Below are 51,678 nucleotides of genomic sequence, written 5' to 3'. Positions count from 1 at the left end.
GCGCAGACCGTCATCACCATCGCCGAGGACGGCGATCGCGACGCGGTGTTCAACGTCCAGGAAACGCTGGTCGCGCGGACGCCGCAAACGCCGGCGGTGACGATCACGCTCTTGTCCGACCCGCAGGTCAGGGCGATGGGCAAGGTGCGCGAGATCTCGCCGGCGGTCGATCCGGCTTCGGGATCGATCCGGGTCAAGGTCGCCATTCCCGACACGCCCGCCGCCATGCCGCTGGGCGCGGCCGTGATCGGCTCGGCCAGCGCCAAGCCGATCAAGGCGATCCTGCTGCCCTGGCAGGCGCTGACCTCGACTGACGGCAAGCCGGCGGTCTGGGTGGTAGACCCATCGAGCAAGGCGGCTGCGACGACACCGGTCGAGGTGCTGGCCTATGATTCCGGCGTGGTCGTCATCAGCAGAGGGCTGGAGGCCGGCCAGAGCGTCGTCACCAATGGCGGCCAGTTGCTCAGCCCCGGACAGGCGATCGAGATCGCGGGAGCAGGCCAATGAAAAGGCTGCCGCGCATGCTTGTGCCCGCCCTGCTGTTGCTTGCGCCGCTTGCCGGCTGTTCGCAATCGGAAGACAAGCCGCCGGAGATCATCCGGCCGGTGCTGTCGGTGGTGATCGAGCCGCGCACCATCCAGACCTTCGGCTTCGCCGGCTCGATCGAGCCGCAAGTCAGCGCCGACCTCTCCTTCCGCCTGCTCGGCCGTGTCGTCGCCCGCGACGTCAAGGTCGGCGACATCGTCACCAAGGGCACGACGATCGCAGCCCTCGACCCGACGGCGCTGGAGCTTGCGGTGCAGGCGGCCAAGGCCGAGCTTTCCAACGCCGAGGCGCAGTTCGCCAACGCCGCCGCCAGCGAGGAGCGCCAGCGCCAGCTGCTGGCCGCCGCCAACACCACCCAGGCCGTCTTCGATGCCGCGCAGCAGGCGCGCAAAGCGGCCGAGGCCGGCGTCGAGCGGGCCAAGGCCTCGCTTGCCAAATCGCAGGAGCAGCTCGGCTATGCGCGCCTGTTCTCGGATTTCGACGGCGTCGTTACCGCCGTCGGCGCCGAGGTCGGCCAGACCGTGTCGCCCGGCCAGACGGTGGTCACCGTGGCGCGCTCGGACCTGCGCGAGGCGGTGGTAGACATCCCCGACCGGCTCACCGGCGATCTCGCCGCCGGCACGCCGTTCCAGGTCATCCTGCAATCGCTGCCGACCATCCAGACCGAGGCCAAGCTGCGCGAGATGGCGCCGCAGGCCGAGGGCTCGACCCGCACCCGCCGTGTCCGGCTGACGCTCACCGACCCGCCGATAGCGTTCCGGCTCGGCTCGACGGTGACGGCGACGCGCATGACCAAGGTCACGCCGACGATCGAACTGCCGCTATCGGCGCTGCTCGAGAAGGACGGGGCCGCCAAGGTCTGGATCGTCGACCCGAAGACGTCGAGCGTCAGCGCGCACGAGGTGAAGGTGGCCGCCAAAAGCGCCGCCACCTTCACCGTCACCGAAGGGCTCGAGGCTGGCATGCGCGTCGTCACCGCGGGCGTCCACAGCCTCACCGAGGGTCAGCAGGTCAAGATACAAGAAGGGGGAGCCATATGAAGGGCTTCAACCTCTCCGACTGGGCGCTCAACCATCGCTCGCTGGTGTGGTACTTCATGCTGGTCTTCGTCGCGGCCGGCGTGTCTGCCTATCTGAACCTCGGCCGCGAGGAAGACCCCGCCTTCACCATCAAGACCATGCTGATCCAGGCCAATTGGCCGGGCGCCTCCGTCAACGAGACGGTAACGCAAGTGACGGATCGCATCGAGAAGAAGCTCGAGGAGCTCGACAGCCTCGACTACACCAAATCCGTCACCACCGCCGGCAAGACCGTCATCTTCGTCAACCTGAAGGACACCACCAAGGCGCGCGATGTCGTGCCGACGTGGATTCAGGTGCGCAACATGGTCAACGACATCTGGTCGCAGTTCCCGCAAGGCGTGGTCGGGCCGTTCTTCAACGACCGTTTCGGCGACGTTTACGGCAACATCTACGCCTTCACCGCCGACGGGCTGACGCCGCGCCAGCTGCGCGACTATGTCGAGGATGTCCGCACCAAGATCCTGACCGTGCCGAACGCCGGCAAGGTCGACCTTGTCGGCGCCCAGGACGAGGCGATCTACCTCGAATTCTCGACCCGCCAGATCGCAGCACTCGGCCTCAACCAGCAGGCGATCGTGGCCAGCCTGCAGGCGCAGAACGCGATCACGCCGTCCGGCGTCATCCAGTCCGGACCGGAGCGCATCAGCGTGCGCGTGGGCGGCCAGTTCACCTCGGAAGAGAGCCTGCGCGCCATCAACCTGCGCGTCAACGACCGCTTCTTCCGGCTGAGCGACGTGGCGACGATCAGGCGCGGCTATGTCGACCCGCCGACGTCGCTGTTCCGCTTCAACGGCCAGGATGCCATCGCGCTCGCCATCGGCATGAAGCCCAACGCCAATCTGCTGCAGTTCGGCGAGGCCTTGCACGAGGAGATGAACAAGGTGCTGGCCGACCTGCCGGTCGGCGTCGGCGTGCATCTGGTCGCCGACCAACCGGTGATCGTCGAGGAAGCGGTATCGGGCTTCACCCGCGCCCTGTTCGAGGCGGTGGCCATCGTGCTTGCCGTGTCTTTCATCAGCCTCGGCATGCGCGCCGGCTTCGTCGTGGCGCTGTCGATCCCGCTGGTACTCGCCATCACCTTCACCGTCATGGCCTATCTCGGCATCTCGCTGCAGCGCATCTCGCTGGGCGCGCTGATCATCGCGCTCGGCCTGCTGGTCGACGACGCCATGATCGCGGTCGAGATGATGGTGGCGCGGCTGGAGGTCGGCGACAACCTGCGCAAGGCGGCGACCTACGTCTACACCTCGACCGCCTTCCCGATGCTGACCGGCACGCTGGTGACGGTCGCCGGCTTCATCCCGATCGGCCTCAACAACAGCGCCGCCGGCGAATACACCTTCACGCTGTTCGTCGTCATCGCCGTGTCGCTGCTGGTGTCATGGATCGTGGCGGTGCTGTTCGCGCCACTGCTCGGCGTCACCATCCTGCCGGCGACGATGAAGGCCAAGCATCATGACCAGCCCGGACGCTTCACCTCGATGTTCCGGCGCGTGCTGGTCCTTTCGGTGCGCCGGCACTGGCTGACCATCATCGCGACGGTGCTGCTGTTCGCGGCCTCCATCGCCGGCTTCGGCCTCGTCCAGCAGCAGTTCTTCCCGCCGTCCGACCGGCCGGAGCTGATCGTCGACTGGAACCTGCCGCAGAATTCATCGATCACCGAGACGCGCGACCAGATGGAGCGCTTCGAAGGGCGCGCGCTGGTCGGCAATCCCGATATCGACCATTTCTCATCCTATATCGGCCAGGGCGCGGTGCGCTTCCTGCTGGCTTATGACGTGCAGCCGGCCAATCCCTATTTCGGCCAGACGGTCATCGTCACCAAGAGCATCGAGGCGCGAAACCGGGTCAAGCCGGCGCTGGAAAAGCTGCTGCGCGAGGAGTTCGTCGGCACCGATGCCTTCGTCAAGCCGCTCGAGCTCGGGCCGCCTGTCGGGCGCCCGGTGCAGTACCGTGTCGGCGGTCCCGACATCCAGACGGTGCGGGACCTGGCGCAGGAGTTCGCCGGCATCATCTCCGCCAACCCGCAGCTGGCGGCGCCCACTTTCGACTGGAACGAGCCGCAGCGTGTGCTCAGGGTCGATGTGCTGCAGGACAAGGCGCGCCAGCTCGGCATCACCTCCTCCGACATCGCCAGCGCGCTGAACAGCACGGTCGGCGGCGCCACCATCACCCAGCTGCGCGACGCCACCTATCTGATCGATGTCGTGGCGCGCTCGCGCGAGGCCGATCGCAGCTCGGTCGCAACGCTCCAGAACATGCAATTGCCAACCGGGACCGGCGATGCCATCCCGCTCGCCGCGGTCGCCAACATACGCTACGAGCTCGAGCAGCCGACGGTCTGGCGGCGCGACCGGATACCGACCATCACCGTGCGCGCCGGTCTGGTCGGCGACGTGCTGCCGGCCACTGTCGTCAACGAGCTGAAGCCGTCGGTCGACGCCTTCATCGCCAAGCTGCCGCCGGGCTATTCGGTCGAAACCGCGGGCTCGGTCGAGGAAAGCGCCAAGAGCCAGGGGCCGATCGCGGCGGTCGTGCCGTTGATGCTGTTCGTCATGGCGACCATCCTGATGGTGCAATTGCAAAGCTTCCAACGCCTGTTCCTGGTCGTGGCAGTGGCGCCGCTCGGCCTGATCGGCGTGGTGGCGGCACTGGTGCCGAGCGGCGCGCCACTCGGCTTCGTCGCCATCCTCGGCGTGCTGGCGCTGATCGGAATCCTGATCCGCAACTCGGTGATCCTGATCGTGCAGATCGAGGACCTGGTCGCCGAAGGCAAGGACCGCTGGGCCGCCGTCATCGAGGCGACCGAGCACCGCATGCGGCCGATCGCGCTGACGGCCGCGGCCGCCAGCCTGGCGCTGATCCCGATTGCGCGCGAAGTGTTCTGGGGACCGATGGCCTACGCGATGATGGGCGGCATCATCGCCGGCACCGCGATCACGCTGCTGTTCCTGCCGGCGCTTTACGTGACGTGGTTCCGCATCAAGGAGCCGAAAGACCGGCGGCAAGACGGCGTGCATAGCGAGACGGTGTCAGAGAGTGGTGCGGCGCATTTGTGAGTCAAGTTGCGCGGCACAGAAGCTACGCCCTCACAAACCCCTCACTCGCCCTCAGCAGATTGCGCGTATAATCCTCACTCACACGGTGGCCGATCAGCTGGCTCGCCGTCAGCGTCTCAACCGCCTCGCCGTTCTGCATCACCATCAACCGCTCGCACATATGGGTGATGATGGCGAGGTCGTGGCTGACCATCAGGAAGGTCAGCTTGCGCCGTCGCCGCACCTCTTCGAGCAGGTTTAGCACCTCCGCCTGTACCGAGGCATCGAGAGCCGAGGTCGGCTCGTCGAGCAAAAGGATCGAGGGCTCAAGGATCAGCGCGCGGGCAATGGCGACGCGTTGGCGCTGGCCGCCGGAGAGCTGGTGTGCGTAGCGAAAGCGGAAGCCGTTGCCGAGACCGACCTCGTCCAGCGCGCGTTCGATGCGCTTCTCGCCATCGGCAAAACCATGGATGGCGAGCGGCTCCTGCAGCAGGCGGTCGACCGTCTGGCGCGGATGCAGAGAGCCGTAGGGGTCCTGGAAGACCATCTGCACCTCGCGGTAAAAGGCTTTTTCACGAGTCTTGCCGAGGGTCTTGCCGTTGACGGTGATGGTGCCCGAAGAGGCGGGCGCCAAGCCTGTGATCGCCCTGAGCAGCGTCGACTTGCCGGAGCCGCTCTCGCCGACCAGCCCGTAGGACTCGCCCTCCCTGACCTCGAGGCTGACGCCCTTCAGCGCGCGAAACCGGTCGAAGATCACCTCCAGCCTGTCGACGGAAAGCGCCGCGGTCATGCCGCCCACTCCGGCTTGCGGTCGAGCACCGGCAGCGGGTGACGCTCGAAGCCGATCCTCGGCATGCAGTTGAGCAGACCGCGCGTATAGGGGTGCCGGGCGTCGCGCAGCTCCGAAGCCTTGAGCTGCTCGACCACCTTGCCGGCATACATGACGATCACGCGGTCGCAGAAGGACGAGACCAGACGCAGATCGTGCGAGATGAAGATCAGGCCCATGCCGCGCTCGGCGACCAGCTTGTCGAGGATGTTCAGCACGTCGAGCTGCACGGTGACGTCGAGCGCCGAGGTCGGCTCGTCGGCGATCATCAGCTCCGGCCCGGCAATCAGCATCATGGCGATCATGGCGCGCTGGCCCATGCCGCCCGAAACCTCATGCGGGTGGAGGTCGAAAACGCGCTTAGGATCGCGGATCTGCACCGCCTCCAGCATGGCCAGCGCCCGCTCGCGCGCCTCGGCCTTTGAGACCCTCTCATGCGTGCGCAGTGTCTCGACGATCTGGCGGCCGATGCTCATCACCGGATCGAGCGAATATTTCGGATCCTGCAGGATCATCGCGATGCGGTTTCCGCGCAGCGCCCGGCGCTGGCGCGGCGCTATGGAGAGCAGATCGATACCGTCGAAGGCGAGCTTGTTCGCCGAGACCTCGGCCTGCGGCGCGGTAACGCCCATGATGGCGCGGCCGGTCTGCGACTTGCCGGAACCGCTCTCGCCGACGATGCCCAGTCGCTCGCGGCCAAGCGAGAAGGTGACGCCGCGCACGGCCTCGACCAGGCCGGTGCGGGTCGGGAAAGTGACACGCAGATCGTCGACCTCAAGAAGCGTGCCCTTGTCGCTCTTGTTGCCGCTCATTGGTCGCCGCTCCTTGGATCGAGCGCGTCGCGCAGGCCGTCGCCGAGCAGGTTGAAGCCGAGGCTGACGATGAGGATGGCGGCACCCGGTGCCGCGGCAACCCACCACTGGTCGAGGATGAAGCGCCGGCCGGACGCGATCATCGCGCCCCATTCGGGCAGCGGCGGCTGCGCGCCGAGGCCGAGGAAGCCGAGGCCGGCGGCTGTCAGGATGATGCCGGCCATGTCGAGCGTCACGCGAATGATCAGCGAAGAGATGCAGAGCGGCATGATGTGGCGCAGCACGATGCGGAACGCCGAGGCGCCCATCAATTGCACCGCCTTGATGAAATCCGAGTTGCGCACCGTCAGCGTCTCGGCTCGCGCGATGCGGGCGTAGGGCGGCCAGGAGGTGATGGCGATCGCCAGCACCGCGTTCTCGATGCCGGGGCCGAGCGCGGCAACGAAGGCCAGCGCCAGAACCAGTTTCGGGAAGGCGAGGAAGATGTCGGTGATGCGCATCAGGATCGCGTCGGTCCAGCCGCCGGCATAGCCGGCGACCGTGCCGACCAGGAGGCCGATCGGCGCGGCGATGACGGCGACGAGGATCACGACATAGAGCGTCCAGCGCGAGCCGTAGACGATGCGGGAGTAGATATCGCGACCGAGGTCGTCGGTGCCGAACCAGTGCGCGGCGCCGGGCGGCAGCAGGCGCGCATTCTTGAGGTCGCCGACGGTCGGCGAATAGGGCGCCAGCACGTCGGCGAAGGCGGCGACCACCAGCAGGGCGATGATGATCAGCAGGCCGAGAACCGCCAGCCGGTTGGCGGAGAAGCGCCGCCACGCCACATAGGCGCGGCCGAGCCTTGCCTGCATGCGCGAGGCCGGCCGCTCGCTGAGCAGCCATTCGCGACGGCTCTGGATAGTCTCGGCGCTCATGCAGCCTTGGTCCTCGGATCGAGCACGCGGTAGAGCAGGTCGGAAAGAAGGTTGATGCCGATGAAGACCGAACCGATGATGATGGTGCCACCGAGCACGGCGTTCATGTCGGCGTTCTGCAGCGAATTGGTGATGTAGAGACCGATGCCCGGCCAGGAGAACACGGTCTCGGTCAGCACCGAGCCCTCGAGCAGGCTGGCGTAGGAGAGCGCGATCACCGTCACCATCGGCACCGCGGCATTGCGCAGCGCGTGGCCCCAGATGATGCGCGTTTCCGACAGGCCCTTGGCGCGCGCCGCGACTATGTATTCCTGCGCCATCTCGTTCAGCATGAAGGAGCGGGTCATGCGGCTAATATAGGCGAGCGAGAAGTAGCCGAGCAGCGAGGCCGGCAGGATGATGTGGCGATAGGCGTCGTAGAAGACATCCCACTGCCCCTGCATCGCCGCGTCGAGCAGATAGAAGCCGGTGATCGGCGTGAAAGTGTATTCGTAGACGACGTCGAGCCTGGCCGGAAAGGCGACCCATTGCAGCTTGGCGTAGAACAGGACCAGCCCAAGCAGTCCCAACCAGAAGATCGGTACCGAATAGCCGATCAGGCCGATGATGCGCACGATCTGGTCGACGAGGCTGCCCCGCCTGACGGCGGCCAGAACGCCGAGCGGCACGCCGATGACGGCGCCGATCAGCGTGCCCAGCGTCGCCAGTTCGATGGTCGCCGGGAAGACGCGGCGGATATCGGTCATGACCGGATTGGTGGTCAGCACCGAGGTGCCGAAATCGCCGCTCAGCGCACTCTTCACATAGATGTAGAACTGCTGGATCAGCGGCAGGTCGAGCCCCATCTCGCGGCGCGTGCGCTCGACGACATTGGCCGGCGCTCGGTCGCCCAGCACGGCCAGCACTGGATCGATCGGGATGACGCGGCCAATGAAGAAGGTCACCGCGAGCAGACCGAGATAGGTGGTCACCGCGATGACCAGGAAGCGGCCGATCGACGATAAGACAGCGGCGGAGCGGGTGCTGCCGCGCCCGGCCGCCGCCTGATTTTCAACGATGCTCACGCGGTGCGTCCGCCGGAACTATTCCTTGGAGACCGCCCCGACAAAGTTGGTGTCGAAGCTCGGGCCGAGCGCGAAGCCCTTGATGCTCTTGCGCAGACCAGCCACTTCCAGTTGCTGGTGGATGATGACGAAGGGGCTGGTGTCGACGATCTTCTTCTGCAGGTCCTTGTACATATCGGCGCGCTTGGCCGAATCCTTCTCCAGCAGCGCCGCTTCGGTCTCCTTGGTCAGATCCGGAATATCCCAGGCGTTGCGCCAGGCGAGGGTCTTGATCTTGGCGGAGTCGGAATTGTCCGGGTTCGAGGCGAAGGTCTGGGCGTTGGAGTTCGGATCGAAATAGTCCTGGCCCCAATTGCCGATATAGATGTCGTGGTTGCGGGCGCGATACTTGGTCAGCGTCTGCTTGCCGTCGCCCGGAATGATCTCAAGCTTGATGCCAACCTGACCCAGCGTCTGCTGGATCGACTCGGCCATGCCTGTCTCCGGCTGTTTGCTGCGCACGTCCATGGTCACGCTGAAGCCGTCCGCCAGGCCGGCCTTGGCCAGGAGTTCCTTGGCCTTGGCGACATCGAGCTTGAAGGGATTTTCATCGACCGCGCCAAGGTCGCCCTTGGGCAGGAAGGACTGGTGGATCTCGCCGATGCCTTTCAGGATGGTCGAGCTCAGGGCGTCGTAGTCGACCAGGTATTTGAACGCCTGGCGAACCTCCGGCTTGGCGAGGTTCGGATTCTTCTGGTTGAGGCTGATGTAATAGACCGTGCCCTTCGGCGCGCTTGTGGTGGTGAGGTCGGCGTTCTTGGCGACGGCATCCAGGTCGTTGGGCTCGAGGTTGCGGGCGACGTCGATATCGCCGGCCTCCAGCGCCAGGCGCTGCGCCGAGCTTTCCTTCATGAAGCGGTAGATGACGCGGGCGAGCTTGGCCTTCTCGCCATTGTAGTTGTCGTTGCGCTCCAAAACGACGGCCTCGTTGGCGCGCCATTCACGCAGCTTGAACTGGCCAGAGCCGGCGTAGCCGGTCTTCAGCCAGGCATTGCCGAAATCATTGTCCCATTTGTAGTCGGCGCTGGGGGTGACGGCGGCGACATGTTCCTTGACCAGCTTGCTGTCGACGACCGAGGCAACCGTGGCCGACAGGCAGTTGAGAACGAAGCTCGGCGCATAGGCCTTGTCGACGACGAACTGGAAAGTGGTGTCGTCGACCGCCTTGGCCTTTTCGGCGACATTGTCGCCGCTGATGCCGAACTGGCTGATGATAAAGGCGGGGCTCTTGTCCAGCTTGATGGCGCGCTCGAAGGAATAGGCGACGTCGGCGGCGGTGATCGGATTGCCCGAGGCGAATTTCATGCCGGGCTTGAGCTTGAAGGTGTAGGTCAGGCCGTCGTCGGAAACGGCCCAGCTCTCGGCGAGATCGCCCTTGACCTTGGAAGTGTCGCTGAGGTCGAGGCGGACCAAGAGATCATAGGTGTTGCCGGTGACCTCGGCGGTCGACAGCTCGAACGCCTCGCCCGGGTCCATGGTGATGATGTCGTCGAACGCGAAGCCCTCGACCAGCGTATCGGCCGGCGTGACGGCAAAGGCAGGCGCGACCAGCAGCGCGGACAGCGCCGCGCCCGCAAGCAAGGCACGAGAGCGAAGAGCAAACTTTTCCAGCATCATGGTGATCGTTCCCTGTTTTGTTGTTTGTTGACCTGAGTTCCCGGCTCAGGATTGCAGAAATTCCATCGGGTCGCGCGCGTGTCCCCGGCCACTTACCGTCATGGTTTTTGTCCAATTGGTCAACACCATATCCGGCGGCCCGCAAGCCGGCAACGCGCATTTGCAAGACAACGTATTGGACCAGAACGAGCCACGGCGTGTCGACCCATGCGCCGGCTAATCGATGCAGCCAATCGGGAAAATTCTGCTAAGTTCGAGGTTACTTCAGCACCGCAACCAGGCCAACATCGGGGAAGCAGGTCGCGGCCCTGCCATTCTTCGCCTGCCAGGCGCCGATCGAGCGGCGGGTCTTGAAACCGGGCAGCCCGTCGGCACTGCCTACGTCGTAGCCCTTGGCCTCCAGCGCCCGCTGCAGGGCGGCAATATCGGAGCGGTGCAGATCGCCGACCGGCCCCCAGCTTGCGGTAAAGGTGGCGTCGCCCTTCGCGATGCGATCGGCGGCATGGCCGATGAACAGCGCGTAGAGGTCGCTGGTGTTGTACTGCTTCAGCACATAGAAGTTCGGCGTGACGATGAAGGCCGGTCCGCTGCGGCCGGCCGGCATCAAGAGGAAGCCCTCGGCTTTCAGCTCACTCGCCTGGAACGCCTTGTTGTCGGCTCGCCTGATACCCATCGCCACCCAGTCGGCAATCCTCTTGCCCTGATCGGGGCCTTCGAGCGAGCAGGAAACATTGGCCGGCGCGATCACCTCGGCTCCCCAGCCGCGGCCCCTGACCCAGCCATAATGGACGAGATAGTTGGCGATCGAGGCGAGCACATCCGGCGTCGAATTCCAGATGTCGGGCCGGCCGTCGCCGTCGAAATCGACTGCATGCTTGAGGAAGGATGTCGGCATGAATTGCGGCTGGCCGAGCGCGCCGGCCCAGGATGATTTCATCGCATTGACCGGTGCCAGCCCGCGCTCGACGATCTCCAATGCTGCCAGCACCTCGGTGCGGAAGAAGTCCTTTTTCGTCGACATGAAGGCCTTGGTGCCCAGCACCTCGAAGGCGTCGTAAGGCATCTTGGCCGCGCCGAAGCCGGTCTCCCGGCCCCAGATCGCCAGAAGCACCTCGCCCGGTACGCCATAGCGCTTCTCGATCAGCCCCAGCACCCTCGCATTGGCGCCTTCGCGCGTTCGCCCCCCGGCGGTGACGGCGCGAACGGTCTTCTCGGCGAAATAGGCGCCGGGCGGCCCGAACTCGGCCTGGTGCTGCTTCTCGGGCGTCGTCGGCGTCTCGCCGGGCATAACGAGGTCCGGCAGCTTGAGGTTCGGCTTCACGCCGATGAAGGCCTCGTCGAAGGTCTTCCTGGAGATTCCCTTGGCCTTGGCTTGTGGCCAAAGGTCGCTCTGCAGCCAGGTGCGGAACTGGTCGTCGATGGGGGCTGCGGCGGTGGGGAAGGAGAGGAGGAAAATGAACAGAGCCGCGAAGAGGGAAAGCGCAGCCAGTTTTGAATGCTTGCGTTCTGTCGCGCCCCCCTCTGTCCTGCCGGACATCTCCCCCACAAGGGGGGAGATTGGCCGTCGCCTTGGCTTTCGCCAATCGCCAACGCTGAAGGAAGAACGCCGCGAGCGAAGCTGCCAATCTCCCCCCTTGTGGGGGAGATGTCCGGCAGGACAGAGGGGGGCGCGAAGGAATACTGTCATTTCCAGGCTACCTCCTCGTTGAAGCCCTCAAAACGCCGTCCTCGATCGCAGCGCAGCGGCTAGCGTGCCTTCGTCGAGATAGTCGAGTTCGCCGCCGACCGGAACGCCATGCGCCAGCCTTGTCACCTTGACCTCGAAGCCGGAGAGCTGGTCGGTGAGGTAGTGCGCCGTGGTCTGGCCTTCGACAGTGGCGTTGACGGCGAGGATCACTTCCTTGACCTCGCCGCCGGCGACGCGGTCGACCAGCGAGCGGATGTTGAGCTGCTCGGGGCCGATGCCGTCGAGCGGCGACAGCGTGCCGCCGAGCACGTGGTAGCGCACATTCATCGCCGCCGCCCGCTCCAGCGCCCAAAGATCGGAGACGTCCTCGACGACGATGAGCGTGCCGGCGTCGCGGCGCGAGTCGGTGCAGATCATGCACGGGTCGGAGGTGTCGACATTGCCGCAGGTCGAGCAGATGCGCACCTTGTCGACCGCCTCGCCCATGGCGGCGGCGAGCGGCTGCAGCAGCTGCTCCTTCTTCTTGATGAGATGAAGCGCGGCGCGCCTGGCCGAACGGGGGCCCAGCCCCGGCACCTTGGCCAGGAGCTGGATCAGGCGTTCGATCTCTGGACCGGCGATTCGCTTGGACATCGCACTGATCTAGGATTTTTCAGAGCGGTTTGGAACATCCACCCGGAGGAATGGTCCGCCATGCTGACAGGGCGGACCATCAATTGCAGGTCAGCTCAGTAGGCTTCCAGCGGCCGGCTCTGGCTTACGATCATCGCGCCGATGGCGTCGGTGTTCTCAGGCGTCGACTGGAAACCCATCGCCGCTTCCTGCGGCGCGCTCGGCACCGAGGTGATGTAGCGGCTGTTCAAGGTGCCGCCGAAACGCGAGGCATCCGGCTCCGCCATCGGCTCCTGCATCGCCACCACAACCGGCTTCGCCGCGACACGACCGGCCTTCGACGCAGGCGCAACGGCGGCGGTCATGTAGGTTTGCTCAGCAGCAACGGTACCGGTTTTTGCCGTCCTGGCCGCGGATGCGGGCTCCACGGCAGCGGTCATCGAGGCCTGCTTGGCCGGGTCCGGATGGACGATCGTCTTGACCACCGGCTCCGCGGACGCCACGAGCACCGGGGCGGTAGCAGGCGCCGCCTGGCGCGGCGTGGCCGAGGCTACGGCGACCATCGGCTCGTCCGGCAGCGGCTGCCAGTTGCGGCCGCGCTTCTCGTAGAAGGCATTGCCGCCGGCGACCATCGTGTAGTGCATGTTCTTGTAGGGGAAGCGCAGGCCCGCGGTGTGGAAGAACATGGTGTTCTTGAGCTTGGCCTTGCGCTCGCCCTTGAGCACGGCGTCGGCGGCCTCCTCGACGTCGGGCATCGCCTTCGAATTCATCGGCCGGGTCATCACGCCGGGCGCGAACTGGCCTTTCTCGCCGACGACCTCGCAAATCGTGCTGCCGTGCTGGCCCGAGCGCAAACGGTTCATGACGACGGTGCCGACGGCGATCATGCCGTCGCGGCTCGACCGGTTGGATTCGAAGAACATCGCCCGCTCGAGGCACTCCCTGTCCTTCGGCGTGGCGCCGTAAGAGCGTGAGCTCAGGAAACTCGGCGTGATGGCATCGGTCAGCTTGGCCACCGACATACCGTGCGAAGTGGTCTGGCTGCAGCCGGCCAGAAGCAAGGGGGAAGTGACAATGCCGAGCAACAGCAGCGGCGTCTTCCATCGCGTCGCGATCAACAAAAAAGCCTCATTTCCAGATGCCAGCCCGCCCCGAGATGTGGCAAGAATGAGACTCTTAAAGGCAAAAAGATGGCTAAAGGATTAGCATTCGTGCAGCATAGGTAAAACTTTATGAATGGCTGGAAATGACCTCGTGAACAAAGCCGGGGAATGTCTTAACAACCACCCCGGTGTCCGATTTCCATTCATAATCAATTAACTGGCGGCAGCCGGCTCAGAACGGCAATTTCATTCCAGGCGGGATCGGCAAGCCTGCCGTGAGCGCCTTGGTCTTTTCCTGCATGACCTGCTCGACCTTATTTTTGGCGTCATTGTGAGCGGCGAGAATTAGGTCCTCGAGAATCTCGGCCTCGTCCTCCTTGAACAGCGACGGATCGATCTTCAGCACCTTCATCTCGAACTTGCCGGTCAGTGTCACGCTGACCAGGCCGCCGCCGGCCTGACCGGTTGCTTCGAGCGTGGCGATCTCATCTTGCATGGCCTGGAACTTGGCCTGCATTTCCTTCGCTTTGCCCATAAGGCCGAGCAGATCCTTCATCCCAATGTCCTCTTCAGTTCTTTGTTGGAGCATGATCTTGTCCGAAAACCGGTTCCCTCTTTTTCGGGATCATACTCTAGATTTCGTCGTCATCGGCCGCCGGCTCGACCGGCAGGTCGGCCTCGGCCTCTTCCACTTCCGGCATGTCCGGAATGCGCACGTCAATGATCTTGGCGCCTGGGAAGCGGGCGAGGATGGCGGCGACCGTCGGGTCGCTCTTGGCGTCGAGGAAGGCGGTCTCGCGCTTCGTCGTTTCCATCTCGGCAAGAGTCTGGCCGCCATCTTCCTTCGACAGCGACACCAGCCAGTTGCGGCCTGTCCAGGCGCGCAGCTTGGCGGTCAGGTCGTTGAGCAGCATCTTCGGCGCGTCTTCGGTCAGGCTGACGTCGAGGCGGCCGGGCTCGACGCGCACCAGCCGCACGCAGCGCTTGATCAAAACCTTGAAGGCGATGTCGCGATTGGAATCGGCAAGGGCGGCAATGTCGGCCAGCGACTTGACCGGAACAGCGGGCGCTTCGACGACCGGTTCCGGTGCCGGGACGAAGGCAGTAGGCACGGGCTGCGCCTCGACCAGCCGCATCGTCTGCGAGCCGCCGCTGGCCGAAGGCATGCGCGCCTGCGCCACGGCGCTTGCGCCGCCATTGCCCGGGCTTGCTGGGGCCCCGTTGGCGCGCGGCGCGCCATTCGGAACCGGCGAAGCGCCTTCCAGCGACTTCAGCGCCTCGTCCAGCGTCGGCAGGTCGGCAGCATGCGCGAGCCGGATCAGCACCATCTCGGCAGCGCTCACCGGCCGGTTCGAAGACTGCACCTCGGGAATGGCCTTCAGCAGCATCTGCCATGTCCTGGACAGCACGCGCACCGACAGCGTCCTGGCGAAATCGCCGCCGCGCCGGCGTTCATCCTCCGACAGCGAAGCATCGTCGGCGGCCGTCGGCACGAAGCGCAGCCTGGTGACGAGATGATTGAATTCGGCAAGGTCGGTCAGCACCGCGGCCGGATCGGCGCCGGTGTCGTACTGGGCGCGGAATTCGGCCAATGCCGCCGCGACGTCGCCCTTCATGACATGCTCGAACAGGTCGACGATGCGGGCGCGGTCGGCGAGGCCGAGCATGGCGCGCACCGCCTCGGCGCTGACCGCGCCGCTGCCATGGGCGATCGCCTGGTCGAGGATGGAGAGTGAATCGCGCGCCGAGCCTTCGGCGGCGCGCGCGATCATCGCCAGCGCGTCGTCGTCGACCGAAATGCCTTCCTTGGCGGAGATCGCTGACAGGTGCGCGACCAGGGCGCCGGCATCGATGCGTCTCAGGTCGAAGCGCTGGCAGCGCGACAGGACTGTGATCGGCACCTTGCGGATCTCGGTGGTCGCGAAGATGAATTTGACGTGCGGTGGCGGCTCTTCGAGCGTCTTCAGCAGGCCGTTGAAGGCCTGGGTGGAGAGCATGTGCACTTCGTCGATGATGTAGACCTTGTAGCGGGCCGAGACCGGCGCGTAGCGCACGCGCTCGATGATGTCGCGGATGTCGTCGATGCCGGTGTGCGAGGCGGCGTCCATCTCGATGACATCGACATGACGTCCTTCCATGATCGCCTGGCAATGCTCGCCGGGGATGGAAAGATCGACCGAAGGCTGGTCGACGGTGGCGGTCTTGTAGTTCAGCGCCCGGGCCAGGATGCGGGCCGTGGTCGTCTTGCCGACACCTCGGACGCCGGTCAGCATCCAGGCCTGGGCGATGCGGCCGGAGGCGAAGGCATTGGTCAACGTGCGGACCATCGGTTCCTGGCCGATCAGCTCGGAGAAATTCGAAGGGCGGTATTTGCGCGCCAGAACGCGATAGGCGCCAGCCTTGCCTGTCCCCAGGCTTTCCGCCCCCGAATTTCCGGCTTCGCTCATTCGCCGTCAAAGCTCCCAGGACCGCGACGGAAGGCGGCCGTTTCCTGCGCATAGTTTCGCCCGCACGGCTTGACGCCGTCAATGTCGCGAAAGAAAGGCGAAGAGGTGGGAGGCTGGAACAATGACCCGTTCCGGGCTCGTTAGGGCTGCTTCCTTCCGGACCTGACCCGGTTGGCGAGTGGATCGTCCACCACCAACCTCCCGGCCTCCATATCGGCAATTCGACGATGAAATGCAAGGGCGGAGCGGAATCGGCGGCGCCGGTCGTGCGCGGCGTACTGGCGGGCGCGTCTTCAAATCCGCAATACCGGCCAATGATTCGCTTGCAGCCCCTCTGCAGCCGCTCTAGCGTTCATCGGTCAAAAAGACGGTGCAAAGTCCAAAAAAGTGAGGGAAACGCCAATGCTGCCGGGCCTCAAGGCCGGATTCACGCTCGACGCCAGGCTGGAGGCGGACAGCGAGCAGCTGATGTGGCTCGGCCTGTGCGAACTCAGGCTGATGAACGACTGCCGCTGGCCATGGCTCATCCTGGTGCCGCAGCGGCCGGGCGTGGAGGAAATCCATGACCTGACGCCGCTCGACCAGGCGATGCTGACCTTCGAGACCAACATGGTGGCGCAAGCGCTGAAGAAGGCGACAGGCTGCACCAAGATCAATACCGGCGCGCTGGGCAACATCGTGCGGCAGCTGCACATCCACGTCATCGCGCGCTCGGAAGGCGATCCGGCATGGCCGGGGCCGGTCTGGGGACATGGCCTGCGCGAACCCTACAGTAATTCCGAGATCCGCCGGTTTGCCGAAACGATCAAGGCGGCGCTATAAGCTGACCCGTGTCCATAAAGCTCTGAGTCCCCATGCCCTTCCGCCTGTTTGACGCACCCTTGCGGGAGCCCAGCCAGTTCGTCGGCTTCGCCGGCAACCAGATCGACCGGCAATCGGAGACCCGCGCCGACGATTCCGTCGAGCAGGCGCTCGCCGATCCCTCGACGCGGCTGCTGCTGATGCATGGCGGCCGGCTCTATCTGAAACATGAGGACGGCAGCTTCGACCCCTGGTTCGGCGCAACCGAAAGCAAAGCCTTCGACGTCTCGCTCGACCGCGGCGTGCTGCTCGGCTTTTCCGAGGCCGGCCCCGTGCTGGCGGTGCCAGCGGGCGTTGAGCCGGAGCAGCTTCCCGAGACCATCAAGGCGATCGACTACCGGTCCGTCTACATGCAAGGCCTGATCGACGAGGCGGCGGCCGGCGCGCTGGCGCAAGGGGCGGCCCTTCTTGCCTGGCACGCCAGCCACGCCTTCTGCAGCAAATGCGGCAGCCGTTCGGAAATGCGCGCCGGCGGCTACAGGCGGCACTGCCCGGCCTGCGGCACCGACCATTTTCCACGGACTGATCCGGTGGCGATCATGCTGACGGTGACGGCGGACAAGTGCCTGCTCGGGCGTGGCCGTCATTTCGGGCCTGGCATGTATTCAGCGCTGGCGGGCTTCATCGAGCCGGGCGAGACGATCGAGGCGGCGGTGCGCCGCGAGACGCTGGAGGAGGCCGGCATCCAGCTTGGCCGCGTCGTCTACCACGCCAGCCAGCCCTGGCCTTTCCCCTATTCGCTGATGATCGGGTGCTTCGGCGAGCCGCTCAACGACGACATCCAGGCCGACCTCAACGAGTTGGAAGACTGCCGGTGGTTTTTGCGCGACGAGGTGCGCCTGATGCTGGACAGGGCGCATCCCGGCAATCTGGTCACGCCGCCCAAGGGTGCGATCGCGCACCATCTCATCCGCGCCTGGGTCGATGCCGAATAGCTGAATGAGGGAAAGCGAAAGATGATCCGTCACACAGTCGTGTTCACGCTGAAGCATGCGCCGCATTCGCTGGAGGAAAAGCGCTTCCTCCATGACGCCAGGAAGATCCTGACCGGGATCAAGGGTGTCACGCATTTCGAGCAGTTGCGGCAGGTCAGCCCCAAGAACGACTACCGCTTCGGCTTCTCGATGGAGTTCGCCGACCAGGCTGCCTACACAAGGTACAACGAGCACCCCGACCACGTCGCTTTTGTCCGCGATCGCTGGGTGCCCGAGGTCGAGGCGTTCATGGAGATCGACTACGTGCCGCTCGGCTGGAGTTGATATCCAGTCACTGCGAACGACCGCGTTCGATCCAGAGTGGCCATTGCGAAGCTATCGAGCACGAAACTCACCTTCTGGCGGTCTTTGGAGAATGGTTTCGATCTCAGCCATCACGGTCTCCGACAGCGGCCCAAATTCCATGGCCGCGGCGTTCTCGACAGCCTGCTCGGGGGTTTTTGCGCCGGGGATGGGGTGAATGTTGCCACCTTTCGATAGCAGCCAGCACAAGGCACCCTGACCGAGCGTCCGCCCGCCAGCGGTGAGCAAATCGCGGATAGCATCAATCTGCTCTGTCAACTCGGAACGGGCGCGCGACGCTTCAAAATATACCTGCCAATCCGCGGGAACCGACCTGACGTCGTCTGGCGGAACGGTCCGTCCATCCGAGAATTTGCCTGTTAGCACGCCCATGGCGAGTGGCGACCGGGTCAGCTGCGCCAAACTGTTATCATATGCGGCTTTGCACATTGCGGGTGCATCGAAGAAAACGTTCATCGAGTGCTGGACCGTTGAAAAGCCGCTCCGGTCAGCGAACGCCTGGACGCTTGATGGAAAGTCGGTGCTCCAGCCGTAGCTTCGAATGTCTCCGGCTCGAACAAGCTGCTCCAAAACCTCAAACGCCGGTTCCGCATGTTCGATCGAGAGATCGTTCAAGTGGAGCAACATCACGTCGATGCCGTCTCGGCCCAGTCGGCGAAGGCTCTCACCAACCGACCAGCGCACATATTCGGGATCGAACCTAGAGCCAGTCATCTGGCGGGAGGCCGGATCGAAGGAATGGCCGAATTTCGACACGATAACTGCCTCCGAACGGCCTGAGAGCGCCTCGCCCAAAAGCTCCTCCGAGTGCCCGGCGCCATACACCGCCGACGTATCGAAGAGCCGAACTCCACCATCCCATGCCGCATGAATGGTTTTTACGGATTCGCGGTCGTCCGCGCCGGAATACCCGACCGGGGTCTCGCCTGACCAAAAGTGACCGCCGATTGCCCAGCAACCCATGCCAATGCGCGATCCCAAGTGAATTTTCGCTGCCATAAAATATGTTCTCCGCTGGCTGTCCGGTCTTGATATGGCGCCAGATCAATCTCAGATGGGAGTCTTCAAAAATGAAGAGGGTTTTGCATGAATGAAATGACTGTCGACTGGTCGGATCTGAGAATCTTTCTGGCAGTCGCGCGCGATGGAAGCCTTTCATCCGCAGCGAAGGCTGTCGGCCAGAGTGCGGCAACGCTGAGCCGACATATCGTCGATCTTGAGCGGGCGTTGGGCGCCGAGTTGTTCTCTCGACTGCCATCCGGCTACGAGTTGACCGCAGCAGGTCGAGCGCTGACATCCCAGGCGGAGACCATTGAGCAGCGGTTCCTTGATATCACAAGGGCGTTTTCACGACGAAACGCGTCGGCGCCCATCCGTGTGTCCGCGGGCACCTGGATGACGTGGTACCTGGCCCGCAACATTGAGAAACTGGGCGTGACCGACCGGAGTATCGTCTTCAGCGCCGTTGAGGAGGTGCAGAACATCGGCAGGCGCGAGGCGTTGATCGGGATTCGAAATCGCAGGCCGTCCGAGCCAGGACTCGCGGCTCGCAGGACAAAGACCGTAGCATTTGCTCCCTATTCACACCCGAATGCCGTTCGAAAATCTGATTGGATCGCGGCTACGGTGAACACACCATCAGCAATCTGGGTGCGCGCCAACAAACGAGATCAAATCCGCTTTGAGGTCACTCAGCCGCGCTCACTCCTTGACCTCGCGCTTGCTGGCGCTGGCCATGTGGTGCTGCCCTGTTTCGTTGGCGACGCCCACACCGATCTGGTTCGCACGGATGACGTGATCGAGGAACTGTCACATGAACAATGGCTGGTGGTGCACGGCGATGATCGCAAGTTGCCGGAGGTGCGCGCGACGATCGACAAGATCGCACGGCTGATTGGCTCGGATCGAGCCTTCGACACCAAGCGTTGAAACGAGAGTGTTAGTCGGCCACCTTCCATTGCTCGCGCGACGCGCTTGCCGGATAGACGCCGAGGATGCGCATCTCACGCGAGAAGAAGCGCAGCTCGTCGAGCGCCAGCTTGACCAGCGGATCGTCCGGGTGACCCTCGATGTCGGCATAGAACAGCGTCGCGGTGAAGGCGCCGAGCTGGTAGCTCTCGAGCTTGGTCATGTTGATGCCGTTGGTGGCGAAGCCGCCCATCGCCTTGTAGAGCGCCGCCGGCACGTTGCGGACGCGGAAGATGAAGGTGGTCATCATCCTGGCGTCGGCCGAAGGGCGCTCGGCCCATTGCTTGTTCTTTGTCAGCACGACGAAGCGGGTTACGTTGCTGTCCGTGTCCTCGACGTTCTTCTCGATGATGTCGAGGCCGTAAAGCTCCGCTGCGAGCGCCGGCGCGAGCGCCGCTATGGTGCGGTCCTTGACCTCGGAGACCATCTTCGCCGAGCCCGCCGTGTCGCCGGCGACGACCGGCTTCCAGCCATTCTTGCGGATGTATTTGCGGCACTGGCCGAGCGCATGGATGTGGCTGTGCACGGTCTTGATCGCTTCGCGCTGCACGCCCGGCAGCACCATCAACTGGAAATGGATCGGCAGGAAATATTCGCCGACGATGTGCAGCCGCGATTCCGGCAGGAGATGATGGATGTCGGCGACACGGCCGGCGATCGTGTTCTCGATCGGGATCATGGCGAGCTCGGCCTTGCCGGTCTCGACCGCGACGAAGGCATCCTCGAAGGTCGGGCACGGCAACGGCTCCATCGACGGGAACATGTTGCGGCAAGCAGTGTCGGAATTGGCGCCCGGCTCGCCCTGGAAGGATATTCTGTTGGTCTTTTCAGGCATGCCTAATATCTCAGGTTGAAAGGATTTCCCTGGCGCGCTCCAGGTCGTCGGGCGTGTCGACGCCGAGCGGCACGGATTGCACGATCTCGGCATCGATGCGCATGCCGGCCTCCAGCGCCCGCAACTGCTCCAGCCGCTCGCGTCGTTCCAGCGGCGACGGCTTCAGCGCGACGAAGCGCTCCAGCGCGGCACGCCGATAGGCGTAGAGGCCGATATGGTGATAGAGCGGCCCCTCGCCCCAGGGCGCGGTGGCGCGGGAGAAATAGAGCGCCCTGAGCCGTGTCGCAGACAGCGGCGAGCCGACGATCTTGACGACGTTCGGATTGGTCTTCTCCTCGTCGCGGACGATCTCGACGCCGAGTGTGGCGATGTCGACCGATTTGTCCTCGAGCGGCCTCAGCGACGCGCGGATGATCTGCGGATCGATGGTCGGCAGGTCGCCCTGCACGTTGACGATGGTTTCGACCTTTTTCTCCGGATCGAGCACTGTTAGCGCCTCGAAAATGCGGTCGGAGCCGGACTGGTGATCGTCACGGGTCATCACGGCCTCAAAGCCGTGCGCGCGCACGGCCTCCGCCACGGCCTCGGTGTCTGTCGCCACCACGACCCGGCCAAGCCCGGCCTCGGCGCCGCGGCGGGCGACATGGACGATCATCGGCACGTCAAAAATGTCGGCCAGCGGCTTGCCCGGCAGGCGGGTCGAGGCCATGCGGGCCGGGATCAGGATGAGCGTTGACATCGGTGCGACGGGGCGTTGCAAAAGAGGGCTGGCGAAAGTGGCAAAAGGTCTCACTGGAAGCGCCCTTATAGGTGTTGCAACGCCGGAGCAAAAGACCTAGTTTCCGCCCGATTTGACCGGGCTGAGAGGTCGGTTCGGGACACCGACGGACGGAGTGGACGGATCGGTCCGCCGGAAAAGGGAGCAAGGGGCGTATGGATTCCAACGAAGTCAACAAGCTGCTCGCCGGTCTCCTTGGCACCGTCTTTGTCGTCTTCTCGGTCGGCATCGTCTCCGACGCGCTGTTTGCGTCGCCCGCGCCCGAGAAGCCCGGCTTCGCCATCGAGGCGGCAGAGCCCGCCGAAGGCGCCGCCGCCGCCCCGGCCGCGGAAGCCAAGCCGATCGCCGACCTGCTCGCCACCGCCAATGTCGAGGCGGGCGCGGCCGTGTTCAAGAAATGCCAGGCCTGCCATTCCGGCGAGAAGGGTGGTCCGAACAAGGTCGGCCCCGATCTCTGGGACATTATCGACCGACCCGTCGCCGAGCATGAGGGCTTCGCCTATTCAGCCGGCATGAAGGATTTTTCCAAGGGCGGCGCCGAGAAGTGGACGTACGACAACCTCAACCATTTCATCACTTCGCCGAAGAAGTTCGTCAAGGGCACGGCGATGGGCTTTGCCGGCCTGCCGAAGGACGAGGACCGCGCCAACGTGATCGCCTATCTGCGTACGCTGTCGGACAGCCCGAAGCCGCTGCCGGCGCCGGGTGCTTCGGCCGAGGCCAAGCCTGCGGAAGGCGCCGCGCCGGCCGAGGGCGCCGCGCCCGCCAAGCCGGCGGCACCCGCTCAATAAACAATTTGTCATAAAGACATCCTCAGAAAAGCCGGGTTCGTCCCGGCTTTTCTGTTAGGAAAACAGCATGTGCGGCGACAAAGCCTGCGCATTGCGGTTTCCACGGTCGTCAAATGATCTAGATTGCCGGTGGGGATTGTTCGCTAGAGGAGAACGCATGACGGTTGGCCGAACGCTTCTCAACTCCGTGCTGGTCGCGGCCGCCCTTGCCGGCAGCCTGCAGGCCGGCTTCGCGGATGAATGGCGCACCACCTCCTCGCTGATCGGCGACTCCAAATACGGCGACAACTTCCAGCACTACGACTATGTCAATCCGGACGCGCCGAAGGGCGGCACCTACAATTCCGTCGTTCTCGGCACCTTCGACAGCTTCAACCCCTACATCGTGCAGGGCTCGCCGGCCGCGGGGCTCGTCGGCTTCGGCGGAGGGCTGCTCTACGACACGCTGATGGAGCAGTCGACCGACGAGGGCAGCACCAGCCATCCGCTGATCGCCGACGCCTACAAATATCCGGTCGACTATTCCTCGGCGACGTATCGGCTGGACCCGAGGGCCAAATGGCACGACGGCCAGCCAATCACCACCGACGATGTGATCTGGTCGTTCCAGGTGCTGAAGGCCAACAGCCCGCAATACAGCCGCTATTTCGAGAACGTTACCGACGCCGTCGCCATCTCGGACCGCGAGGTCGAGTTCCATTTCAACCAGAAGGGCAATCGCGAGCTGCCGAAGATCATCGGCGACCTCGCCGTGCTGCCGAAGCACTGGTGGGAAGGCACCGACGCCAATGGCAAGAAGCGCGACGTCACCAGACCGACGCTGGAACCGCCGCTCGGCTCCGCTGCCTACAAGATCGCCAGCTTCAAGCCGGGCTCGGAGATCGTCTGGCAGCGCGTGCCTGACTACTGGGCCGCCAAGCTGCCGGTGAAGATCGGGCGTGAGAATTTCGACACGCAGCGCTTCACCTATATCCTTGATGACAATGCCGCCTGGCAGGCTTTCACCAAAGGCGGACTCGACGACATCAAGCCGGAAAACAGCTCGAAGCGCTGGAAGACGTTTTACAATTTTCCGGCGATCCAGACCGGCGACGTCATCAAACAGGAATTCAAGACCACCTCTCCCGAGCCGATGCAGGCCTTCATGCTGAACCAGCGGCGTCCCCTGTTTGGGGATCGCCTGGTGCGCGAGGGACTGACCTATCCGTTCGATTTCGAGACGATGAACCGCACGCTTTTCTATGGTTTCAACACCCGCACGCAGAGCTATTTCCAGGGCACGGAACTGGCATCCAGCGGCCTGCCCCAGGGCAAAGAGCTGGAAATCCTGGAAAAGTACCGCGACAAGCTGCCATCCGAGCTCTTCACCGAGGAATTCAAGCTGCCGGTCTACGATACCCCTCAGGCCGAGCGGAAATATCTGAAGCAGGCGGTCGAGCTGTTCGCCAAGGCCGGCTGGGTCATCAAGGGCGGCAAGATGGTGAACGCCAAGACCGGCGCGCCGTTCAAGTTCGAGATTTTGGGCTGGAACGACACCGACCAGGTGATCGCCAGTCCCTGGATCGCCAATCTGCGCAAGATCGGAGTGGATGCGACGCTGCGCATCATCGACCAGACCCAATATGTCAACCGCGTCAACAATTTCGATTATGACGTCATCATAGGTCAGCTCGGGCAGTCGGAATCGCCCGGCAACGAGCAGCGCGACTTCTGGAGCTCGAAGGCCGCCGATAAGCCGGGGTCGCGCAACTATGCCGGCATCAAGGATCCGGTCGTCGACGCGCTCGTCGACCGCATCATCTTTGCCACCGACCGCGACGACCTCGTCGCCGCCACCCACGCGCTCGACCGGGTGCTGCTGTGGAACTTCTATGTGGTGCCGCAATACTACCGCGCAGTGTTGTGGCTCGCCTACTGGAACAAGTTCGGCATCCCGCAAAAGCAGCCGACCTACAGCGGCGCCGACCAGAGTTCCTGGTGGATCGCCCCCGAGAAGGAAAGGGCGCTGGCCGCCAAATACAAGGGTAGCAATTGATGGCCTCGCGCCGCGATTTCCTGGCACTCGGCGGTGCCGCCGCGGCCGCAGCCCTGTTGCCGGGGCGAGCTTTCGCCACCACGGCGACCGGCGTGAAACTGCACGGCCTGTCGGCCTTCGGCGACCTCAAATACAAGCCTGATTTCACCCATTTCGACTACGTCAATCCGGACGCGCCCAAGGGCGGCCAGATGAATTTCGCGCCGCCGAACGCCACCTTGAATCAGAGTTTCCTGACCTTCAACACGTTGAATTCACTGGTGCTGAAAGGCGATTCGCCTCCCCGCACCGAGCTCTGTTTCGATTCACTGATGACAAGCGCTCTCGATGAGCCGGATGCCGTCTACGGCTTGCTTGCCGAGTCCGTGACCTTGTCGCAGGACCGCAACGGCTTCCGTTTCGACCTGCGACGGCAAGCGCGCTTTCACGACGGTTCGCCCATGACCGCCGCGGACATCGCCTTCGCATTGACGCTGTACAAGGATCGGGGCCATCCGAACCTGTCCAAGGCGCTGCGATACATGACGGAAGCGGTCGCGGTCGATCCCGTCACGCTCGACCTCACCTTCGATGGCGAACAGTCCGCGCAGAACATCCTTTCGGTCGTCGCAATGCCGATCGTGTCCAAGGCCTTTTACACGGCCAACGATTTCGATGCCTCGACGATGACACCGCCGCTGAGCTCCGGACCGTACAAGTTGGGGCGCGTGGTGGCCGGACAGACCGTCGAGTATGATCGCGTCGCCGACTATTGGGGCCGCGATCTTGCCGTGAACCGTGGTCTCAACAATTTCGACCGCATCCGTATCGACTTCTATCTTGATCGCCAGGCGGCGTTCGAGGCCTTCAAGAAAGGCGACACACATTTTCGTGAGGAATTCACCTCGCGGGTATGGGCGACCGGTTACGACTTTCCGGCGTTGAAGGACGGCAAGGTCGTCAAACGCGAGTTTCCCGGCGAGAAATCGCCATCCATGCAGTCCGTGGCGCTAAACCAGCGCCGGCCGCAGTTCCGCGATGCGCGCGTGAGACGGGCAATCGCCAACTGCTTCGATTTCGAATGGATCAGGCGGGCTCTGTTCTTCGGCTCCTACGAACGCTCGCAATCGAATTTCGAGCGGTCGGACTACAAGGCCGAAGGCTTGCCCTCGCCTCAGGAACTGGCCTTGCTGGAGCCGTTTCGGGCCGAGTTGCCGCAGGAGACTTTCGGCGAACCGGTGATGCAGCCCGTCTCCGACGGTTCGGGTCACGACCGCAAGCTGCTGGGCGCGGCCTCGAAACTGCTTGCCGAGGCCGGTTGGAAGCGAGCGGGCAACTTCGTCGTCAACGAGAAGGGCGAGCGACTGCAGGTGGAAATGCTGGCCGAGGATGACGGCATCGTTCGCATTTTCACGCCATGGGCCGAGAACATGAAGGCCATAGGGATCGACGTTTCGATCCGGCAGGTCGATTCGACGCAATATGAACGGCGGCAAAGCGATTTCGACTTCGATTTCAACATGCTCGCCTGGTCGATCGGGGCGACGCCGACGGCCGACGGCCTCGAGATACTCTACGACTCGCGCATGGCGAAAACGCCGGGACAGCGCAACTATCCCGGCACCGAAAGCCGGGCCATCGACGCGCTGATCGTGGCGGCCGGCAAAGCCAACAGTCGATCGGAACTGGTTACGGCGCTCAGAGCGCTCGACCGGGTCTTGCGCGCGCGGCTAGACTGGATTCCAACATATTATCTCGCGAATCACCGCGTCGCCTATTGGGACATGTTCGGCTTTCTCGAGCAGAAACCCGATTTCGGCTTCCCGGTCGAGACGCTGTGGTGGATCGACAAGGGCAAGGCGGCAAAGATTGGCAAAGCCTGACATCTCCGTTCGCACAGGACGGGCGGCCTGATGGGCGCTTACATACTGCGCCGCATCCTTCTGATGATCCCGACCCTGTTCGGCATCATGGCGATCTCTTTCGCCGTTATCCAGTTTGCGCCCGGTGGGCCGGTGGAGCAGGTGATCGCCAGGCTCACCAACCAGGGCGGCACCGATCGCCTTGGCGGCGGTGGCGGCGATGCCGGTGGCGGCGGCAATGTCGATGTGGCCGGCGACGTCAGCTCGAAATACCGCGGCGCCCAGGGGCTCGATCCCGAATTCATCAAGAAATTGGAACAGCAGTTCGGCTTCGACAAGCCGCCGCTCGAACGCTTCGGCATGATGCTGTGGAACTATGCCCGCTTCGACTTCGGCGACAGCTATTTCCGCGACATCTCGGTGCTCAACCTCATCCTGGAAAAGATGCCGGTGTCGATCTCCATCGGCCTGTGGATCACGCTTTTGTCCTACCTGATCTCGATCCCGCTCGGCATCCGCAAGGCGGTCCAGGACGGCTCTACCTTCGACGTCTGGACCAGCGGCGTGGTGATCGTCGGGTATGCCATCCCCGGCTTCCTGTTCGGCATCCTGTTGATGGTGCTGTTTGCCGGCGGCTCGTTCTGGGACTGGTTCCCGCTGCGCGGCATCGTTTCGGACAATTGGGACCAGTTGTCCTGGCCGGACAAGATCGTCGACTATTTCTGGCACATGACCCTGCCGCTGACGGCGCTCGTGCTGTCGGCTTTCGCCACCACGACGCTGCTCACCAAGAACTCGTTCCTGGAAGAGATCCGCAAGCAGTATGTGGTGACGGCGCGCGCCAAGGGCCTGTCGGAGCGCAAGGTGCTCTACGGCCACGTCTTCCGCAACGCCATGCTGATTGTCATCGCCGGCTTTCCAGGCGCCTTCATCTCGGCCTTCTTCACCGGGTCGCTGTTGATCGAGAACATCTTCTCGCTCGACGGCCTCGGGCTGCTCGGCTTCAAGTCCGTCGTCGACCGCGACTATCCGGTGGTGTTCGCCAACCTCTACATTTTCTCGCTGCTCGGCCTGTTCATCAATCTTCTGTCCGACCTGATCTACACCTGGGTCGATCCGCGCATCGATTTCGAGCGGAGGGACGTCTGATGGCGGAAGCCGCTGCCGGAACGACGCCCCCCCGCATCGCCCGCCCCTGGCTGTCGCCGCTCAACCGGCGGCGCCTGCAGAACTTCAAGTCGAACCGGCGCGGCTTCTGGTCGTTGTGGATCTTTCTCATCCTGTTCGTGCTGTCGCTGTTTTCCGAGTTCATCGCCAACGACAAGCCTATCATCGCCTCCTACAAGGGCGAGATCCTGTTTCCGGTGCTGATCGCCTATCCGGAAGAGAAATTCGGCGGCTTTTATGCCGTTACCGATTATCGCGACCCCGTCATCCAGGACGAGATCAACGCCAATGGCTGGATGATCTGGCCGCCGGTGCGCTACTCCTACCAGACGGTCAACAACGCCATTCCCGAGGCGGCACCGACCAAGCCGTCCTGGCTCTACGACAAGAAGACGCTCTGCAATCAATACCCGCAAGGCGCCGCCGATCCGGACTGCTCGGTCGGCAACTGGAACTGGCTGGGTACCGACGACCAGGCGCGGGACGTGCTGGCGCGGCTTATCTACGGCTTCAGGATCTCCGTCCTGTTCGGCCTGATCCTGACGGTGGGGTCGTCGCTGGTCGGCGTGGCGGCCGGCGCCATGCAGGGCTATTTCGGCGGCTGGACCGACCTTCTGTTCCAGCGCTTCATCGAGATCTGGTCGGCGATCCCGGTGCTTTATCTGCTCCTCATCGTGGCCGCCATCCTGCCGCCCGGCTTCTTCATCCTGCTCGGCCTGATGCTCTTGTTCTCCTGGGTGGCGCTGGTGGGCGTGGTCAGGGCCGAGTTCCTGCGCGCCCGCAACTTCGAATATGTCAACGCCGCGCGCGCTCTTGGCGTGCCCAACCTGACCATCATGTTCCGCCACCTTCTGCCCAACGCCATGGTGGCGACGCTGACCTTCCTGCCCTTCCTGCTTTCAGGCTCGATCTCGACATTGACCTCGCTCGACTATCTCGGCTTCGGCCTGCCGCCGGGCTCGGCCTCGCTCGGCGAAATGCTGAAACAGGCGCAGCGCAACCTCAACGCGCCGTGGCTCGGCATCTCCGCCTTCATCGTCATCTCGCTGATGTTGTCGCTGCTGGTCTTCGTCGGCGAGGCGACGCGCGACGCCTTCGATCCGCGCAAGACGTTCAAATGAGCGAGCCCCTGCTTTCCATTCGCGATTTGAGCGTTGCCTTCGCGCAAGGCGGCAAGCAGTCGCTGGCCGTCGACCATATCGCCTTCGACATCGCCAAGGGCGAGACGGTGGCGCTGGTCGGCGAGTCCGGTTCCGGCAAGTCGGTCTCGGCGCTGTCGGTGCTGAAACTGCTGCCCTATCCGACAGCCAGCCACCCGTCGGGTCGGATCCTGTTCCAGGGCGCCGACCTGTTGTCCATGGACGAGCGGGCGCTGAGGCGCGTGCGCGGCAACAAGATCACCATGATCTTCCAGGAGCCGATGACCTCGCTCAATCCGCTGCATACGATTGAGCAGCAGATCGTCGAGGTGCTGAAGCTGCACCAGGGGCTTGGCGACCGGCAGGCCCGCGCCCGCACGCTGGAACTGCTCAACGAGGTCGGCATCCGCGAGCCGGAAAAGCGACTCGACGCCTATCCGCACCAGCTGTCCGGCGGCCAGCGCCAGCGCGTCATGATCGCCATGGCGCTGGCCAACGAGCCGGAGCTTTTGATTGCCGACGAGCCGACGACCGCGCTCGACGTCACCGTGCAGGCGCAGATCCTCGAACTGCTAGCCAAACTGAAAGCCCGCAAGGGCATGTCGATGCTGTTCATCACCCATGATCTCGGCATCGTCCGGAAGATCGCCGACCGAGTCTGCGTGATGACCAAGGGCAAGATCGTCGAGAGCGGCCCGACCAAGGACATCTTCGCCAACCCGCAGCATGCCTATACCAAGCACTTGCTGGCGGCCGAGCCCAAAGGCAAGCCGCCTGCCGCCAACGCGGACGCCAAGGCGGTGATGACGGGGAAGGACATCAAGGTCTGGTTCCCGATCAGGCGCGGCTTCTTCCGCCGCACCGTCGACAATGTGAAGGCGGTGGACGGCATCGACGTCACCGTGCGCGCCGGCCAGACGCTCGGCGTGGTCGGCGAATCCGGCTCGGGCAAGACGACGCTTGGGCTGGCGCTGGCCAGGATGATCTCGTCGACCGGAACCATCCAGTTCGACGGGCGCGACATCAACCAGCTCTCCTTCAATGCCATGCGGCCGCTCCGGCGCGAGTTGCAGATCGTCTTCCAGGATCCATTCGGCTCGCTCAGCCCGCGCATGTCGATCGCCGAGATCATCGAGGAAGGGCTTAAGATCCACGAGCCGAAGCTCACGCCCGACCAGCGCGACGACAAGGTCGTCGACGTGCTGAAAGAGGTCGGTCTCGATCCCGAGACGCGCAACCGCTACCCGCACGAATTCTCCGGCGGCCAGCGCCAGCGCGTGGCGATCGCCCGCGCCATGGTGCTCAACCCGCGCTTCGTCATGCTGGACGAGCCGACCTCGGCCCTCGACATGAGCGTGCAGGCGCAGGTCGTCGACCTGTTGCGCAACCTGCAGGTCAAGCATGATCTCGCCTATCTGTTCATCAGCCACGACCTGAAAGTCATCCGCGCGCTTGCCAACGACGTCATCGTCATGCGCAATGGCCAGATCGTCGAAACCGGGCCGTCAGAACAGATTTTTGGCAGCCCGCAAACGGACTATACTCGGGCGCTGATCTCGGCCGCATTCCGGATCGAGACGGCACCGACCGGTGTGGTCAGCGAATAGGTTGAGCCCAAGGCCAGAACTGAAATGACTGGGAAGAAAAATCCGCACATGGAAAAGGGCCGCGTCCTGCTTGCCGTCACCGGCTTTCATCCGCAGCGTTGGCGCGAGCTGCTCTCGGCCGAGCGCGAGGTGGTGCTGGAGCCGGACGGCGCCAGCGATCCTTCGATCACCTATGCGGTGGTGTGGAAGCAGAAGGCCAATCTACTTTCGTCCCTGCCCAATCTGCGCGCCATCTTCTCGATCGGCGCCGGCGTCGACCACATCTTCGCCGATCCCGGCCTGCCCGACGTGCCGATCGTCAAGGTAGTCGCCGACAACCTCACCCAATACATGACCGAGTACGTGGTTTGGCGCGTGCTCGACCATCACCGCCAGGGCATGCTCTATCAGGCGCAGCAGAAGAAGAAGACCTGGCACGAGCCGCCGCAGCGCCCGGCCGGCGACATCTCGGTCGGCATCATGGGGCTCGGCAATCTCGGCCGCGCCGCGGCATCGGTGTTGCTGTCGCTCGGCTTCGCGGTCAATGGCTGGTCGCGCACCGAGCGGCCGATGAAAGGTGTTTCCACCTATGCGGGCGAGGCCGGGCTGATCCCCTTCCTCAACGCCACCGACATATTGGTGGTGCTATTGCCGCTGACGGCCCAGACGCAAGGCATCGTCAGCTACAGTCTCCTGAAGGAGCTGCGCAGGCGCAACGGCCTCGGCGGCTCGGTGCTGATCAATGCCGGACGCGGACGCCTGCAGAAGGACGCCGACATCCTGCGCGCGCTGGACGACGGCACGCTGAAGGAGGCGAGCCTCGACGTGTTCGAGGTCGAGCCGTTGCCGAAGACCAGCCCGCTATGGGCGCATCCGAAAGTGTTCGTGACGCCGCATGCGGCGGCGACCTCGGATCCCGTGCATCTGGTGCCGATCATGCTGCGGCAGATGGCGGCGTACGAGCGCGGCGAGAAGCTCGACAATGTCGTCGACCGCGAGGCCGGCTACTAAATCCTCAGGAAGGTTCTGACCCGGGCAGCTCGAACTTGTTCTTCTTCGCCGGCTTGCCGCAGTCCCGGCGTTCGATCGATCGGTTCATGGCGTCGATCTGGCCTGCCGCCTTGTCGGCATCGCGCCTGGCCTTCGAACGCATATCCGGTGTGAACGGGCCGAAGCCCATGGCCGGATTGGAGAAGGTCGTCTTGGCCGTTGTCGGCAGTTGGCTTTGCTCGGCCAGGGCGTTGCGCTGGGCAATCAGCTGATCGCAAGGCACGTTGTCGTATTGCAGCGAGGACTGCACGTCCTCGTCCTGGCGTTCCGACATCGAGGTGCCGCCGACGCAGCCGGCCGTTGCCAGGCACGAGGCCAAAACCATGATCTTCCAGCGCATGGTATCTTCCTCTCTTTTCGGTATCCGCCCAGCGCAACCCCGACACGCGATTCGGGCTTTTTCGCAGCAAACGGAGCTCGGCGGGGACTCGGCGGGGACAGAGGGGGATCACAGCGTTGGTGATTTGCCCGCCACCACGGCCAGGCCATCTATTGGCTCGCGGCGGTCGTGCCGGATGACCGTGCGTTGAAGCCACCGGACGGAAAGTCCGTTAGCGGCCAGGACGATCCGCACATAGGCCTCGGAATGCGCGTAGCGGCGTGACGGCCGCAGCGCGAAGCTATCGCCGCCGGCCGGTTCCGTGTCGGCCAGCGTCTCGACAGAGAACGCAAACAACCCATCCTCGGCAAGCATGCCGGCGACTGTCCTCACAATGCCCTCAAGCGCGCCGACATAGATGAAGACGTCGGCCGCGACCACGAGGCCGGCTTTGGGACCGGCGTAGACAAGATCCTGCAGGTCGGCCTTGACGAGTCGGTCGTAGACGCCTTTGGCCCGCGCCTTCCGCAGCATGGCGGCGGAGATGTCGTAGCCCTCGAGCCGGTCGGCGATCGGCCGCACCCTTTCGCCCATCAGGCCGGTCCCGCAGCCGAGATCGAGTGCCAGCGATAAGCGCCCTGGCCGGACCGATCGAATGGCCTGGTCGAGTAATTCGGGCATCCGGTAGCCGAGCTTGTTGACGAGCATGTCCTCGAAGCTCTCGGCATAGTGGTCGAACAGCGTCTCGACGAAAGCGCTGGGCGGAGCCGCGGCCGTCGGCGCCTTGCCGGCGAGTTGCAGCTTCAGCGCGGCGCCCAGCCGGTCCGCAGGCTCCAGCCGCAACGCCATCGCCCAGGCCTGCGCGGCCTGATCGGGCTGGCCGGCGGCTTCCTGCATCTCGCCGAGGCGGAACCAGCCGGCCGACCATTGCGGCGCCAGCTCCAGCGCACCAAGCAGCAGCTCCGCCGCAGCAGTGGGATCGCCGGAGGCGCCGAGCATCTCGGCGAAGTCGGCGCGGCGGTCGGCGGTCAGGTCGCCGGACGAGGCCTGGAACGGTTTCATGGTGCAAGGATCCCACCGGCGATCGGACCGGCGGCTGGCTGTAGGATGAGTCAGCAGTCTCTGGCAACAGGCTTCCCGCGCCGGATTTAGCCACTATCTTGAAGCCATGCGCGCCAGCGACCTGCTCAAGCCCCGCCCCGAGGGCCTCTACTGCCCGCCCGGCGATTTCTTCATCGACCCGGTGCGGCCGGTGGAACGCGCGCTGATCACGCACGGCCACTCCGACCATGCGCGCTCCGGCCACGGCTCGGTGCTCGCGACCCGGCAGACGCTCGACATCATGGCGTTGCGCTATGGCGAGGATTTTGCCGGGACCACGCAGGCCGCCGTTCTCGGCGAGACGATCGACCTCAACGGCGTGTCGGTCACTTTCCATCCGGCGGGCCATGTGCTGGGCTCGGCGCAGATCGCGGTCGAGCATCGCGGCCTGCGCATCGTCGCCTCCGGCGACTACAAGCGCCAGAAGGATGCCACTTGCGAGCCGTTCGAGCCGGTCCTATGCGACGTCTTCATCACCGAGGCGACCTTCGGCCTGCCGGTGTTCCGCCATCCGCCGGACACCAAGGAGATCGCCCGGCTGCTGAAATCGGCGGCGCAGTTTCCGGAGCGCTCGCACCTGATCGGCGCCTATGCGCTCGGCAAGGCACAGCGCGTCATGCGGCTCTTGCGCGACTGCGGCTACGACAGGCCGATCTATATTCATGGCGCGCTGGCGAAGCTGAGCGAATATTACCAGAGCCAGGGCATCGACCTCGGCCAGCTCGACCCAGCAACGGTCGACAGCGGCGGCAAAGACTATTTCGCGGGCGCCATCGTCGTCGGCCCGCCGGCGGCCTTCGCCGACCGCTGGGCGCGGCGCTTTCCCGACCCGATCTCCTGCTTCGCCTCGGGCTGGATGCGCATCCGCCAGCGCGCCAAGCAGGGCGGGGTCGAATTGCCGCTGATCATCTCCGACCACGCCGACTGGGACGAGCTGACCGCCACGATCAAGGAGACGGGCGCGGCGGAAATCTGGGTGACCCATGGCCGCGAGGAGGCGCTGGTGCGCTGGTGCGAGTTGGAAGGTATCACGGCGCGGCCGCTGCATCTTGTCGGCTATGAGGACGAGGGCGATTGAGTTGAACCGCTTCGCCGAACTCCTCGATCGCCTCGTGCTGACGCCGTCGCGCAACGGCAAGCTGACGCTGCTGACCGACTATTTCCGCAGCGTCGAAGACCCCGACCGCGGGCTGGCGCTCGCCGCGATAACCGGGGACCTGTCGATCGCGGCGGTCAAGCCGGCGATGCTGCGGGCGCTGGTCGTCGAGCGCATGGACCCTGTGCTGTTCGGCTATTCCTACGACTATGTCGGTGACCTCGCCGCGACGGTGTCGCTGGTCTGGCCGCAAGCACCCGGAAATATCTCGAACCATGCGCCGACGCTGGCCGAGGTGGTCGGCAGACTGCAGGCGGCGAGCCGCTCCGACGGGCCGCAGGTGCTGGCGAGGCTGCTCGACAGCGCCAGCATTTCGGCTCGCTTTGCCATCATCAAGCTGGTGACCGGCGGCCTGCGCATCGGCGTGTCGGCGCGGCTGGCAAAACAGGCGCTGGCCGATCTCGGCAAGGTCGACGTCACCGAAATCGAGGAGCTGTGGCACGGCCTGACGCCGCCATACACCACGCTGTTCGCCTGGCTTGAAGGCAAGGCCGGCAAGCCGGAGCGGACCGCGCTTGCCCTGTTCAGTCCGGTGATGCTGGCCAACCCTGTCGGCGACGGCGATCTCGAAAAGCTCGATCCGGCCGACTATGCGGCCGAATGGAAATGGGACGGCATCCGCGTCCAGGCGGTGTGCGAGGGTGGCATCCGCCGGCTCTATTCGCGCACCGGCGACGACGTCTCCGGTGCCTTCCCGGATCTTGCCACGGCAATGGCTTTCGAAGCGGCGCTCGACGGCGAACTGCTGGTCGGCGACCCCCGCCAGGCGACCGGCACGTTTTCGGACCTGCAGCAGCGGCTGAACCGCAAGAGCGTGTCGCAGAAGATCCAGCAGCAATATCCAGCGTTCATGCGCTGCTACGACGCGCTGCAGATCGGCGGCGAGGATTTGCGCACGCTGCCCTTCCGCGAAAGACGGGCTCGCCTCGAGGCCTTCATCGGCACCCTCGACCCCAGCCGTTTCGACCTTTCGCCGCTGGTCGAATTCCCCGACTGGCAGGCGCTCGAACAACTGCGGCAGGCGCCGCCGCATCCGATCATCGAAGGGGTGATGCTGAAGCGTTGGGATTCGCCCTATCTAGCCGGGCGGCCGAAGGGTCCGTGGTTCAAGTGGAAGCGCGATCCGCACACGGTCGATGCGGTGCTGATGTATGCACAGCGCGGCCATGGCAAGCGCTCCAGTTTCTACTCCGATTACACGTTCGGCGTCTGGTCAGGCACGGAAGGGTCCGAGGAACTGGTGCCCGTCGGCAAGGCCTATTTCGGCTTCACCGACGAGGAGCTGAAGCAAATCGACAAATATGTCCGCGACAACACGGTCGAGCGCTTCGGCCCGGTGCGCTCGGTGCGGGCCGACCGCGACAACGGCCTGGTACTGGAGGTGGCGTTCGAGGGGCTCAACCGCTCGACCCGGCACAAATCGGGCGTCGCCATGCGCTTTCCGCGCATTTCGCGGCTGCGCTGGGACAAGCCCGCGGCCGAGGCCGACCGCATCGAGACGCTGCAGGCGCTGCTCGACCGCTAGCTGCAATCGACATTACTGCGCGATTGAGACGCGGATCTCATAGATGTCGACCGACTTGCCCTGCTTGTCGAAGTCGGAGTTGACGGCGATGGTGCCGGCCGCGCCCGGATGCTTGTCCGGGAACTGGACGTCGAACAGATACTCGTTGCGCTCGTGCCCGACCGCATAACGCTTGCGGCCGCAATCACCGAGCTCGCCGAAATTGCAGTCGACCGAGATCTGCGTCTCCTTGCCCTCTTCCGAGCGCGCGACGATGTCGAACATGGCATGCTTGCCGACCAGCTTTTCCAGCACGCCCTGGCCGACGTCAAAGGCGATGGCCGAGCCTGACGCGCCGGAGCGGATGCGCAGGAATGAGCCGGTGTCGTCCTGCATCACCTCGGCCTTGGCATCGGCCGGTGCCGCGACATGGGTCGGGTCCGCAGGTGAGAAGACATTGATCCACTCGCGCTGCTGCGCGGCGTCGCCCTGCTTTTCCGGCGACCCGGCGGGCGGCTCGGCCGCCTCGTCGTCCTCGACCGTCGGCGGCGCCTGGGGCGGGCCGGTGTCGAGCTCGGCCGCGGTCTTGAAGACGCCGGTCTCCTTGGCGAAGTAGATACCGATACCGGCGGCCGCCAGCAGCGTCACGCCGAGGAAGATCGCCGTCAACGGCAGGCGCCGCCCCCTGATCCGACGCTCGTCGCGATCTGGCGCGACCTCCGCCTCGCCGTCTTCCGCCGCGGCGGATGCAGGCGTATCGAGAGTCGGGGCGTCGGGAAGGTCGCCCGGCATGATGTCGGGCACGACAGGCAGCACACGCGAGCGCGGCGCATCGGCGGCCGAAGACTGCATCGGCCCGTCGACCACGATCGCAGGCGATGGCTGGGCAGGTGTGGCTTGCGTCGGCGGTTCCACCGTGGGCGCCGGCGCGGCGGTCTCGGCTGGCACGGCGATTTCAGAGGCCGCCGCCGGCGTGGCGCTCTCGTCCAACGCGGCGACATCGGGAACCGCCGGCAGGAACTCCGATTCGATCTCGGCGATCTTGGCCTGCACCGCCTTGCGGCGCTTGATGGCCAATTCCACGGTCACGTTGGGATTGGCCTGCAGAACGCGGTCGAGCGCGGCAAAGGCCGAACGATAGACCCGCTCGCGAAAGACGCGGTCCTCGGCATTGCCCTTCTCGAAGGCGTTGCGGATCGCTTTTTCGATCGCGTCCAAGCCAAATCCCTCTGCACGTTTCCTGCCATGATCGTTAGCGGCAGGCGGCCAATCAATCAACGGGCCGGCGGCCGCATTCTGCGCGGCGCGCCCGGACAAACCCGATTTCGGCGGTTTTTTACAAGGAAATCAACATATTTCGCCGAGGCCGTCCCACACCGACCGCCCAATACGGCGTTTCGGCATGCGGCGCATCGTCTGGACAGATCCTTCCAGCCCGGATCAGCACAACACGAATTGCCGGGTTCCGGCTCGAATTCGCGGTTGGTTATTTGAATTCGCCGCAAGCCATCTTGAATTCGCGGCGGGTTGAGTCTATCACCCAGCCCATCTTGGAGGCCTAGCGCTTCCCGGGCCGCTTTAGCTCAGTTGGTAGAGCACATCATTCGTAATGATGGGGTCGCGTGTTCGAGTCACGCAAGCGGCACCAGTTTCCCCCCGGGTTCCCATTCCCTGCGACAAAAACGCTCGAGGCATCTCGATCATTGTCGCGGCCCTGGATCGCGCCGCAAACCAGGTTTTCTTCCGGGATAGCTTGCGACGCTGCATCCCTTATCCCAGCGTCGCCACCGTCTTCAGCGCGCCATCGAGCATGTCGCCTTTCTCGTCCTTCAGCGCCGCTTCTCGCAGCCGGCGGATCCAGTCGGCCGCATCATCGCGGCCCTTGAGCATGGTGAGCGCCGAAAGCACGCGGTCGAACTTTGACTGGGCGCGGGCGTGGGTGTCGCTGTATCCCTTGATCAGCCTGCGGCAGTTCAGGATTTCCGTGCCAAGCACGTAATCTTCGCGGGCGTGGACGAGCGCCAGTTCGTACCAGCGCTCCAGATGCTCCATCTCGACCTTGTGGCGCAGCAGGCGGCGGCGCCAGCGGCGCAGGCCGCCGATGAACCACAGCATTGCGAAGCCGGTGAAGCTGTCGGTGCGGATGCGGCGGCCGCGGTTGATGCGGCGGTCGAGGAAAGCGGCAAGCTTCGGCCGGTCCTCGATGTAGCTGCCCAGCCCCGCCGGCAGCGTGCCGCAGAACTCCTCGATGCGCGGATGGAAATACTCGGTGACCTGCAGGACCGTTCCGTCCTTGACGCCGACCTCCTTGCGCACGCGCCTGTCGCGGGTTGAACGGGTCTTCAGATCGGCGACGCGGATCATGTCGTCGTAGCACATGGCGTTGGCGAGATGTTTCGCCGCGGCGATCGACAGCGCGTAGGCGTGTTCCGGGCCATCCAGCGCGACGGCCTTGTCCAGCCGGTCGAGATACTCGCCGCCATAGGCGATGTCCTGGTAGTCGACGACTTTTTTCAGGCCGCGTTCGGCCATGTCGCGCGCCGGCTTTGGCAAGGCACCAACGCGGGCGGCCAGCTCCTGCCAGCCTTTCAGCAAGATTTCCGGTCCACGGACCTTCGCCGTTGACTTGGCTTCGGTGACGGCATGTTTCGCCGCCTGCTCGCCTGCCGGTGCAGCCGCGATGCCGCGCGTGCGATCGTAAGCGGCGGCGAAGGCGGCGAGGCTGGCTTTGACGCCGCGGCCGCCGGCGCCGATCGCCTGCTCATAGTTGTCCCGCGCAAAGGGCAGCGCATCGGAACCGGCCAGCGCGCCGAGCAGGCTGGCCGAGATCATGGTGCCATTCTCGGCGGCGATCTTTTCCATGTCGAAGGCGATGAATCGCCTGGCCGCGGCTTGCGCCGTCGCGTGCACCTTCTCGGACGAGGCGCGGCCGTCGCCGGGCTCGATCTTTTCCGACACGGCGGCGATGCGGTGCGAGGAAGCGATCAGCGTCGTGCGCTCGGGCGTGACGAAGCCGCGGATGATGGCGCGACCGGCCTCCATCAGCTCGGCGGCGATCAGTATGTCGACATCGCCCTGCGACGGCGACAGCGCGAAGACCGGCAGCCGGCCGGTGTCGCGGGCCATCTCGATGTAATAGATCGTCGCGCCGGTACGCTGGGCGACGCCCGCCACTGAGGTTGACTGGGCGATATAGCCGCTGCGCTCCGCGACGTCGGTGATCCAGTCGGCGAGCACGCCGCCGCCCTGGCCGCCAACGGCAAGCACGGCGAGTTTTATCACCCGCTCGTCACCGGCGGCGTCCGTCCTCGGGCGCGAGGCTGTGTTCTCGTCAAGCATCGGCGAACACCAGCCGACGGCTTTCGCGGCGGCGCTGCAAAAGGCCGATCATGGCGCGACGCGCGCTTTCCAGGAAGCAGTCCCAGCGGCCGGGGTTGTGGACCACATCGGCACGGTAGAAGGACGGGCAGAGCACGGCGGCGTCCGCCACCTCGCCGCAATTACCGCAGCCGACGCAGTTCTGGTCGATCGATGCCACCGGATCGTCGCGCAGCGGATCGTCGAGCGACTTCACCGACAGCGACGGACAGCCGGAGAGCCGCATGCAGGCGTGGTCGCCGGTGCAGATGTCTTCGTCGACGCCGAACTTCGGCTTCACGACCCGCTCGCCGCCCTTGATTGCCTTGTCGACCAGCGGCTTCTCGCGGCGCTGGCGGTTCAGCATGCATTCGGACGACGCGACGATGACCTTAGGACCCGTCTCCTCGGTAGTCAGCGCCTCACGGAGCGTCGCCTGCATCTTGCCGACATCGTAGGTGCGATCGATGTGGCGCAGCCACTTGACGCCCATGCCTTTCACCGCCTCGGTGATCGGATGCTTGGTCGATTTCGTCCTGTTGCTCGCACGGGAGGACAAGATGTCCTGGCCGCCGGTGGCGGCCGAGTAAAAGTTGTCAACGATGACGATGACGCCGTCGTTCTTGTTGAAGACCGCGTTGCCGATCGAGGAGGTCAGGCCGTTGTGCCAGAAGCCGCCGTCACCAACGAAAGAGATTGAGCGGCGCTTGGCGTCGGGCGAATTGAACGCGGAGGCCGAGGCCGGACCCAGCCCATAGCCCATGGTGGTGGCGCCGAGCTCGAAGGGCGGCATGATCGAGAACAGGTGGCAGCCGATATCGGAGGCGATGTGGTGCTTGCCGAGCTCCTGCTCGACCAGCTTGGTCGCGGCAAAGATCGGCCGCTCGGGACAGCCGATGCAGAAGCCTGGCGGGCGGCCGGGAACGACATTGACGAGATCGGCGGTGTCGATGCCTTCGCCGAGCCTGTTCGGCGCCCTCACCTCGCCCGGCAGCAGGTGCGGAGCGTTGGCCCGCAGGAAGGAGCCGATGCCGTCGAGCATGACCTGACCGGTGTATTCGCCGGCCATCGGCAAATGCTCCTTGCCGACCAGCCTGGTGCCGCGGCCGGCCTTGTGCAGCATAGCCGCGAGGGCCTGCTCGATGTAGTTGGGCTGGCCCTCCTCCACGACCAGAACCGCCTGCTTGCCTTCGCAGAAGGCGAGGAATTCGTCGTCGACCAGCGGATAGACGGCGTTCAGCACATAGAGCGACACGTCGGTGTCGCCATAGGTGTCGGCGAGGCCGAGCCGCTGCAGCGCGCGGATGACCGAATTGTACATGCCGCCCTGCATGACGATGCCGACCGAGCCGTGATCGGAGCCGAAGATCTCGTTGATCTTGCGGCTCCTGATGAAGTCGACCGCCGCCGGCCAGCGCTTGGCGACCTTTTCCTTCTCGTGCAGGAAGGAAGCGGGCGGCAGCACGATGCGACCGGTATCGCGGCGCGGCGCTTCCAGCGCATCGGCCACCGACATTGGCGGGCGCTTGTTGTCCTTGGCGATGAAGTGGCCGTGGACGTGGCAGCAGCGGATGCGCACCTGCAGCATGACAGGCGTGTTGGAGGCCTCCGACAGCTCGAAGCCGTCCTCGACCGCCTTGACGATCGAGGGCAGGTTCGGCCGCGGATCGAGCAGCCAGACCTGGCTCTTCATGGCGAAGGCGTGGCTGCGCTCCTGCATGATCGAGGAACCCTCGCCGTAATCTTCGCCGACGATGATCAGCGCCCCGCCGGTGACGCCGCCCGACGCCAGGTTGGCCAGCGCATCGGAGGCGACATTGGTGCCGACCGTCGACTTGAAGGTGGCGGCCCCACGGATCGGGTAGTGCACCGAGGCCGCGAGCATGGCGGTGGCGGTGGCTTCCGAGGCGCTTGCCTCGAAATGCACGCCGAGCTCTCCGAGAATGTCCTGAGCGTCGGCGAGCACGTCCATCAAGTGGCTGATCGGCGCACCCTGGTAGCCGCCGACATAGCCGACGCCGCATTGCAGCAGCGCCTTGGTGATGGCGAGAATGCCCTCGCCGGCAAACTCCTGGCCGGCGCCGAGGCGGAGCTTTTCGACTTCCTTGGCAAAAGACCGTTCGGCCATTGTGGCCTCCTTCAGTTGCCGCCGGCATCCGGCGGCGCGTACGTCAAACTCAAATGTCGTGCTTGCGGATGTTCTTCAGCATCTTCTGCAGGATCGCGATCAGCGCGGCGTATTCGGCGCCGTCGACGCCGTCGAACATGGCCTCGAAGGCATCGTGCATGGCCGGCCACGCGCGGGTGAACAGGGCCCGCCCGTCGTCGGTCAGGAACACGTGGCGGAAACGGCTGTCGGAGACACCCTGTTCACGCCGCACCAGGCCCTGCCCCTCAAGCGTGTCGAGCGTCCGGCTCAAGGTCGACTGCTCGATCACCGTGTAGACCGAGAGGTCATTGACGGTGACGCCGTCGGTCACCGACAGCACGGCCAGCGTGCGGACCTGCGGAATGGTCAGGCCCTGCTTGCGGAAATCCTCGCGCAGCGTGGCGTTGTAGCGGCCCATGATGCGGTTCATCAGGTAGGGCGCGAATTGCTGCAGGCCGATCTCGCCCAGGGTCGAGATGCGCTGGCGCTTCTGCTGGACCTTCTCCTCCATCACAGCCTCCCCGCCAGCAGGTAGCCGGAGCCGCCGCCAAGCCCGGCGCCCGGATGGGTCGAGGCGCCGATGTGGTAGAGGTTCTTGATGCCGGTCGCATGGTTGCGGCTTGCCTTGAACGGCCGCCACAGGAAGGCCTGGTCGATGGTCGACGAGCCGCCATAGGGATCGCCGCCGACCAGGTTGATGTTCATCGCTTCGAGGTCGGCCGGCGAATAGGCACGACGCGCGATCACACTGCCGCTGAAGCCGTCGATGTGGTTGGCGAGGATCGCTTCGACGCGGTCGGCATAGGCCTCGCGCAGCTCGGCGGTCCATTGCCCGTCCGCCGGAGCCGCGAGCTTGCCGGCGGCATCGCCCTTGATGTGGCGCGGCGACTCGGGCAGCTGCAGCCAGAGGATCGCCTTGCCCGCCGGGCAACGCGACGGATCGAGCGCGTGCGGCTGGCCGACGCAGATGGTCGGCACTTCCGGCAGCAGGCCGCGCAGCGCTTCGTTGCAGGCTTTGGAGACGCCGTCGAGGCCGGGCGTCAGATGCAGCAACGCCACCTTGTCCAGCCCCTCGCCGGGCCAGGCCGGCGGCTTGCTCAAGGCATAGTGGATCTGGAAGTTGCCCTTGCCGTAGCGATATTCGCGCGTCGCATCGACAGCCGCTTCCGGCGCATCCCTGCCGAGCAGGCGGCCATAAAGCTGGGTCGGCGTGACCGAGCAGATGACGCTCTTTTTTGCGTGCACCGTTTCGCCAGAGGCCAGCCGCACACCGGTGGCGCGGCCGCCTTCGAGGATGATGGAGGCGACGTCCGCGTCGGTGGAGATCACGCCGCCGCGCTCCTTGATCAGCGCCTCGAAGGCGGCGAGCAGGTTCTTCGCGCCGCCCTTGACGATCGGCGCGCCGGCAGCCTCCAGCGCAAACGCAATGACCTTGGCGATCTGACCGGAAAAGGCGTCTTCCGGCCCGAGGCCGGCATGCAGCACCCAGGGCGCCCAGAGCGCACGGATCGTCTCGGATGTGTAGGCCGTCTCCAGCCAGCCGCGCGCCGGCGCCAGCGCCTCGCCGAGGAAGGCGGCAAGGTTGCGCGGCCCGCGCCGCCAGGCTTCGCCGGTGAGCAGCTTGGTCGTCGGATAGGACCACAAGACGCCGCCGAGCAGGCCGAACAGCAGGCCGGCATTGCGTTCGACGCCACCGACATCGTTGCCGTGGCGGTCGCCGTCGCCCGAGGCGACCTTGTTGAGCGCCGCGATGTTGGCGGCGCGGTCGGTGCTGAGCACGGCATGGCTGCCGTCGGGCCTCAGCACGCCGGTCGGGGTCGCGGTGTGGCAGAATTCCAACCCATGCCGCGCCAGGTCCTTGCCAAGGGCTGCAAAGGCCGGCGAGGTGATGAACAGCACGAAGGTCGTCGCCATCACGTCATGGACGAAGCCGGGCGCGGTGATCTCCTCGGTGCGCATGCAGCCGCCGATGCGGTCGTTGCGCTCCAGCATGAGCACCTTCGCCCCCTTGCCGCCCAGCATCGCCGCGCATACGAGGGCGTTGATGCCGCTGCCGACGATGATGTGGTCGGGGGCGTTCATTGGATGCTCCCGGGTGCTGGCAGTTGAAGGTCAATCGCGCAAAGCCGCGTTCCTGCGCGCCCCCCTCTGCCCTGCCGGGCATCTCCCCCACAAGGGGGGAGATCAGCTTGCATCACGGCTTTCGCGAATTGTCCTCGTTGCAGGGTTGAGCGGGGCGCCGAAACTGCCAATCTCCCCCCAAGTGGGGGAGATGCCCGGCAGGACAGAGGGGGGCGCCGCAGAGCGCTGACGCTCCAAGACGGCCGTCTCGACTTCATCATCACGACATTGCCTGCGAGCATGATCTTCTCCCGAAGACCGCCACCTCGCCCTATTTGCCCGGCACCAGCGCCAGGGCGCGGATCGGGCTGCCGGTGCCATGCTCGATCTTGAGCGGCGCGGCGATCAGGATCGCGCCTTTCGGCGGCAGCTGGTCGAGGTTGCAGAGGCTGGCCAGACCATAGCGGTTGGCCTTGTGCATCAGCGTGTGCGCCGGGAACGGCGGCTCCATGCCGCCGGCCTTGCCGGCATCGGTGCCGATGGTCTCCGAGCCCCAGCCCTTGATGTCCTTGCCGATCAGGAACTGGATGGCTTCCGCCGTCGGGCCCGGCGTGTGCGGGCCGGTTTCGTTGGCGTTGAGGAAAGCGGCTTCCGAGCCGTTGCGCTTGTACCAGTCGGTGCGCATCACCACCCACTCGCCGGCATTGATGGCGCCATGCTTGGCTTCCCAGGCCTTGATGTGGTCGACGGTGAGCAGGAAATCGTGGTCGGCGGCCGATTCCGTCGAGCAGTCGATGACATTGACCGGGCCGACGAAATTCTGCGCCGGAATGGTGTCGGTGGCGCCGTCCGGATAGTCCTTGCCGGTGATCCAGTGCTGCGGCGCATCGAAATGCGTGCCCGAATGCTCGCCGAGCTTCAGCCAGTTCCAGGCCCACCACGGCCCGTTCTTGTCATATTTGGAGATGGCGTGGATCTCGACCTTCGGCGTGTCGACGGCGAGCTCCGGCGGCAGCTTGATCAGCGGCGTGTTCGGCCCGAGCGGCGCCGACAGGTCGACCACGCGGATGGCGCCCGAAAGCAGCTGGCCGGCGACCTCGCCGAGGAGTTTTTGCGTGTCCATGGTCTCAGTTCCCTCTTTGTCGATGAAGATCGAGGCTCGTTGCGGCCCTTAATATCCTACTAGACGAAAACATATGCATCTGCAATTATCTTTAAGCATAAAGCATTTTGGGGCGAGGCGTGAGCGAGTTCGACGCCATCTTTGTCGGGGCGGGCCACAACAGTCTGGCATGCGCCGCGCATCTGGCGCGCAAAGGCTGGAAAACAGCCGTTTTTGAACGCAGTGCGGCAATCGGCGGCGCGGTGCAAACCCGCGAATTCACCTTACCCGGCTTCCGCCACGATTTCGGCGCGATGAATCTGAGCCTGTTCGCCGGCTCAGCCTTCCACCGGAAATATGCAAATGAATTGAAAAACCAGGGGCTGGAATTCGCTCCGGTGGCGGACTGTTTCGCCAGCGCCTTCCCGGACGGCAAATGGTTCGGCGTCAGCAACGACCTGGAGAAGACCGCCGCGCGGCTGGCCGCCTTCTCCGCAGCGGACGCCGATACTTGGCGGCGTCTTGTCGCCGCCTTTCCGGGCGAAGCCGAGCATCTGTTCCGGCTGCTGGGCTCGCCGATGAGCACCCGTGCGCTGGCCGGCACGGCCTGGAAGCTCTGGCGCAAGAAGGGCGTTGCCGGCGCGCTCGACACCGGCCGACTGCTGCTCTCCTCGCCCCGCGCGTGGCTCGAAGAAAACTTCGAGACGCCGCATGTGCGCGCGACGCTCGCCGCCTGGGGCATGCATCTCGACTTCGCGCCGGACATCGCCGGCGGCGCCGTGTTCCCCTATCTGGAATCGATGGCCAACCAGAGTTTCGGCATGGTGCTGGGCAAGGGCGGCGCCGACACCATGATCCGCGCGCTTGCCGGCATGGTGACGGCGGCTGCCGGCAAGATCGCAACCGGCGCCGAGGTCGCCGAGATCACGGTCGCCGGCGGCCGGGCGACCGGCGTGCGGCTCGCGTCCGGGGATTTCCATGTCGCCAGCAAGGCGGTCATCGCTGGCGTCGCGCCGAAGGCGCTGCCGGGCAAGCTTCTGCCCGACGGTTCGGGCGATGCCGGCTTCGACGCGACGATGAAGAAATTCCGTTACGCGCCAGGCACGATGATGATCCACCTGGCGCTGGACGACCTGCCCGACTGGAGCGCCGGGGCCGAGCTGCGTCAGTTCGCCTATGTGCATCTGTCGCCGTCGCTCGACGCCATGTCGCGCACCTACCAGCAGGCGACAGCGGGCATTTTGCCGGCCCCGCCGGTGCTGGTCATCGGCCAGCCGACGGCCGTCGATCCCTCCCGCGCGCCCGCAGGCAAGCATGTGCTGTGGGTGCAGGTGCGCATGCTGCCGGCCGAAGTCCTCGGCGACGCGGCCGGCAGGATCGAGCCTGGTCCGTGGGACGCGATCAAGGACGCCTATGCCGAGCGCGTGCTCGAGATCATCGAGAGTTACGCGCCGGGCCTGGGCCAAAAAATCCTCGGCCGCGCCGTCTTCTCGCCGCTCGATCTCGAGCGCGAGAACCCGAACCTCGTCGGCGGCGACCAGATCTGCGGCAGCCATCATCTGGCGCAGAATTTTCTTTTCCGCCCGGCCCGTGGCTACGCCGGCTGGAACACGCCGGTCTCAAACTTCTACCTCACCGGCGCCGCGACATGGCCCGGCGCCGGCACCGGCGCCGCCTCGGGCTTCATGCTCGCTGAACAGCTAGGCGGGAGGTAGGTGCGACGATCTTTCCGGGATGCAGGGGGCAAGGCGCGGTTGCCCAAGGAGCCTGAACCCAACGACGATGACACTGCCGCGCGAAGAAATACAACCAAGGGGAACGACCATGACCATCAGCAGACGTGACTTGCTCGGATACGGCGCGGCGGCGATCGGCGCGACCGCTCTCGGCCTGCCAAAGGCAGCCAGGGCGGCTGGAGAGCTGACCATCGCCTACAACGTCAATTTGCCGTCCTGGGACCCGACGACCGGGCCCTCGGCGGTCAATCCGACCATCCAGGGTCTCTACCAGTCGGTGTTCGACCAGTTCATCCCGCAGAAGCCGGACCTGTCCTTCACGCCCGGCCTGCTCACCGAATGGGGCTGGAACGAGGACCGCACCAAGGTGGCGATGACGGTGCGCGAGGGCGTGAAGTGGCATGACGGCTCGCCGTTCACGCCTGAGGACGTGGTCTGGTCGCTGCAGCGGGCCGGCGACGAGAAGACCGGCAACCCGATCCAGTTCGTCTGGAAGAACGTCAACAATTTCAAGATCGACGGCAACAAGATCACCGGCGATGTGGTGCAGTTCGACCCGGTCTATTTCAAATGGATGTCATTCCTGACCGGCTACATCATGCCGAAGGCCTATTACGAGAAGGTCGGCGCCGAGGGCTTCGAGAAGGCGCCGATCGGCACCGGCCCCTACATGGTCGACAAGTTCGAGCGCAACGCCTTCCTGCGGCTGAAGGCCAATCCGAACTACTGGGGCAGCAAGCCGGCCTTCGAGAACGTGACGATCAAGTTCGTCACCGACGCGGCGAGCCGCGTCGCCGAGATCGAATCCGGCTCCTCGCAGGTGACGCTTGAAATCCCCTATGAGGAGTATGACCGGCTGATCGCCAAAGACGGGCTCGCCGGCTCAATCAAGAACGTCTCCGACATCGGCATGATCTTCTTCAACGACATCGAGGCGATGCTGGACAAAAATGTCCGCCAGGCAGCCGTCATGGCGGTGGACAAGGAGCTTCTGGTCAAGCGGCTGCTGCGCGGCTACGGCCAGCCGATCGCCACGCTGGAGACGCCGGAATACGCGGCCTTCGATGCCTCGATCAAGGTCGAGCACAATCCGGAAAAGGCCAAGCAACTGCTCGCCGCTTCCGGCTATTCGCCGGAAAAGCCGGTCAAGTTCACGATCCAGACGACCAAGGGCTTCAAGCCCAAGGACTATGAGATGATCCAGGCCATCGTCGGCATGTGGCGCAAGGTCGGCATCGAGGCGACGATCGAGGTCTATGAAATCGCCAAGCACTATGAGCTGCGCGCCGCCGACAAGCTGGCGCCGGCGGCCTTCTACAATTGGGGCAACGCCATCGGTGATCCGACGACGTCGACCGGCTTTGCCATGTACGGCCCGAGCCCGCATTCGGTGTGGGACAGTCAGGACCTGATCGACATGATCAACCCGCTATGGGGCGAGAAGGACGAGGCAAAGCGCATCGCCGGCTGGAAGGCGGTCGACAAATACGTCGCCGAACAGGCCTATGTACTGCCGCTGATGCAGTATGCGCAGCCGATCGTGCACGCCAAGGGCGTCAATGTGGTGCAGCATGTGTCGGGTGCCTTGCTGCCGGCGCTGATGACCCCGGCCTGATCATCGGCCTTGGATTGCCGCGCGCCGTCGCGAAGACGGCGCGCATTTTTTCATCCGGGCATACAGGCCGATGCTACTGCAAAGATTCCTCGTTCGCCTGCTGACGATGCTGGTCACGCTGTTCGGCGTCGCCGTCGTCGTCTTCGTCGTCATCCGGCTCGCGCCCGGCGACCCGATCGCGATGATGCTGCCGCCCGGCGCCAGCGACGAGGACATCGCGCGGCTGCGGGCGCTCTACGGGCTCGACAAGACCATCGTGCAGCAGTTCTTCATCTGGCTCGGCGGCGTCCTGCGCGGCGATTTCGGCACCTCGATATCGCTGCGGCAGGATGTGCTGGGGCTGGTCTTAGACCGGCTGCCGGCGACGCTGGAGCTTGCGACCGTGGCGCTTCTGATGGCGGTGGCCATCGGCGGCACGGCGGCGATCCTCGGGGCGCGCGAGCGCGGCACGGCATTCGAGGCCGGCATCGACATCGCCAGCGGCACCGCGCTCTCCATCCCCGATTTCCTGTGGGGGCTGGTGCTGATCCTGCTGTTCGGCGTGCTTGTCCCGGTGTTCGACATTTCCGGCCGGGTGTCGCCGCAACTCGACCTGCCCTTCGTCACCCAGTTCTATCTCATCGAGAGCTTGCTTCGACTCCGCTTCGATCTCACCTGGGACCTGCTCAAGCACATGCTGATGCCGGCCGTGGCGCTGGCGCTGCCGCTGGCCGCGATCATCGCGCAATTGCTGAAACAGTCGCTGAAGGAGGTGCTCGACCTCGACTATGTCGTGCTGGCGCGCGTGAAGGGCTTTTCGGAGACGCAGGTCATCCTGCGCGAAGCGCTGAAAAACGCTGCGCTGCCGACGCTGACGCTGGTCGGCGTGCAGTTCACCTTCCTCATCGGCGGCACGGTCATCGTCGAGCGGCTGTTCTCCTACGAGGGCCTCGGCAACATGGCGATCGACGCCGTCATCAACCGCGACCTGCCGCTGATCCAGGGCATCGTGCTGGTCTTTGCGCTGCTCTTCGTGCTGATCAACCTCGCCGTCGACATGATGTACGCGCTGCTTAATCCGAGGCTGCGCCATGGATGAGGCACGCATCTCCCGAAGCGGTTTGAGCCCGAAGCTTTGGCTGGCCGGCGGCTGGCTTTTACTGGCGTTGCTGGCGGCCATCTTCGCGCCGCTGATTGCGCCGCAGGACCCGCTGGCGCAGGACCTGATGCTGGAGCGGCTGCCGCCCTTCTGGCTGGATGGCGCCGAACCCGGCTATTGGCTGGGCACCGACAGCCTTGGCCGCGATCTGCTCTCACGATTGATCTTCGGCGGCCGCATCGCCTTCATCGTCGCCTTCGCCGCCGCTTCGGCCGCCTGCCTGGTCGGCTCGGCACTGGGGCTGATCGCCGGCTATTTCGGCGGCTGGGCCGACCGCATCATCTCGCGCGTCGTCGACATCTGGATGGCCTTCCCGCCCGTGCTGTTCGCCATCCTTCTGGTGGCGGTGCTGGGCACCGGCCTCAGCTCCGTCATCATCGCCATCGCGGTCATCGACTGGACGCGCTTCTGCCGGGTGATCCGTGCCGAAGCTATGAGCCAGGCGCGCATGGACTACGTCGAAAGCGCGCGCATCGCCGGCTATGGCCGCATTGGCATCATGCTGCGCGAGGTGCTGCCCAATGTGCTGCCGTCGATCGTCGCGCTGCTGTCGCTGGAGATGGGCATCGCCGTCATCGTCGAGGCGATCCTGTCCTTCGTCAATTTGTCGATATCGACCGACGATCCGACCTGGGGCGGCATCATCGCCGAGGGCCGGCTGTCGATCCACCAGGCCTGGTGGGTGCTGGTGTTCCCGCTGGTCACGCTGATCCTGACCGTGCTGTCCTTCAGCCAGTTCGGCGAGGCGCTGAAGGCGCGTTTCGATCCGGTGCTGCGATGAGCGCGGCCGTGAAACCCTGCCTCGAAATCCGCTCGCTCAGCGCCGTGCTGCCCAACGGCCAGCGCGTGCTGCGCTCGGTGTCGCTGTCCGTCCAGCCGGGCGAAGTGCGCGCGCTGGTCGGCGAGAGCGGCGCCGGCAAGACGATGATCGGCAAGGCGGCGCTTGGCGTCCTGCCATCCAGCGTGCGCGTGATTGAAGGCGAGATGCGGCTGGAGGGGGAGGACCTTGGTGTCCTGCAGCTCAGGGCGCGCCGCAATTTGATCGGCGCCCGGACGGCGTTGATCCCGCAGGATCCACTCACCGCACTCAACCCGTCGCGCCGCATAGGCCCGCAGACGACCGACCGGCTGGTGCGCATCCTGGGCTGGAGCGGCGAGCGGGCCGATCAACGCATCCGCCAGTTGCTCGACGAGGTGCATATCCGCGACCCCGAGCGCGTGCTGAGAAGCTATCCGCACGAACTCTCCGGCGGCATGCGCCAGCGCGTGCTGATCGCCGCCGCCTTCGCCGCCGAGCCGAGGCTGATCGTCGCCGACGAGCCGACGACGGCGCTCGACGTGACGGTGCAGAAGCAGATCCTGCGGCTGATCGCGCAACTGCAGCGCGACCACGGCACGGCGATCCTGTTCGTCACCCACGATCTTGGCGTCGTCGCCAAAATCAGCCAGAAAGTCTCGGTGCTTTATGCCGGCAAGGTGGTCGAGGAAGCCGAGACCGCCGAGCTCTTCGCAGCACCCCGGCATCCGTACACGCGGGCGCTGATCGCGGCGACGCCGCGCTACACCGATCCCTTCGCATCACTGAAGCCGGTGGACGAAACCGTGCTTGCGGGACTTGCCGCCGAGATCGCGGATGCCGACAAAGCCTGGAGGCCGGGCCATGGCTGAGCCGCTGTTTTCGGTGCGCGGGCTGAAGGTGGCGCTGCCCGACATGACGCGCAAGCCACTGGTCGGCCGCGCGCCGCTGGCCGAGATCCTGAAAGGGCTCGATTTCGATCTGCCGAAGGGATCGGTGACCGGTATCGTCGGCGAGTCCGGTTCGGGCAAGTCGACGCTCGGCCGTGCACTGGTGCGGCTGCTGGAGCCCAGCGCCGGCTCGATCAGCTTCGAAGGCCGTGACATCAGCCACCTCTCGGAAGCCGGGCTTCGGCCGCTGCGCCGCGACCTGCAGATGATCTTCCAGGACCCGATGTCATCGCTCAACCCACGGCATACGATCTTCAACATCATCGCCGCGCCGCTGAGGCAGAACGGCCTCGGCGACAGGTTGAAGGAGCGCGTGGCGGAAGCCTTGCAGCGCGTCGGCCTGCCGCAAAGCTTTGCCAGCCGCTACCGCCATCAATTGTCAGGCGGCCAGCGCCAGCGCGTCGGCATTGCGCGAGCACTGGCACTGTCGCCGAAATTCGTGCTGGCCGACGAGATCGTCTCCGGCCTCGACGTGTCGACGCAGGCGCAGATCCTGACCCTGCTCGAAAGGCTCGCGGCCGAAATGGGGCTGACTGTGGCCTTCATCAGCCATGATTTGTCGGTGATAAGGCGGCTCTGCCAGCAGGTCATCGTCATGCGCGAAGGCAGGATCGTCGAGGCCAGCGCCACCGACGCGCTGTTCGAAAATCCGAAGGAGGCCTACACGCGCGACCTGCTCGCCGCCATTCCGCTCCCCGAGATCGACGCGGACTGGCTGCGGCTGCCTGCGAGGGCGCCGGCCTGAGGGAACTCAGCTATCGGCACCCGAATCTCGGAGGTGCGTAGCAACTCCGACCGCCAATCGAGGAATTATTCAATCATGAAACTTCAAGCTTGAAATAATTTCGCTCCCGCGCGATACTGTTGGTGGGACCGCCGTGGCACATGGCGGCCCGGAAGCGAAGAGGAGATCGCAGGCATGAAGGTTGCGGTTCTCGGCGGCGGACCGGCCGGGCTCTACTTTGCCATCTCGATGAAGCTGCGCGACGCCGCGCATGAGGTGACGGTGTTCGAGCGCAACCGCGCCGACGACACGTTCGGCTGGGGCGTGGTGCTGTCGGCCGAGACGCTCGATAACCTCAGCCGCAACGATCCGGTCAGCGCGGTCTGGATCAAGAAGCATTTCGCGTATTGGGACGATATCGCCGTCATCCATGACGGCGTGCGCACTGTCTCCTCCGGCCACGGCTTCTGCGGCATCGGCCGCAAGCGGCTCCTGATACTTTTGCAGCGGCGCGCACATGAGCTCGGCATCAAACTGGAGTTCGAAACCGAGATAGCCGATCCGAGGCCGTTCATGGAAACGCACGAACTGGTGGTCGCTGCGGACGGGTTGAACTCCAGGTCTCGCGCGGCCTTCGCCGAAATCTTCAAGCCCGATATCGACACCCGCAAATGCAAGTTCGTCTGGCTCGGCACCAACCAGAAGTTCGACGACGCCTTCACCTTCATCTTCGAGAAGACCGAACACGGCTGCGTGTGGGCGCATGCCTACCAGTTCGACAGCGAGACCGCGACCTTCATTGTCGAATGCAGCGAACAGACATGGGGG

The 51,678-nt window shown here is 64.8% G+C and carries 44 protein-coding genes, 1 tRNA gene and 1 other RNA gene; 24 read left to right on the top strand and 22 right to left on the bottom strand.

Annotation, left to right across the window (positions count from 1 at the left end):
- From EN745_RS01850 to EN745_RS01840, 3 genes are all read left to right on the top strand, one after another.
- Positions 1-507: efflux RND transporter periplasmic adaptor subunit (locus tag EN745_RS01850; protein WP_127420377.1), on the top strand; the 507-nt coding region annotated here is incomplete at its 5' end.
- Positions 504-1,586 carry an efflux RND transporter periplasmic adaptor subunit gene (locus tag EN745_RS01845; RefSeq protein WP_127420376.1) on the top strand — a complete coding sequence of 361 codons (1,083 nt, stop codon included), beginning with the start codon at positions 504-506 and terminating at the stop codon, positions 1,584-1,586. The genes EN745_RS01850 and EN745_RS01845, both read left to right, overlap by 4 nt.
- On the top strand, positions 1,583-4,687 hold the full coding sequence (locus tag EN745_RS01840) for an efflux RND transporter permease subunit (RefSeq protein ID WP_127420375.1): 3,105 nt from the start codon (positions 1,583-1,585) through the stop codon (positions 4,685-4,687). Before EN745_RS01845 ends, EN745_RS01840 begins: the two co-directional genes overlap by 4 nt.
- Positions 4,688-4,709: 22 nt before the next feature.
- Here EN745_RS01840 and EN745_RS01835 read toward each other — a convergent pair whose 3' ends face one another.
- From EN745_RS01835 to ffs, 11 genes are all read right to left on the bottom strand, one after another.
- Positions 4,710-5,456, bottom strand: coding sequence for an ABC transporter ATP-binding protein (locus EN745_RS01835; protein WP_126056692.1), 747 nt, complete (start codon positions 5,454-5,456; stop codon positions 4,710-4,712).
- Complete coding sequence (locus EN745_RS01830) at positions 5,453-6,307, bottom strand: ABC transporter ATP-binding protein (protein WP_126056693.1); 855 nt, start codon at positions 6,305-6,307, stop codon at positions 5,453-5,455. Before EN745_RS01830 ends, EN745_RS01835 begins: the two co-directional genes overlap by 4 nt.
- Positions 6,304-7,224: a nickel transporter permease gene (nikC, locus tag EN745_RS01825; protein WP_126056694.1), complete on the bottom strand. Its 921-nt coding sequence runs from the start codon at positions 7,222-7,224 to the stop codon at positions 6,304-6,306. The genes EN745_RS01830 and nikC overlap by 4 nt, the downstream gene beginning before the upstream one ends.
- Positions 7,221-8,288 (bottom strand): ABC transporter permease, encoded by a 1,068-nt coding sequence (locus EN745_RS01820; RefSeq protein WP_126056695.1) that lies wholly within the window; start codon positions 8,286-8,288, stop codon positions 7,221-7,223. Before EN745_RS01820 ends, nikC begins: the two co-directional genes overlap by 4 nt.
- Positions 8,289-8,306: 18 nt before the next feature.
- Positions 8,307-9,944, bottom strand: a complete 1,638-nt coding sequence (locus tag EN745_RS01815) for an ABC transporter substrate-binding protein (protein ID WP_126056696.1) — start codon at positions 9,942-9,944, stop codon at positions 8,307-8,309.
- Between the two features lie 259 nt (positions 9,945-10,203).
- The gene (locus EN745_RS01810) at positions 10,204-11,481 is read right to left on the bottom strand and encodes a lytic murein transglycosylase (protein WP_126056697.1); all 1,278 of its coding nucleotides are present in this window, start codon (positions 11,479-11,481) and stop codon (positions 10,204-10,206) included.
- Positions 11,482-11,658: 177 nt separating this feature from the next.
- Entirely contained in the window at positions 11,659-12,264 is a 606-nt protein-coding gene (recR, locus tag EN745_RS01800; RefSeq protein ID WP_126056698.1) for a recombination mediator RecR, read from the bottom strand.
- Between the two features lie 95 nt (positions 12,265-12,359).
- A complete protein-coding gene (locus EN745_RS01795; protein ID WP_126056699.1) occupies positions 12,360-13,361 on the bottom strand; it encodes a cell wall hydrolase in 1,002 nt (333 codons plus the stop codon).
- A 217-nt stretch (positions 13,362-13,578) separates the two neighbouring features.
- A complete protein-coding gene (locus EN745_RS01790; protein WP_126056700.1) occupies positions 13,579-13,902 on the bottom strand; it encodes a YbaB/EbfC family nucleoid-associated protein in 324 nt (107 codons plus the stop codon).
- Positions 13,903-13,978: 76 nt separating this feature from the next.
- The gene (locus EN745_RS01785) at positions 13,979-15,793 is read right to left on the bottom strand and encodes a DNA polymerase III subunit gamma/tau (protein WP_127420374.1); all 1,815 of its coding nucleotides are present in this window, start codon (positions 15,791-15,793) and stop codon (positions 13,979-13,981) included.
- A 105-nt stretch (positions 15,794-15,898) separates the two neighbouring features.
- Positions 15,899-15,995: signal recognition particle sRNA small type (ffs, locus tag EN745_RS01780), an RNA gene on the bottom strand.
- Between the two features lie 200 nt (positions 15,996-16,195).
- On the opposite strand from ffs, the gene EN745_RS01775 reads away from it, so the two are divergent.
- From EN745_RS01775 to EN745_RS01765, 3 genes are read left to right on the top strand one after another with little or no spacing between them, the layout of a single operon-like run.
- A complete protein-coding gene (locus EN745_RS01775) occupies positions 16,196-16,615 on the top strand; it encodes an HIT family protein (protein WP_126056702.1) in 420 nt (139 codons plus the stop codon).
- A 32-nt stretch (positions 16,616-16,647) separates the two neighbouring features.
- The gene (nudC, locus tag EN745_RS01770) at positions 16,648-17,589 is read left to right on the top strand and encodes an NAD(+) diphosphatase (protein ID WP_126056703.1); all 942 of its coding nucleotides are present in this window, start codon (positions 16,648-16,650) and stop codon (positions 17,587-17,589) included.
- A 21-nt stretch (positions 17,590-17,610) separates the two neighbouring features.
- Positions 17,611-17,913: a Dabb family protein gene (locus EN745_RS01765; protein WP_126056704.1), complete on the top strand. Its 303-nt coding sequence runs from the start codon at positions 17,611-17,613 to the stop codon at positions 17,911-17,913.
- A 51-nt stretch (positions 17,914-17,964) separates the two neighbouring features.
- Here the strand turns inward: EN745_RS01765 and EN745_RS01760 are convergent, their stop codons facing one another.
- Entirely contained in the window at positions 17,965-18,951 is a 987-nt protein-coding gene (locus EN745_RS01760) for an aldo/keto reductase (RefSeq protein WP_245487594.1), read from the bottom strand.
- 87 nt (positions 18,952-19,038) lie between these two features.
- Between EN745_RS01760 and EN745_RS01755 the strand changes: the two genes are divergently transcribed.
- On the top strand, positions 19,039-19,881 hold the full coding sequence (locus EN745_RS01755; RefSeq protein WP_126056705.1) for a LysR family transcriptional regulator: 843 nt from the start codon (positions 19,039-19,041) through the stop codon (positions 19,879-19,881).
- A 10-nt stretch (positions 19,882-19,891) separates the two neighbouring features.
- Here EN745_RS01755 and EN745_RS01750 read toward each other — a convergent pair whose 3' ends face one another.
- Entirely contained in the window at positions 19,892-20,755 is an 864-nt protein-coding gene (locus EN745_RS01750; RefSeq protein ID WP_127420373.1) for a prephenate dehydratase, read from the bottom strand.
- 10 nt (positions 20,756-20,765) lie between these two features.
- Entirely contained in the window at positions 20,766-21,494 is a 729-nt protein-coding gene (locus EN745_RS01745; RefSeq protein ID WP_126056707.1) for a 3-deoxy-manno-octulosonate cytidylyltransferase, read from the bottom strand.
- A gap of 194 nt (positions 21,495-21,688) precedes the next feature.
- Here EN745_RS01745 and EN745_RS01740 point away from each other — a divergent pair, with 194 nt between their 5' ends.
- The 7 genes from EN745_RS01740 (at position 21,689) to EN745_RS01710 (ending at position 31,103) form a co-directional block, all read left to right on the top strand.
- Positions 21,689-22,324 carry a cytochrome c family protein gene (locus tag EN745_RS01740; protein ID WP_126056708.1) on the top strand — a complete coding sequence of 212 codons (636 nt, stop codon included), beginning with the start codon at positions 21,689-21,691 and terminating at the stop codon, positions 22,322-22,324.
- A 157-nt stretch (positions 22,325-22,481) separates the two neighbouring features.
- A complete protein-coding gene (locus EN745_RS01735; RefSeq protein WP_127420372.1) occupies positions 22,482-24,359 on the top strand; it encodes an extracellular solute-binding protein in 1,878 nt (625 codons plus the stop codon).
- On the top strand, positions 24,359-26,221 hold the full coding sequence (locus EN745_RS01730; protein WP_127420371.1) for an extracellular solute-binding protein: 1,863 nt from the start codon (positions 24,359-24,361) through the stop codon (positions 26,219-26,221). The genes EN745_RS01735 and EN745_RS01730 overlap by 1 nt, the downstream gene beginning before the upstream one ends.
- A gap of 30 nt (positions 26,222-26,251) precedes the next feature.
- Positions 26,252-27,349, top strand: coding sequence for a microcin C ABC transporter permease YejB (locus EN745_RS01725; RefSeq protein ID WP_127420370.1), 1,098 nt, complete (start codon positions 26,252-26,254; stop codon positions 27,347-27,349).
- The gene (locus EN745_RS01720; RefSeq protein ID WP_127420369.1) at positions 27,349-28,488 is read left to right on the top strand and encodes an ABC transporter permease; all 1,140 of its coding nucleotides are present in this window, start codon (positions 27,349-27,351) and stop codon (positions 28,486-28,488) included. The genes EN745_RS01725 and EN745_RS01720 overlap by 1 nt, the downstream gene beginning before the upstream one ends.
- Positions 28,485-30,113: an ABC transporter ATP-binding protein gene (locus EN745_RS01715; protein ID WP_127420368.1), complete on the top strand. Its 1,629-nt coding sequence runs from the start codon at positions 28,485-28,487 to the stop codon at positions 30,111-30,113. The genes EN745_RS01720 and EN745_RS01715 overlap by 4 nt, the downstream gene beginning before the upstream one ends.
- Positions 30,114-30,161: 48 nt before the next feature.
- Entirely contained in the window at positions 30,162-31,103 is a 942-nt protein-coding gene (locus EN745_RS01710) for a glyoxylate/hydroxypyruvate reductase A (protein ID WP_127420379.1), read from the top strand.
- A gap of 4 nt (positions 31,104-31,107) precedes the next feature.
- Here the strand turns inward: EN745_RS01710 and EN745_RS01705 are convergent, their stop codons facing one another.
- Positions 31,108-31,482: a hypothetical protein gene (locus EN745_RS01705; protein WP_127420367.1), complete on the bottom strand. Its 375-nt coding sequence runs from the start codon at positions 31,480-31,482 to the stop codon at positions 31,108-31,110.
- Between the two features lie 108 nt (positions 31,483-31,590).
- Complete coding sequence (locus EN745_RS01700) at positions 31,591-32,523, bottom strand: methyltransferase domain-containing protein (RefSeq protein WP_127420366.1); 933 nt, start codon at positions 32,521-32,523, stop codon at positions 31,591-31,593.
- Between the two features lie 106 nt (positions 32,524-32,629).
- On the opposite strand from EN745_RS01700, the gene EN745_RS01695 reads away from it, so the two are divergent.
- Complete coding sequence (locus tag EN745_RS01695) at positions 32,630-33,640, top strand: ligase-associated DNA damage response exonuclease (protein ID WP_127420365.1); 1,011 nt, start codon at positions 32,630-32,632, stop codon at positions 33,638-33,640.
- 1 nt (position 33,641) lies between these two features.
- Positions 33,642-35,243 carry a cisplatin damage response ATP-dependent DNA ligase gene (locus tag EN745_RS01690; protein WP_127420364.1) on the top strand — a complete coding sequence of 534 codons (1,602 nt, stop codon included), beginning with the start codon at positions 33,642-33,644 and terminating at the stop codon, positions 35,241-35,243.
- Between the two features lie 12 nt (positions 35,244-35,255).
- On the opposite strand, the gene EN745_RS01685 is transcribed toward EN745_RS01690, so the two are convergent.
- On the bottom strand, positions 35,256-36,440 hold the full coding sequence (locus tag EN745_RS01685) for a hypothetical protein (RefSeq protein WP_127420363.1): 1,185 nt from the start codon (positions 36,438-36,440) through the stop codon (positions 35,256-35,258).
- Between the two features lie 354 nt (positions 36,441-36,794).
- Between EN745_RS01685 and EN745_RS01680 the strand changes: the two genes are divergently transcribed.
- Positions 36,795-36,870 (top strand) — tRNA-Thr (locus EN745_RS01680).
- Positions 36,871-36,992: 122 nt separating this feature from the next.
- Here the strand turns inward: EN745_RS01680 and EN745_RS01675 are convergent.
- From EN745_RS01675 to EN745_RS01650, 5 genes are all read right to left on the bottom strand, one after another.
- Positions 36,993-38,561: an indolepyruvate oxidoreductase subunit beta family protein gene (locus EN745_RS01675; protein ID WP_127420362.1), complete on the bottom strand. Its 1,569-nt coding sequence runs from the start codon at positions 38,559-38,561 to the stop codon at positions 36,993-36,995.
- Positions 38,554-40,707, bottom strand: a complete 2,154-nt coding sequence (locus EN745_RS01670) for an indolepyruvate ferredoxin oxidoreductase subunit alpha (RefSeq protein ID WP_127405266.1) — start codon at positions 40,705-40,707, stop codon at positions 38,554-38,556. Before EN745_RS01670 ends, EN745_RS01675 begins: the two co-directional genes overlap by 8 nt.
- Positions 40,708-40,756: 49 nt before the next feature.
- Entirely contained in the window at positions 40,757-41,239 is a 483-nt protein-coding gene (locus EN745_RS01665) for a MarR family transcriptional regulator (protein WP_127420361.1), read from the bottom strand.
- Positions 41,239-42,810, bottom strand: coding sequence for an NAD(P)/FAD-dependent oxidoreductase (locus EN745_RS01660; RefSeq protein ID WP_127405264.1), 1,572 nt, complete (start codon positions 42,808-42,810; stop codon positions 41,239-41,241). The genes EN745_RS01665 and EN745_RS01660 overlap by 1 nt, the downstream gene beginning before the upstream one ends.
- A gap of 310 nt (positions 42,811-43,120) precedes the next feature.
- A complete protein-coding gene (locus EN745_RS01650) occupies positions 43,121-43,912 on the bottom strand; it encodes a cyclase family protein (protein WP_127405262.1) in 792 nt (263 codons plus the stop codon).
- A gap of 119 nt (positions 43,913-44,031) precedes the next feature.
- Between EN745_RS01650 and EN745_RS01645 the strand changes: the two genes are divergently transcribed.
- The 7 genes from EN745_RS01645 to EN745_RS01615 form a co-directional block, all read left to right on the top strand.
- The gene (locus EN745_RS01645) at positions 44,032-45,606 is read left to right on the top strand and encodes an NAD(P)/FAD-dependent oxidoreductase (RefSeq protein WP_127420360.1); all 1,575 of its coding nucleotides are present in this window, start codon (positions 44,032-44,034) and stop codon (positions 45,604-45,606) included.
- Between the two features lie 109 nt (positions 45,607-45,715).
- Positions 45,716-47,242, top strand: a complete 1,527-nt coding sequence (locus tag EN745_RS01640; RefSeq protein WP_127420359.1) for an ABC transporter substrate-binding protein — start codon at positions 45,716-45,718, stop codon at positions 47,240-47,242.
- A gap of 70 nt (positions 47,243-47,312) precedes the next feature.
- Positions 47,313-48,320, top strand: coding sequence for an ABC transporter permease (locus EN745_RS01635; RefSeq protein ID WP_127406329.1), 1,008 nt, complete (start codon positions 47,313-47,315; stop codon positions 48,318-48,320).
- Positions 48,313-49,161: an ABC transporter permease gene (locus EN745_RS01630; protein ID WP_126056727.1), complete on the top strand. Its 849-nt coding sequence runs from the start codon at positions 48,313-48,315 to the stop codon at positions 49,159-49,161. Before EN745_RS01635 ends, EN745_RS01630 begins: the two co-directional genes overlap by 8 nt.
- Complete coding sequence (locus EN745_RS01625) at positions 49,158-50,048, top strand: ABC transporter ATP-binding protein (RefSeq protein WP_127420358.1); 891 nt, start codon at positions 49,158-49,160, stop codon at positions 50,046-50,048. Before EN745_RS01630 ends, EN745_RS01625 begins: the two co-directional genes overlap by 4 nt.
- On the top strand, positions 50,041-50,871 hold the full coding sequence (locus tag EN745_RS01620) for an ATP-binding cassette domain-containing protein (protein WP_127420357.1): 831 nt from the start codon (positions 50,041-50,043) through the stop codon (positions 50,869-50,871). The genes EN745_RS01625 and EN745_RS01620 overlap by 8 nt, the downstream gene beginning before the upstream one ends.
- Before the next feature lie 174 nt (positions 50,872-51,045).
- On the top strand, positions 51,046-51,678 hold a 633-nt coding region (locus EN745_RS01615; protein WP_348630936.1), incomplete at its 3' end, for an FAD-dependent oxidoreductase.

It is taken from the genome of Mesorhizobium sp. M4A.F.Ca.ET.022.05.2.1, assembly GCF_003998845.1.
Taxonomy (GTDB): Bacteria; Pseudomonadota; Alphaproteobacteria; order Rhizobiales; family Rhizobiaceae; genus Mesorhizobium.
Note: the sequence above shows the minus strand (reverse complement) of the source record. Positions and strands in the feature narration are given on the sequence as shown.

Bases quoted from the DNA above. Each gene is read 5' to 3' on its own strand.
- EN745_RS01845 (WP_127420376.1), top strand. From the start codon at position 504: ATGAAAAGGCTGCCGCGCATGCTTGTGCCCGCCCTGCTGTTGCTTGCG.
- EN745_RS01840 (WP_127420375.1), top strand. From the start codon at position 1,583: ATGAAGGGCTTCAACCTCTCCGACTGGGCGCTCAACCATCGCTCGCTG.
- EN745_RS01835 (WP_126056692.1), bottom strand. From the start codon at position 5,456: ATGACCGCGGCGCTTTCCGTCGACAGGCTGGAGGTGATCTTCGACCGG.
- EN745_RS01830 (WP_126056693.1), bottom strand. From the start codon at position 6,307: ATGAGCGGCAACAAGAGCGACAAGGGCACGCTTCTTGAGGTCGACGAT.
- nikC (WP_126056694.1), bottom strand. From the start codon at position 7,224: ATGAGCGCCGAGACTATCCAGAGCCGTCGCGAATGGCTGCTCAGCGAG.
- EN745_RS01815 (WP_126056696.1), bottom strand. From the start codon at position 9,944: ATGATGCTGGAAAAGTTTGCTCTTCGCTCTCGTGCCTTGCTTGCGGGC.
- EN745_RS01810 (WP_126056697.1), bottom strand. From the start codon at position 11,481: ATGTCCGGCAGGACAGAGGGGGGCGCGACAGAACGCAAGCATTCAAAA.
- recR (WP_126056698.1), bottom strand. From the start codon at position 12,264: ATGTCCAAGCGAATCGCCGGTCCAGAGATCGAACGCCTGATCCAGCTC.
- EN745_RS01790 (WP_126056700.1), bottom strand. From the start codon at position 13,902: ATGAAGGATCTGCTCGGCCTTATGGGCAAAGCGAAGGAAATGCAGGCC.
- EN745_RS01785 (WP_127420374.1), bottom strand. From the start codon at position 15,793: ATGAGCGAAGCCGGAAATTCGGGGGCGGAAAGCCTGGGGACAGGCAAG.
- EN745_RS01775 (WP_126056702.1), top strand. From the start codon at position 16,196: ATGCTGCCGGGCCTCAAGGCCGGATTCACGCTCGACGCCAGGCTGGAG.
- nudC (WP_126056703.1), top strand. From the start codon at position 16,648: ATGCCCTTCCGCCTGTTTGACGCACCCTTGCGGGAGCCCAGCCAGTTC.
- EN745_RS01765 (WP_126056704.1), top strand. From the start codon at position 17,611: ATGATCCGTCACACAGTCGTGTTCACGCTGAAGCATGCGCCGCATTCG.
- EN745_RS01760 (WP_245487594.1), bottom strand. From the start codon at position 18,951: ATGGCAGCGAAAATTCACTTGGGATCGCGCATTGGCATGGGTTGCTGG.
- EN745_RS01755 (WP_126056705.1), top strand. From the start codon at position 19,039: ATGAATGAAATGACTGTCGACTGGTCGGATCTGAGAATCTTTCTGGCA.
- EN745_RS01750 (WP_127420373.1), bottom strand. From the start codon at position 20,755: ATGCCTGAAAAGACCAACAGAATATCCTTCCAGGGCGAGCCGGGCGCC.
- EN745_RS01745 (WP_126056707.1), bottom strand. From the start codon at position 21,494: ATGTCAACGCTCATCCTGATCCCGGCCCGCATGGCCTCGACCCGCCTG.
- EN745_RS01740 (WP_126056708.1), top strand. From the start codon at position 21,689: ATGGATTCCAACGAAGTCAACAAGCTGCTCGCCGGTCTCCTTGGCACC.
- EN745_RS01735 (WP_127420372.1), top strand. From the start codon at position 22,482: ATGACGGTTGGCCGAACGCTTCTCAACTCCGTGCTGGTCGCGGCCGCC.
- EN745_RS01730 (WP_127420371.1), top strand. From the start codon at position 24,359: ATGGCCTCGCGCCGCGATTTCCTGGCACTCGGCGGTGCCGCCGCGGCC.
- EN745_RS01725 (WP_127420370.1), top strand. From the start codon at position 26,252: ATGGGCGCTTACATACTGCGCCGCATCCTTCTGATGATCCCGACCCTG.
- EN745_RS01720 (WP_127420369.1), top strand. From the start codon at position 27,349: ATGGCGGAAGCCGCTGCCGGAACGACGCCCCCCCGCATCGCCCGCCCC.
- EN745_RS01715 (WP_127420368.1), top strand. From the start codon at position 28,485: ATGAGCGAGCCCCTGCTTTCCATTCGCGATTTGAGCGTTGCCTTCGCG.
- EN745_RS01710 (WP_127420379.1), top strand. From the start codon at position 30,162: ATGGAAAAGGGCCGCGTCCTGCTTGCCGTCACCGGCTTTCATCCGCAG.
- EN745_RS01705 (WP_127420367.1), bottom strand. From the start codon at position 31,482: ATGCGCTGGAAGATCATGGTTTTGGCCTCGTGCCTGGCAACGGCCGGC.
- EN745_RS01700 (WP_127420366.1), bottom strand. From the start codon at position 32,523: ATGAAACCGTTCCAGGCCTCGTCCGGCGACCTGACCGCCGACCGCCGC.
- EN745_RS01695 (WP_127420365.1), top strand. From the start codon at position 32,630: ATGCGCGCCAGCGACCTGCTCAAGCCCCGCCCCGAGGGCCTCTACTGC.
- EN745_RS01675 (WP_127420362.1), bottom strand. From the start codon at position 38,561: ATGCTTGACGAGAACACAGCCTCGCGCCCGAGGACGGACGCCGCCGGT.
- EN745_RS01670 (WP_127405266.1), bottom strand. From the start codon at position 40,707: ATGGCCGAACGGTCTTTTGCCAAGGAAGTCGAAAAGCTCCGCCTCGGC.
- EN745_RS01665 (WP_127420361.1), bottom strand. From the start codon at position 41,239: ATGGAGGAGAAGGTCCAGCAGAAGCGCCAGCGCATCTCGACCCTGGGC.
- EN745_RS01660 (WP_127405264.1), bottom strand. From the start codon at position 42,810: ATGAACGCCCCCGACCACATCATCGTCGGCAGCGGCATCAACGCCCTC.
- EN745_RS01650 (WP_127405262.1), bottom strand. From the start codon at position 43,912: ATGGACACGCAAAAACTCCTCGGCGAGGTCGCCGGCCAGCTGCTTTCG.
- EN745_RS01640 (WP_127420359.1), top strand. From the start codon at position 45,716: ATGACCATCAGCAGACGTGACTTGCTCGGATACGGCGCGGCGGCGATC.
- EN745_RS01635 (WP_127406329.1), top strand. From the start codon at position 47,313: ATGCTACTGCAAAGATTCCTCGTTCGCCTGCTGACGATGCTGGTCACG.
- EN745_RS01630 (WP_126056727.1), top strand. From the start codon at position 48,313: ATGGATGAGGCACGCATCTCCCGAAGCGGTTTGAGCCCGAAGCTTTGG.
- EN745_RS01625 (WP_127420358.1), top strand. From the start codon at position 49,158: ATGAGCGCGGCCGTGAAACCCTGCCTCGAAATCCGCTCGCTCAGCGCC.
- EN745_RS01620 (WP_127420357.1), top strand. From the start codon at position 50,041: ATGGCTGAGCCGCTGTTTTCGGTGCGCGGGCTGAAGGTGGCGCTGCCC.